Here is a 56,835-nt window from a genome sequence, read left to right as displayed (position 1 = left end):
GGTCGTGTATGCCATGCTCACCCGACGCTGAGCGAAGCCGTGAAGGAAGCGGCTCTGGGTGCGGACAACCGGTCCATCAATATTTGACAATTTCCCTCCTGCGGGAAGGGGTGCCATAATCTCTCCTGCTAATTAGGGCAGGAGAGACGTGGTATGTCAGGGGCAAAGGGTCCGACACTCCTTTTTATTGCCGGCAGTTTGCTCCTTGTGCCGGGACTTGCGTGTGCTACGGGGGCTGCTCAGGCTGTTTCTGCACCGCCAGTCGGGCAGGCGGGTGGTCAGCCCGTACAGGCTGATCAGGAAGGGGCTCCGTCCCCTCCGCTCACTCCGGCGGAACCGGTGCTGAAAGAAGCACCACCCCTGCCGGAAATCCCTGTTCTGAATGAAGAAGACGCCCGCGCGGAAGCCACCCGGCTGAACAGCGCCTTCCGGCATGAAGTGCCGGTGGCGCTCAAAGTGTCCTCCGCCCAGAAAGCGGCCTGGAGTGCTTTGGCGAAGGAGCAGATTCAGCAGGCGTCTTTTCCACTGGATCGCCCGCAGGTTGTGCTGGTGGTAGACCGCAACCCCGCCGTGCAGCGTATGTGCCTGATGCTGGCCCTGCCGGGCCAGTCAGACTGGCAGGTGATTGGCAGCACCAAAGTCTCCACGGGGACAACCGGCCGCAAGTTCTATTACATCACCCCAACCGGCGTGTTTATCAACACGGCGGATATTCTCGGCTACCGGGCGCTGGGTACCAAAAACGAGAACGGCATTATGGGGAACGGCACCAAAGGCATGCGCGTGTGGGATTTCGGCTGGCAATGGGCTGAAAAAGGCTGGCTGCCTGTCCCGCGTGAAAAAGGGCAGATCCGGCTGGAAATGCACGCAACGGACCCTGTCTATCTGGAAAGCCGTCTGGGCCATGTGGCGTCTGAAGGCTGTATCCGTATCCCATCATCCCTGAATGTGTTTATCGACAAGCATGGTCTGATTGATGTGGAAGACGAGCAGATGGCGGTGATTGATAACCGCTTCCGTGCTCTTCTGCGGCCTGACCGGGTGGCGACCCCGCTGGCAGGCTCAGCCGTGATTGTGGTGGATAGCGCCAGCAGGCCTGATCTGGCTCAGGTGACGATCAGCGAGAACAAAGCCCCGGCCCGGCATCCGGCGCAGCAGACGCATAGCTGAGGGAGGGTGTGACGCTGTCCGTCAGATCTGACTGACAGGCTGCCAGATGGAGGCACATACAGGAGCGGATGCGCCCAAAAGGGCACTTAAAAAAATGCTCTTTATGAACGCTTTATAAAAAAGGGGCGTGCGAGGTTTCCCCCGCACGCCCCTTTTGTTTCCATCCGGACTGTAAGGCTTACAGACCAGCCGGAACCTTGCCGCCGTTGGCAGCCAGTTTGGCGCGCACTTCCTTGATCAGCCAGATGTTCATGGCTGCGGAATCATCCGTGCTGCCCGTGTAGCCCAGTTCTGCTGCCAGCTTCTTGCGGGCATCCAGAGAGCTGTCCAGACCCAGCAGCTTCAGCAGGTCCACAATGGACTCTTTCCAGTTCAGGTTCTGGCCGTTCTGGGCAGCCAGACCCGTCAGGACGGCATCAATATCCACCGGAGCAGCCGGAGCGGCGGCAGCGGCATCTGCCGGGGTTGCCGGAGCAGCAGCCTGCGTGGCGGGAGCGCCAGCCGGAGCGGCGGACGGCGTAGCCGCATTGGCGTGATGGAAAATGGAGGAAAGAATTGTGCCGAAAATGCTCATTTCAAAAGTCCTTTTGCAGCAGACAATGTCCAGCCGCACACACGGGAAGTGTGCTGGCGGGCTGAACCATCTTCTTACAAACAATACACCAATAGGGATGGTTGCAAAGAATGATGATGAAGGTTTTGCATATTGGGGGAGCATTCCCTGCCTGCCAGATAGGCAGAGCAGGGCCATGCGGGGCGGAGGAGACACAGCGGCCAGCCAGAAAAGCTGAGGGCCGCCGGTCTGCTCCGGGGTCGTTTTAGTAGCGGTATTCTTCGTGCTTGAACGGGCCGTTGACCGGCACGTCGATATAGTCAGCCTGCTTCTGAGACATTTTGCTCAGATGCGCGCCAACCTTGGCAAGGTGCAGGAAGGCCACTTTTTCATCCAGCTTTTTGGGCAGGGTGTAGACTTTGGCTTCGTACTTACCTTCCGGCGCAGTCCACAGTTCGATCTGGGCCAGCGTCTGGTTGGTGAAGGAGGCGGACATCACGAAGGACGGGTGGCCTGTGGCGTTGCCAAGGTTCACCAGACGGCCTTCGGACAGGATGATCAGGCGCTTGCCATCGGGGAACACAACCTCGTCCACCTGCGGCTTGATGTTGTCCCACGTGAAGTTGCGCAGGGCACCGATCTGAATTTCAGAGTCGAAGTGGCCGATGTTGCAGACAATCGCGCGGTGTTTCATGGCGCGCATGTGGTCCAGCGTGATGACGTCCACGTTGCCGGTTGCCGTCACGAAGATGTCGCCACGGGGAGCAGCTTCTTCCATGGTGACGACTTCATAGCCTTCCATGGCGGCCTGAAGGGCGCAGATCGGGTCAACTTCCGTCACCAGCACGCGGCAGCCTGCGTTGCGCAGGGAGGCAGCAGAGCCTTTGCCCACGTCACCATAGCCAGCCACCACGGCAACCTTACCGGCCATCATCACGTCCGTACCACGGCGGATGGCGTCCACAAGGCTTTCACGGCAGCCGTACAGGTTGTCGAACTTGGACTTGGTAACGCTGTCATTCACGTTGATGGCCGGAACCTTCAGCGTGCCTTTTTTCTGCATTTCCCACAGGCGATGCACACCTGTTGTCGTTTCTTCAGACAGGCCCTTCACGTTCTTCAGCAGTTCCGGGAACTTGTCATGCATCATAACGGTGAGGTCACCGCCATCATCCAGAATCATGTTCGGGGTCCAGCCATCCGGGCCCTGAATGGTCTGCTCAATGCACCAGTTAAATTCGTCTTCCGTCAGGCCTTTCCATGCGAACACGGGGATGCCAGCCGCCGCAATGGCAGCCGCAGCCTGATCCTGCGTGGAGAAAATGTTGCAGGAAGACCAGCGCACCGTGGCACCCAGAGCCGTCAGGGTTTCAATCAGCACAGCGGTCTGGATGGTCATGTGCAGGCAGCCCGCAATGCGTGCGCCCTTCAGCGGCTGGCTGGCACCGTATTCCTCACGGAGCGCCATCAGGCCGGGCATTTCGCCTTCGGCAATGGAAATTTCCTTGCGGCCCCACTCAGCGAGCGAAAGGTCTTTAACCTTGTAATCGGTCATGATTGTCCTGCTTCCTGATCAAAATCGAGGGTTTCTATACAGGGTGGGAGGCAGGCAGGCCAGCCGTAACCCGCATCCTTCGTGTGGAAAGCTGTGGCATAGCTTGCAAGACAGGCTGTTTTCTGGTCTCCACAGGGCAGTTTATCCTTCTGAATTTCGCTGGTCTGGCTCGCTCATGGCTTTGCTTCGCTCCATCCTGTTCAATGTTCTGGCCTTTGTGCTGACCCTGCTGATGGGGGTGGGGGCCTTTCCCATCCGCTGGTTCGCCAGAAGGCTGGCGCTGCCTTATGCCAAGCTGTGGAGCCGGCTGGTGCTCATGCTGTTCCGCGATATCTGCGGCGTGGAAGTGCGGATTACCGGGCTGGACAATCTGGCGCAGACGGGGGGCGGTCCGCTGCTGATAGCCTCCCAGCATCAGTCCGCGTTTGATACGCTGATCTGGATGTTGCTTGTGCCGTATCCCTCCTATGTGATGAAGGGGGAGCTGCGCCGCATTCCGCTGCTTGGGCCGATGCTCATTCTGGCGGGCATGATGCCTATTGAGCGCGCCGCCGGGGCCAAAGCCATGCGCGCCCTGCTGCGGGAGACTGAAAAGGCGGTCGAAGCAGGCAAGCAGATTATCATTTTCCCCGAAGGCACGCGCACAATGCCCGGAGAGCATGTGCCGCTTAAACCCGGCATTGCCGCCATGGCAGCACATGCCAGACTGCCGGTTGTGCCGGTCGCCACCAACTCCGGTCAGTTCTGGGGGCGGAATGCCTTCCTGAAGCGTTCGGGCGTGCTGCATGTTGCTATAGGCGCGCCGCTGGCTCCGGCGAACAGAAAGCTTCTGCTGGGTGAGATTGAAACGAGCTGGCGCGGGCTGGAACAGGCGTTTACAGCACAGGACCGGACAATTGAGGGGCAGGCTGTGTCCTCTGGGGGATAAGTCAGACAATCCTGTGGATAACTTTGTGGATGGGAGGGGCTGTGTCTGGAGTGTGCTGAGGTAAATCGCAGTATTTCCTGCCGTATTCCAGTAAAGCCTGCCGTCAATACTGATGGGGTGGAACAGGTGATTTTTATTGAAAAACAAGAAAGCCCTTAAAAAATAAAGACATTTCAAAATTTAAATTTTTATGACTGCGTGTGTGAAAACTGTCATGTTTACGACATAATTCTACGCGCGGCAGTCTGCTTTACGCAGCAGTTCATGTGGACGAAATCCCTGTTTGTCTAAAAAATCTGCCGGACCTGACTGGTCTTCAGGCGCAGAGACATGGGGTGCAGGCCTGTATTCAAGAAGACATGAAAGTCTGGTAAGGTCGTGCTGTTCTTCGCTCAACCAGAGTTTTTCATGTCTCAGATGATGCCCGCAGCACAGCTTCCGCCCTTCCTGCTGCGGAATGCCCGGCTTCTGCCAAACCGGGATGATATTCTGCAACTCCTGCCCCGGCATGCCGTGATTGCGGAAGTGGGGGTGATGACGGGTGATTTTTCAAAGAAAATTCTGGATATCTGCGAGCCGCGCCTGTTTTACGCGCTGGATATTTTTAATGTGCATGAACTGCCGGAGGTCTGGGGGCGGTCATCGGCGGAAATGTTCGCTCATAAAACCCAGCAGGCTTTTTATAAATCCCGCTTTGCGGAAGACATCGCCCGCGGGCAGGTAAATGTTCTGGCTGGTGATAGCGGGGTCATGCTGGAACATCTGCCCGACAAGGGTGTGGACGTGATTTATCTCGATGCCGACCATAATTATCAGGCGGTGGTGCGGGATCTGGAAATCTGTGAACGCAAGCTGAAACCCCATACCGGCCTGCTGATCCTGAATGATTACATCATGGCGGATGGCGGAGGCCCGTATGGCGTGATTCAGGCCGCGCATGAATTCATGCTGCGTCACGGCTGGGAAATGGTCATTTTTGCGCTTCAGGACTACATGTATTGTGATGTTGTTTTGCGCAAACACCCAGCCACCCGCCCGCGCCGTATTCTGCAAAGGCTGGTGCAGAAACTGGGATATACCAAACTGGGGCGCTTCTGAGTGCGGAAGGTTGCCCTCTGGCTGGGCTGCGGCTGCGCGACTGGTCTGGTCGTGCAAACTGCGCTGTGGTGGGGTGGCATCCGGCTTCTGGAACAGCGTCTGTCGCATGTGGGAACTGGTGGCGGTGCCAGCATCCGTGCAGGTTATGATCCCGGTCTGACCAGTCTTGCAGGACGAAAGGGAGATGCAGCGCAGTCTGGTGCGGCACATAACGCTGATGCAGAGCCGTTTGGCGGGTGTTTGGTGGTGTCTCAGACCAGAAAACATGCAGGCTGGCCGTTCCGGGCGCGGGTTGTGCTGGAGGCTGTGCGGGTGACGTGCGCGGGGGTGTCTGGCGGTGTCGGTCTGTCTTACGCTGTCCGTCATGCATCGCTGGAACTGGCGCTGTGGCATCCGTTGACCGTGCAGGGCACGCTGGAGGGGGGGCAGGCTTTTGCCTCTTTGCAAGCCCAAGGCTCCGAAATGGCCCGGCAAAGTGCTTTGCTGCTTCGCACAGATGGCGCACCGCTCCGAATTTCTCTGCCGTTACGCGCGGCGCAGGCCGGTTCCGTGCGGTTCAGCACAGACTTTCTGCATCTGGTGCCACAAAGAGGGGCAGCGGAGGCGCATCCGGTTACGGCGCGCGGCGTGAGCGGGACACTTGTCTGGAATAGCCATGCGACGACGCAGGCCAGCGCTCTTGCTCTCTCATTCACGGCGCAGCGCGCTGTGGTGGCGCCATGGGCAGAGTCTGTGGACGCTGTGCAGGGGGCTGTCGCCATTCCCGGCCCAGCCGACAGGCTTGCAGCCTTGTGGACTATCGCGGATGCGACACCCTCAGCACCCTCAGCACCCTCAGCACCCTCAGCACCCTCAGCACCCTCAGCACCCTCAGCGTCTTCCGGTTCTTTTGCGGGCGATGCTGCCCTGCTGCCACAACCGGGGGATGCGTCTCAGTCCGCAGGACCAGCAGCGTATACGGAGCTTCTGGTGCAGCATCTGGCCGGACGCTGGCGGGGGCTAGGGGTTTCATGGTCCGGGCGGCTGGTCATGGCTCCCGGCGGCGCGCCATTGGGGGAAACATGGCTGACCCTGAGCGACTGGCGACCTTTTCTGGCGCGCTTGCAGCAGGATAAAACGCTCAGCCCGGCTCAGATGGCCCTTCTCTCCCGCCTGACAGATCAGCTTGAGGCGCGCACGGGCGGCACGGAAGGTCCGCTCAGTGTGCCCTTGCAGGTGAGGGACGGGGCCGTGCAATTCGCAGGGGTTCCGCTGTTATCTGTTCTGGCGACGTTGCATGGGGCATCTCTGTCCGGGGCTGGCACACCCTGAGCCAGTTCACCCTGATTGTGAGGGGCGAGGGCCTGTAGCGACTCTCAGGCTCTGAAAAGAGTGCATCAGGTCCTGTCTGGGTCTTGGGGGCTATGTGTGCCGCCACAGCAGGCAATGTGGCGGCCTGCACGTTAGAATGTATCTTTCTCCCGCCGTAATCTGGCGAGGGTTGGCACGTCCGGGGCGCGCAGGAACGGGTTTGTGGCGCGTTCTTCTCCAAGAGTGGAGGGCACCGTAGCCTGACCCGCCGCGCGCAGACGTTTGACTTCAGCAATGCGGGCTTTCAGGTCTGCGTTGTCCGGCTCTGCGTGGAGGGCGAAGGCGCAGTTGCCTTCAGTATATTCATGGCCGCAGCAGACAAGGGTTTCATCCGGCAGCGGGGCAAAGCGCTTGAGGCTTGTAAAAAGCTGCTCTGCCGTGCCTTCAAACAGGCGGCCACACCCCAGACTGAACAGTGTATCCCCGCAGAAGAGAGTTGGCGGGTCTGCAAAATAATAGCTGATATGGCCCAGCGTATGTCCCGGCACGGCCAGCACCCGGCCTTCAGACTGCCCAACAGCCAGTGTGTCCTTGTCATGCAGCGGGATGTCCAGCGCAGGCATGCGCGTCTGTTCCGATGCCGGGCCGGCCACGCGGGCATTATAGCGGACGCGGAGGGCATCCGTGCCGCCCACATGGTCGGCATGGTGATGCGTCAGCAGAATAAGATCCAGCCTGCCGCCGGTTTCCTCCAGAACAGCCTCAATCGGGGCGGCTTCTCCGGGGTCTACAATGGCGGTGCAGCCGGTGGCTGTGTCCCGCAGGAGCCAGCTATAATTGTCTGACAAAACCGGAATGGCGCGGGTTTGAAGAGACATGCGGCAACTCTCCCTGAAGAGCGTTTGAAAAGAGGCGGGCTGTAGAAACATCTGGTACGGCTGGCGCGAGGAAACCTGTCAGCCTGCCGTGCGCAACGGCAGCGCGGGACAGGGATATCGCAGAACAAGGATATCATGGTACACATCAGCGATGCATAAGGCCATTCCTCCCTCGGCAGATGCCTTTTATCAAACCCATGAGGGCCAGACCTGTGCTGCCCTGCTGCGTGAGCGCCTGCACTGGTTCTGGCCGGATCTGCGCGGCCAACGTGTGCTGGGGCTTGGCTATGCCGGGCCATATCTGGCTGCATGGCGGGGGCGGGGCGCGCTCTGTATTTCCGCCCGGACACCGGAGCACCGGCCTGACTTTTCCAGTAATGCCGATTTTTCTCCACATTCTGCCAGCGCGTCGGCTCCTGAACCCTTCCGGGAGAAAGCCCCGGAGCGTGAGTGCCTTGTGGACCCGTATGCCCTGCCGTTTGATGATGGGACGTTTGATCGCATTGTGCTGGTGCATGCGTGCCGGGAGGCGGATCAGATGGTGCCTCTGCTGCGGGCTGCTGGCCGGGTGCTGAAGGATGACGGGCGGATGCTGCTGATTCTGCCCAGTAAGCTCGGCGGGCGGTTCCGGCAGAAAGAGACGCCGTTCGTTCAGGATGTTGCCTGTTCCCGCACCAGCCTGCGCACCACGCTCGGCCATGCCATGCTGTTCCCTGAGCGGCGGGATGAAGCCCTGTTTCTGCCGGCCCGGCAGGCCTGCGCGAGTGTGCGGCGTGGCCGCCGTTCGGACATTGCGGGTAAAGTCCTCTCACCGGGACTGGGGAGCCTGATGCTGGTTGAGGCGGTCAAAGATCTGTTTTCCGGGACAGCCTTGCCGGTACAGGCACGCCGCCCCTGGTTGAGGAAAATACTTTGCCCCTCGGAAGAGGTCTCGGCACAGAACGGCGACACGCCCCCTAAAAACGCCACATACAGGCCGGAGATATAACGGGAAATCTCTGGCGGATGGCCTTGCCTTCCGGGCCGGGCGTTGCCACAAAACCGCGCTCATGGTGTTATCCGCCGGTCTTTAAATTACGTCTGGAGCCAGAGTTCCATTTTCACGTCTTTTGTTCTGTGCAGTTTGTTCGTGCTGTTTGTGGTGGCGGGGGTTCTGGCAGTGGTGCCGGACCGTCTGCTACGGCAGTGCGCGCCCTGGCGATCTGAAATTCTGGCCGGGGTCTGGGGCGGCCTTGGCCTGCTGGCGCTGGTAGGGGCTGTGTGCAGGCTGGAAGGCGGCGTGAGCTGGTTCCCGGTGTTTGGTATGGATGGACCGGCTTTGCCCATGCTGGTGCTGCTGGCCTTTACCGGCGGCCTGATGGGAACGGGGCAGCGTGGTCTGGCCTGTGCGCTGACCGGACTGGCGTTTTTAGCACTGTCTCCTCTGGTGTTCGGGCTTCTGGCCGGGACAGCGCTGGTGCTGCTGGCGGACCGGGGGCGGCAGGGTGTGTGCCTGCCTTTTGCGGTGATCCCCGCCTGTATCCCGGCCGATAGCCCACTTTCTCCCCCTGCATTATGTCTGATGGTTCTGCTGCTGGGCTGGGCGGTGTCCTCGCAGAAAGGCCCTGAGGCTGTTCTCCCTGCCGGGATTGGTCTGTTCCTGCTCGGGCGTCTGCTGGCGGAAGTGGGTGTTCTGCCCCCGGTGCAGCAGGGCTTGCTGATTGTCAGTGGCGGGGCGGTCGCACTCTGGGGCGCTGTGCAGGCTGTGCGGAGCCCGGTGGCCAGCGGTATTCTGGCCGGTGTGGCCAGCGCGGGCTATGGCGGGCTGGTGGTGATGCTGACACTGGCTCTGGCGGCCTCTGTCAAAGGCGGTGAACTGTTTCGCACCGCAACACTTCTGGCAACAGGCGCACCGTTTTTGGCTCTGTTGGCGGCTCTCTGGCTTGCGCGGCAGGAAGGGGGGCTGTTCAGCCCCGGCAGTGCCGTGGCGCAGGCCCGTGGCGCACGGGGCGCTCTGGGCGCAAGCCTTCTTCTGCTCTCTGCGGTGCCACCGCTCGGGGGCTTTTCGGTTTTTTGGTGCCTGCTGAGCGCGGGTGAAGTTGCGGCGGCCCATACGCATCCCGCACAGGCTTTGTGTCTGTTGCTGGTTCTGGCCGGGGCGGCCTGCATTATGGCGCTGGGCACGGTGGGGTTGCTGCGGGTGGGGTTTGCTGCATTTGTGCGGCAGAAGCCTGCTTCTGGCAGGTCTGTAAAGCAGAGCGCTGGTCCGGTGGGCGAGGCTCCGTCTCTCAGCAGTATTCTTCTGCTTCCGGCATGGATCTGCGTTGGGTGTGCGGCGCTTGTCACGGTGCTGCCCGGTGGCTGGCTGGCGCTGGTGGATCATCTGTTTGCCGGGAATACGCCGCGCGATTTTAGCTGGAAAATCCTGGCCCATGTGCAGTTTGCCGGGTCGGATCTTTCTTTAACGCCTGTATATGCTCTGCTGGCTCTGGGCGTGTGTGGTGCCGGGGCCGCCGGGCTGGGGCGGGTGTTTAAGGTGTTCCCGCTGCGTCCGGCTATTTTAGGTGCCGCAGTCTGGCGGGACGGCGCGCCTTATGTGGCGACTTCGGAGCAGGAGGAGGTGGCGGCAGAACCCTCCAGTGTGCCGATGCCTGCTGTCTGGTCCGCTCTGGGGATGCTGCTGGGCGCAGACGGGCAGACGCCGTCCAGCTGGCCGGTGGTTGAGAAAACGGGGGCCGGGGCGCGTTATCTTCAGGCTGTGCTGTTCAGAACCGTGGCATGGTGTGAGGCGCAGGGCATGGTTCTTATCCTGCTGTTTCTGGGGGCCGGGCTTCTGCTGGGGCTGTTTGCTGCAAAATGACACATGATCTCACATGGGGCTGGTCTTTTGCGTGCCTGCTGGCTCTGGCGTTGCAAACTGTTCTGGTTGTTCTGGCTGCACCGTTCTTTACCGGGTGGGTCAACCGTCTGGCAGGCCGCCTCACGGGTGAACGCCGCTTTCCCGCTGGGGGACGCTGGCAGGAAATTCATCATCAGTTCCGCAGGGCGGGCCTGCGGCAGCGTGGGGACGGGCTGAGCAGTCTGGCGTGCCGGGGCGCTCTGGTTCTGGCCGTGTTTGCCGCCTGCATGACGCCAGTTTTCACACTGGTTCCGGCCGGGTTTCCAGCGCCGGGTTTCTTTTTGCTGTGTGCTGCGCTGATCGGGGCCTCGCTGTTGCTGGGCCTGCCGCTGGTGGTGCAGGGCGGCGCGTCCTCTCTGGCGGGCTGTGCGGCTTTGCTGGCGGAGGGGTTGCTTTTGCCCGCACTTGTGCCGGTTCTGGTCATGGCGGGCGGGCAGGATTTCTCGGTTTTTCTGGGGCATCTGCGTCAGCTTTCCCCTGTGGCGGAGGGTGCTCCTTTTGTGCTGATGGGTGTCGCGCTCTTTGTGGTGACGGCATGGAAAGGTCAGCAGGCGGGGGAAGAAATGCCCTGCCTGCTTTCCGGCGCGGACCGGGCGTTATGGATGCTGGCGACGGATTGTGTGCAACTGGTCTGGATCACGCTGGCCGGAGATGTGGCGTGGGCGGGCAGCCTTGCCCTGCCCGGTGAAAGCAGCGTGGAGCCGTGGCTTGCGCAATGCCTCGCGGGAGGGGCGTTGTGGGTGGCAAAGCTGAGCGTTGCGGCCCTTTTACTGGCGGGCACGCAGCTTATGGTGCTGGCGTTCCCGCGCCGGGCGCGGGTGCGTCTGGCTGCGGTGTTTCTGCTGGGGCTTCTGGCGTGGCAGGTGGCGTCTCCGGCGCAGTCCGGCGCGCAGGTGCAGGATAAAACCGCCTCTGCGCAGGAGGATCAGGACTCTGCCTGGCGGACTGAGGACGCAACACCATGACGCTGGCTGTTATTCTCGCGCCGCTGCTGGCGCTCTGTGTTGTGGCCCGCGGGATGGGCTTTCTGCCAGCGCTGGGTGTGGTGACGGCGGTAGCCATGCTGGTGGACGCGCAAGGTCCGTTGCAGGAGTTTGGGGCGGCCTGTGTGGTGCTGTTGTCTGTGCTGCCGGTCTGGTTTGTCAGCCGGTATCAGGATGATGGCGCGCGGGAGCGTACCGGCCCGGTCGTGCCGTTTCTCGCACTGGGGCTGATGGTTATTCTGCAACTGACAACCGGCACGCCCGCCGCCATGGGTGAGGCTGCGCCGGGGCATGCCGGAGCAGCGTATCTGCCTGCTGGGCTTTGTGTGGCACTGGCGGGGTTGGTGGCCGTGACCTGCCGTCAGGCCATGGTCTGGCAGTGGGCTGGGCTGCTGGTATGTGTGGATGGCGTCATGCTGTCCGGCGTGATTGAAAATCAGGTCATGGTGGTGGGGGTCACCGCACTGGCGGGCTGTGTGGTGGCGCTGCTGGGCGGCATGTGCGTGCATCGCGTGATGCTGCGGGTTGCCGTGGCGCCTGCACAAAGCGGGACCGGGGCAGACCGCCCGTCCGCCCGAGCCAGCGGGTTTGAGGTAGGGGATGTGGATGCGCCCGGCCCGGAACCGCGCGGGCTGGGCCCGGAAGCTGTGGTGGCGCCCCGCATCTGGACCGAGGCCGAAGCCGCTGCTGAGGATGAAGACCCTCTGCCCAGGCCTGCCCGAGCAGACCGGAAGGCAGCCTCTCCCCAGGCAATAAAAGAGTCACATGCCGCCCCACCGGCCACAGCGCGGCCACAGAGCGTGCAAGAGAGTGTGCCAGAGGCCGTAACAAAGAGCAGCGCAGTTCTGGATGCAGAGGCTGCGTTTGCCGGCCCTGATGCTGCCCCTGAAGAGGCGCAGGATGGAGAGCATACGCAGTCCATCAGCCCCGAACCGTACGCCGAATCAGCAGAACGGGCCGAAGCAGAGGCAGGTCTGTTGAAAGCGGCTTCTCCGGGTGAGGAAGCGGATGAACCGAAGGAGGCCACAAAGCCCGACAGGCCTGTCGCGGACCAGTCTGAAAAAACGGCTGGAACAGCCGCTTCAGACACTGTGCCTGAGCCTGAAGCCGGGTCTGAGCAACCAGAGTCCGGCCCTGTGCCGCGCACGCCGGAGATGATTGCGCGGGACGTCTGGTTGAGAGGCTACCTGACCGAGCGCGGGAGGGACGCATGACCGTTCCTGTTTTTCTGGCCGCTCTGGCCTTTGCATGGCCCTTGCTGGGGGCAGCTTTTGTCATGGTGGCCCCCACGCCGCGCAGCCGCGAGATTGCCATCTGGATGGCCGGGGCTGGGTGCGCGCTGGCTGTGGCGGTGTTCCTGTTCCCCGCGACCAGCGCCGCCGCTGAAGGATGGGATGATGATCCGGTCCAGCGGGCCGGGCGGGTGATGCTGGCGTTTGGCCTGCTGCTGACGGTGATGGAAAACGGCACCGTGCAGGATCGCCTGTTGCGGGGGCTGCCGCATATTTCCACGGCTCTGACGGGACTTGCCTGTGTCACGCCGGACCCGATTATCGGGCTTGGGATTCTGGAGGCCGCACTGGCGTATGGCGTATTTGTGTTCAGCCGCCCAGCCGGACAGGCGCGGGCGGGCTGGGCGCTGGTGCGCACCGGGTCTGTCGGGATTTTTCTTATTCTGTCGGGTCTGCTGTTGCCTTCAGGCTCCGCACCGGCAGGGCTGATGATGGCGTGCGGGCTTGTCATGCTCGCGGGGCTCACCCCCTTCGGGCAGTCCTGGCGTGAGGAAAATGACACCTATCTCTTTCTGCCATTTGCCGGGGCGGCCCTGCTGCTCTCCATGCGGATGCGCGCGCATGGAGGGGAAGCGTTTGAAACGGCTCTGGTTGCGGCAGGTCTTGCCTCTGTCTGGCTGACGGCCTGTGCTGGCCGGTCTGATGAAGGGCAGCGCCTGTTCCGTACGTTTCCCTCAGCTCTGGCGCTGATTGCGGTGGGAGCCGGGGCGGATGTGGCGGCCCTGCTGTTTCTGTGCGGCTGGTGTCTGGCCGGGGGCAACCGGTTTGGTCGCGCATGGGCGGCGCGGGCGCTGGCCTGTTTTCCGCCGGGTGCGCCGTTTGTGGGCTGCCTGCTGCTGCTGTCCATGCTGAGTGACTGGTCATGGAGTATCACGGTGCTGACGGTTGCCGGGATTTTGTGCGCGGTGGTGCGCTCGGTGCCGGTGGAAGGGTTCACGCAGGATCTCTGGCCTGACGATGCCGCGGGCCGGGTCGCGTGTTCCGTGCTGGTGCTGACCGGGTTTCTGGTGCCGCTGGCCATGATGCTGGGAGCGTTCTGATGGATGCTGTAAGCCTGATCTACGCTGGCAAGGAGACGGAAACCCCCTGGCGTTTCCGGCTGGATGAATTTGGCTGGCGGGACATGGTCACGGCTCTTGGGCAGGATACGCTGCCTTTTGCCGGGCTGTGGTGTGACGGAACGGATGTGCATGCGCTGTTCATGCCCTCTCCCACCCAGCCGCTGGCCGCCACGCTGGCGCTGGAAGACGGGCGTTATCCAGCCCTTTCCCCCGCCCGGCCTGTCTCTGCTGTGTATGAGCGCATGGCGTATGACCTGTATGGGGCGGAAGCCATGTGGGCGGTGGATGTGTGTCCACTGGTGGATCATGATGTCTGGTCCGCCACGGCCCCGCTTGCGGCTGCCCCCGGCCCGGCGGGCGGGCATAAAGGGCAGATCAGTTTTCAGCCGTCAGAGGCGTTGCTGGCGGCGGGTGGTGTTATGGCTGGCGCAGGGCCTGCGACGGGCCGGATGGAGACGCCCCTGCATGTGGCGATGGCCGTTTCTGGTGACACCATCCGGGCGGCGGAAACCGTATCCGGCTACGCGCATCGGGGGCTGGCCGCGCGCTGGCGGAACAGTCGGCTGGAGGAGGCCTGCCGTCTGAGCGGGCGTGTGGCCGCAGGCTGTTCTGTTGCGCATCAGGCGGCGTTCTGTCAGGCGGTTGAGGCCGCCTGCGGCAGTAAACTGGGGCCGGAAGCCTCTCTGATCCGCGTGGTGCTGCTGGAACTGGAGCGGATTTTGCTGCATCTGCACACGCTGGCCGGGCTGGCGCGCGGGGCAGGGGCGCTGGTGGTGGCCTCCCGCTGCGCGTGGTTCCGTGAAAAAATTCTGGCGCAATCCGCCCCGGTTATCGGGTCACGCCTGCTGATGGACCATTGCGTGCCCGGCGGGACCAGCCTGCGGGAGGCGACCGCTCTGGGCGATCTGTGCACCAGTCTGGCAAAGCTGGGGGAAGAAATTTATCCGGGTCTGGCAACCCTCTGGCGGACATATCCCGCACTTTCCGTCCGTCTGAGCGGGGTAGGTCCGGTCGCCCCTGCTCTGCTGGATCGGGTTGGGCTGGACGGCCCGGTTGCGCGGGCCAGTGGCCGGGATTGTGACGGGCGGCGCACTCAGCGTGCCTATCACGCCCTCTGGCGGCTGACGGCCGGGCGGCAGGGTGGCACGGCGGAAGATCGTGCCCTGATCCTGCTGGATGAAGTGGGTGAGAGCCTGCGGATGCTGGGCGAGGCTGGGCCCCGGCTGGGGCTGACAGCGGGTGGCCGGGTAGACCTGAGCGTTGAAGATGGAGAAGGGCTGGGCATGACGGAAGGCCCGTGGGGCACCGTCCATTACTGGGTGCGTCTACAGGCGGGCAGGGKGGCGCAGGTGTTTGTCCATGACCCGGCCCCCGCGGCCCTCATGGTGTTTGAGGCCGCTTTGCCGGGGCAGGATCTGGCCGATCTGCCTCTTTTACGCCAGTCCCTCGGGGTGAACGCAGCAGCACTTGATGGCTAGAGAACAGGACAGAAAGGGTGTGCAATCATGGGGCTGATCCGCGCAGTATTTGATGCCGCGTTCCGGCAGGGTGGGTCACGCCTCAAGCCTGTCGGGCCGCGCTGGCCGCTGCTGCTGTTCCATGTGGATACGGGCGGCTGTGGTGGCTGTGGTATGGAATTACAGGCTCTGGCGGCTGGCCCGTATGATATGCAAGGTGCGGGGTTTGGTTTTGTGCCGTCCCCGGCATCAGCAGATGTGCTACTGGTGACTGGCCCGCTGACGCGCACCATGGCACCCGTGCTGGAAGCCGCATGGCAGGCCATGCCAAAGCCCAAAGGGCTGATTTGTGTGGGTGGGTGCGCCGTGGATGGCGGCATTTTTCCGGAAAACTATGCGGTTCTGGGCGGTCTGGACCGTAAGGCTACGGTAGACCTGCATATTCCGGGCTGCCCGCCGTCCCCCCAGCAGGTGCTGGACGGACTCTGTTCCCTGTTCGGGCAGCGGGCGCAGCCTGCTCAGAACAGTCAGGCTGCGGGGTCTTCCTCAACATCTTCCTGAAGATCTTCCGCTGCTTTTTTCAGCTTGAGGAAGCTCAGATGGCTCATGGGCAGCAGGATCATATAGATCACACCTGCCGCAGCCAGAGCGGCCCACGGGTCTGCCACCAGCACGGCGGTATAAGCGCCTGTGCCCAGCATGACCGGCAGTACATATTGCGCGGGAACCTTGAAGTTCTTGAAGGACCAGACCCGCAGCGTTGAGACAAGCAAAAATGCCGTGCTGATCAGCGTAAAAGCAGGCAGCCAGGGCAGCCGGGTTAGCCGGTAGAGCCAGTCTATATCCAGCTTTTGCGCTTCCAGCCCCAGAAAGAGCGGGAAGAGTGCCAGTCCGGCCCCGGCGGGAGCGGGGACGCCGGTAAAGAAGTTGCTGGCGTATTTCGGCTTTTCTTCCTCCCCATCCAGCGTCGCGTTAAAGCGGGCCAGACGTAGCGCCATACAGACTGTAAACATCAGGCACGGCAGAAAGGCGTAGCGCCCGCCATCCTGCAACGCCCAGAAAAACAGCAGGAAGGAAGGCGCAACCCCAAAGCAGACAAAATCTGAAAGGCTGTCAAACTCCGCCCCAAACCGGGTTGAGCCCCGCAGCAGGCGCGCAATGCGCCCGTCCAGACCATCAATAAAGGCAGAGAGCAGCAGCGCCACCCCGGCAGCCTGAAAGCGCCCTTCCACAGCAAAGCGCATGCCTGTCAGACCGGAACACAGCCCCAGCATGGTGAGGATGTTAGGGATCAGCCGGTTGAAGGACGGGCCACGGATTTTGGTCCGTACCCGTTTGCGCAGCCGTTTGCGACGCAACCCGCGCGCGGAAAGCGGAGCCTGAGGCGGAGGCGCAGCCGGAAGCTGCGGTGTGGTCTGCGGGTCTGTCACGGGATCAGAGGCGCGCCATCACGGTTTCACCACCCACCATGGTCTGACCGACGGATACCAGCGGTTCCACGCCCGGCGGCAGATACAGGTCTGTGCGGGAGCCAAAGCGGATCAGCCCGAAGCGTTCCCCGGCTTCCATTTTCGTGCCTTCAGACACGCTGCACACAATGCGGCGGGCAATCAGGCCGGCAATCTGCACCACGGCAATCATCCGGCCATCCGGCAGGGTCAGGCTGAGGGCATTACGCTCGTTCAGTTCAGACGCCTTATCAAGGCTGGCGTTCAGAAACTGGCCGGGGTGATAGGCAATGCGTGTCACTGTGCCAGCAGCAGGCATGCGGTTGATATGCACATCCAGCACCGAAAGGAATGTGGCAATGCGCCAGACCGGGGCGGTGCCCATGCCCAGTTCGGCCGGGGGAGCAATCTTTTCAACGGAGACAACGCGGCCATCCGCCGGGGCGACAGCAACATCGCTGCGGGCCGGGGTTGTGCGTTCCGGGTCCCGGAAGAAATACAGGCAGAAGCCAAAAAACAGACCGCTGGCCGTGCCTGCATGGCGCAGCAGCGGGCAGGAGAACTTTTTACCCAGAAACCGGGTGATCAGCGTTGTCGCACCAGAGGCCAGCAGGAAGGGTTTTGCTTCCGGGTGGGGTGGTGCGAGAACCAGCTTGAAAGAGTCGATCAGGGACATAGGTGGGTCCTCATACAAAAGGCCGGAGTGTGGGAAGAAAACAGGGGAGCGTGCCAGACGTTCCCCTGCGCCGGAGACGGATCAGACCAGACCGGCCAGAGTTTCCCGCACGGCAGCAAAAGCGGCATCGGCGGCACCGGCGTCCGGGCCACCGGCCTGCGCCATATCGCGCCGCCCGCCGCCACCTTTGCCGCCCATGGCAACGCTGGCGGCGCGGACAAGGGCGACCGCGTCCACTTTTTCAGTCAGAGCCGGGGCCACGGCAGCCACAACGCTGCCTTTGCCATCAGCGGTGGAAATCAGCACCACCACATCCGCATTGCCCTGTTTGAGGATGGTTTCCGCCAGCCCCTTGAGTTCACGCGGGGCGGTTTCCCCCACATTGCGGGTCGCCAGACGGGCAGCCCCCACCTGTTCCACACCGGCGGATTCAACAGACCCAGCGGCCAGCTTGCGCTGAAGGGCAGAAATCTGCCGTTCCATAGCGCGACGTTCTTCCAGCAGCAGAGCAAGGCGTTCCGGGGCTTCCGCCACGCCAACTTTCAGCATCGCGGCCATCTGCGTCAGGCGCTGCTCACTGGCGATGGAAAGTGCTTCCGCCGCCGTGCCAGCCACGGCTTCAATACGCCGCACACCTGCGGAGACACCGCTTTCAGACGTGATGCGGAAATGGCCGATATCCCCGGTGCGGTCTACATGCGTGCCGCCGCAGAGCTCCAGAGACCACGCGGCCTTGTTTTCATCCGGGCCACCCATGGAGACAACACGGACTTCATCCCCGTATTTCTCGCCAAACAGGGCCATAGCCCCTTCTTCCACGGCCTGTTCCGGCGTCATGGAGCGGGTCACGACTTTTGAGTTCTCACGCACCCGGCGGTTCACTTCGGCTTCAATCTCCGCCAGTTCCTCCGGCGTAATCGGGCGGGGCTGGCTGACGTCAAAGCGCAGACGGTCCGGGCTGTTCAGGCTGCCCTTCTGGGCAACATGGTCACCAAGTTTACGGCGCAGGGCTTCATGCAGCAGATGCGTTGCGGAATGGTGCGCGCGGATGGCGGAGCGGCGGTCATGATCCACTGTGGCTGTTACGGCCTGACCGGGGCGGAGAGTGCCCTCTGTCACGGTGCCGTAATGCACAATCAGATCGCCCGCTTTTTTCTGCGTGTCTGTAATGGCAACGCGCAGGCCGGAAGCCGTCAGGAAGCCGGTATCCCCGGCCTGACCGCCGCTTTCTCCATAGAAAGACGTCTGGTTGAGCAGCACGGCAACTTCCGTGCCCACACCGGCTTCCTTGATAAAGCTGTTGCTGGCGATAACGGCCTGAACCTCACCATCAGCCTGTTCCGTGGTGTAGCCGAGGAATTCGGAGGCCCCGAACTTATCCCGTGCTTCAAACCAGACGGTTTCCATCGCGGTGTCACCAGAACCAACCCATGCGGCACGGGCGCGCTGGCGCTGCTCGTTCATGGCGCTGTCAAACCCGGCGACGTCTACGGTGTGGCCGCTGCCGCGCAGGGCATCCTGCGTGAGGTCCAGCGGGAAGCCGAACGTGTCATACAGGCGGAACGCAACATCACCCGGCAGAGCCGCACCGCTGGTCAGTTTGGACGTTTCTTCTTCCAGCAGCCCCAGACCACGGTCCAGCATGGCTTTGAAGCGTTCTTCCTCATTGCGCATGGTCTCACGGATCAGGGCTTCACCCTGCACCAGTTCCGGATACGCGCCACCCATCTGCTGGATAAGTGCGGGGAGCAGTTTGTAGAAAACCGGCTCCTTGGTGCCCATCATATGCAGGTGGCGCATGGCCCGGCGCATGATGCGACGCAGGACGTACCCACGGCCATCCTTGGAGGGCAGAACGCCATCGGCAATCAGGAAGGCGGCAGAACGCAGATGGTCGGCCACAACGCGGTGGCTGGATTTGAAGGGGCCATCAGCCGCCTGATGCGTCACCTCGGCAGAGGCCTGAATCAGGGCGATAAACGTGTCGGTATCATAGTTGTCGCGCTTGCCCTGCATGATGGCGGCAAAGCGTTCCAGTCCCATGCCGGTATCAATGGACGGGCGCGGCAGCGGGGAGCGCACACCCGGCGGGTCTTCAAAAAACTGCATGAAGACCAGATTCCAGATCTCGACAAACCGGTCCCCGTCTTCATCCGGGGAGCCGGGCGGGCCACCGGGAACGTCCGGACCGTGATCATAGAAAATTTCAGAACAGGGGCCGCAGGGGCCGGTATCGCCCATCCGCCAGAAATTGTCTGACGTGGGGATGCGGATAATCCGGCTATCGTCCAGCCCCGCAATGGAGCGCCACAGGCCAGCGGCTTCTTCATCTTCCGAATAGACGGTGACGAGCAGCTTTTCCTTGGGCAGGGCGAAGTTGCGGGTAATGAGTGTCCAGGCCAGCTCAATCGCTTCGGGTTTGAAATAATCCCCGAAGGAGAAATTGCCCATCATCTCAAAAAAGGTGTGATGGCGGGCTGTGTAGCCCACGTTATCCAGATCGTTATGCTTGCCGCCAGCCCGAACGACCTTCTGCGCGGTGGTTGCGCGGGAGTAGGGGCGGGTTTCCTGCCCGGTAAAGACGTTCTTGAACTGCACCATGCCCGCATTGGTGAACAGCAGGGTGGGGTCATTGCGCGGCACCAGTGACGATGAGGGCACGATCTGATGCCCTTGTCCGGCAAAATACTCCAGAAAGGTGGTGCGGATATCGTTTGTTGTGAGCATGGCGTGAGGCAGACGGTCCTGAAACTGGTTGGGCGCGTGATCTCCCTTACCAGCACGCTTCTGCGGAGAATTCCGGAAGGGGCTGACGCAGGAAAAGTCCTCACGGCCAGGCAAAAAGCGGAAAAGCTTCTTTAACCCGCTGCCAGATGTAGCGCACACGGCGCGGCTCTGAAAGGGGTTAGCACGCGGGGCGGGGTGAAGAGCGCGTTATGGCTCCGGGCTGGGGTTTTTGGGTGACGCAGGAAAAGCGATGGCGCTTTCCGCCAGATCCTGCACGGAGGCTGGGGGCTTTTCCCGGAAAACCATTTTCTGACTGAGGTTGAAGTTGGCGAACATGCCTGCCAGAGAGCCTGCGGCCAGCGCCAGAACCGGATGCGCAACGCACAGCGGCACCGTGTAGAACAGGGTGTAAACCGTGCCGCGGTTGAGCAGAAACCCAAGGCTGTTGGCCAGCAGGAACCGCAGCCATTGCAGCACCGGATGATCATGTTGCCCGGCGCCTTTGAATGTCCAGAGACGGTTGAGCATCCAGTTGAGGGTCGCTGCCACAAAATAGGCCACGAGCGTTGCGGCCGTCAGCCCGATAAGGGGGCGTAGCGCATAGACTGTGCCCGAATCCCAGACCAGACCAAGCCCGCCGACCGTGGCGAATTTGAACAGGCGCAGGAGCTTGGCGTGGGAAGCATCTGGGGCAACAGGCGCTATGGTGTCAGGCCGGGGCGGAGCAGGGGATGGGGAGGGAGACACGCGACAGAATTCCTCAGGCGAGGCAGGGAAACGGAGCAAAAAAAAAGGGGCACCCGAAGGTACCCCTTTTTCCGATCACAAGGAACCGGTCGATTAGTGGAGGATGATTTCCACGCGACGGTTCTGAGGCTCACGGGTGTTCGGGCCGGTCGGCACCAGCGGCTTGGATTCACCATAGCCGTGGATGTCGATCGCGGTGGCCGGCACGCCGTCACGGATCAGTTCAGCCTTCACGCTGTTAGCACGACGCAGGGACAGGCCCAGGTTGTACTTTTCACCGCGCGGACCCGGGTGAGCAGCGGAGTTATCGGTGTAGCCGTTAACTTCGATGCGGGTCGTCTGAACGTGGGTGGAAGCCTGAGCAGCTTCTGCCACGATCTGGCGAGCACGAGACGTCAGGACAGACTTATCCCAGTCGAAGAACACCAGGTAGGAGCGAGCCGGCAGCGGAGCCGGAGCTGCTACAACCGGAGCCGGCGGCGGCGGCGGCGGAGCCGTATCGAACGCATAACGCAGGCCCAGGATGAACTGGTGGTTGAAGCGGTGATCGAAGTTCGTGTTGCCACGACCACGGTTACCGTTTGCATAGGAAGCGGTAGACGTGAAAGCACCGTCAGAGAAGGAGCCCGGCTGACCGATCATGCGGTATTCCGTGGTGACCTGGAAGCCCGGGATGCCCGTGTCGTATGCAGCACCGACGATGCCCTGGTAAGCGAAGCCACCGTTCGTGCCACCCAGACGGCTGACGTTGCCGTTGCTGAAGTTGGTGGTCGTCGGGTTGTAATGCTGCCACAGGTAACCTGCACCAACACCAACAAACGGGGTGACGGGTGCATCGATACCGAACTGCTTCAGGTCGATGTCATACAGCACGTTGATGAAACCGCCGTAGGACTGGTCGCTGCCACGGGTGCTGCCCGGAACCTTCGTGCCACCCTGGTGGTTGATCTGGGAGTAGTTGTATACCCCTTCGATCTCAGCGCGCAGGCCGTTGCCGAAGCCCCAGCCGAATGCACCGAAGCCGGTGAAGCCGTCATGGTGACGGAACTGAGAAGCAGAGGTGTTCTGAGCACTGTCAGCACCGCCGGCAAAACCGGAAGTGTGAGCGTGCTGGTTCTGCACCAGGTTGTAACCACCGCCCAGATCAACATAAGGGCCTGTGATCGTGGTGGCGAATGCGGCCGCCGGAGCCGCTGCCATCAATGTCGTTGCGAGTAACGCCGTGCGGAGACGCATTTTTTCGTCCTCAATTATTTTCATCTGTTCGACTCTGCCGCCAACCATTCAGCGGTCAGTGCCAGCAAGATGCCTAAAGCCGTATAAAACGATCGGTTCCCAAATAGAAACCCGCAGCTTCGTGCTCTTGGTGATTAGAAGCCATAACCGTGTTTTATTTGCAACAGTTCATTTCGGTACCCAAAAATTCTTCTGCTGCCTTTTCAACTATTCAGCTCAAGACTGCTTGCATTCAACATTGCCAGTTGCAAATGCCGCGCCTGTCTCCGGCCTGAATAAGGCGGAATTGCGGCGGGGTGTTACAGGCCGGACATCCCCACCGCATAAATGGCGGTTTTCTAGGCTTTGCAGCCATCTTCAATCAGAACATCCCGTACCATTTCGGCCGGTACATCCCTGCTGGTAAAGGCTTTTCCGATTCCGTGCGCGAGCACAAAAGACAGGCGCCCGTCCTGCATTTTCTTGTCCCGCTGCATATGGGCCATCAGGTCTGCTGCGCGGAAGCAGTATGGCAGGTCACCAATACTTGCAGGCATTTTGAGCGCGCGCAGATGCGCTTCAACCCGCGCCAGATCTTCCGGCGCGCAGACCCCCAGTTTTACCGAGAGCGCAAAGGCTAGTTTCAGCCCGATGGAAACGCCCTCTCCATGCAGCAGGCGGCCATCGTACCCCAGCTCGGCCTCCAGCGCGTGCCCGAAGGTATGGCCGAGGTTGAGCAGGGCCCGGCCACCGCTGGCCTGAGCCTCCCGTTCATCCGCCGCGACAACCCGTGCCTTGAAGGCGCAGGCCTGCCGCACGGCTTCCGTCAGCGTGTCCGGGTCTGCGGCAAGGACGGAGTCTCCGTTTTTCTCACACCATGCGAACAGTTCCGGGTCCCCGATCAGGCCGGATTTCACAATTTCCGCATACCCGGCAATCAGTTCACGCTGAGGCAGCGTGCTGAGAGCGGAGACGTCCGCCAGAACGCAAAGGGGCTGATGAAACGCACCGAGCAGATTCTTGCCCCAGCGCGTGTTGATGCCGGTTTTGCCCCCCACGGACGAATCTACCTGAGAGAGCAACGTGGTCGGGATCTGTACAAAAGGCAGGCCACGCAGGGTGGAGGCCGCAACAAACCCCGCAAGATCCCCCACCACGCCGCCGCCCAGCGCGATGATGGTGGTGCGGCGTTCCACGCCGTCTTCCAGAATCGCATCAACCAGATGTTCGTAGGTTTTCAGGCTCTTTGACTGTTCTCCGGGCGGGACGGTCAGGGCACGGAAGGCAATGCCGGTCTCCCGCAGGGAGTCTTCCAGCGCGGGCAGATAGAGGGCGGCCACAGTCTCATCTGTAATAATGATGACTTTCTTCTGCGGCAGCACCGGCGCCAGCAGGGCACCGGCCCGGCTGATCAGATTGGTGCCGATCACCACATCATAGGCGGCATGATCAAGGGCAACGGGCAGGCGCACCGGCCTGCGGGAGAGCGCCAGACTTTCAATCACTCTCGTCGTACTGTGGTCCACGTTGTGGTCTCCGCAATCAACAATCACATCGGCTTCGGCGTAGATGGGGTGGCGGATCGTCATGAGGCGCGCCAGCACATCCCGTGGAGAAGCTTCATTTAAAAGGGGACGATGCGTCCGGCCCTGCACGCGGCGCAGCAGCACCGGCAGCGGGCAGCGCAGCCAGACGGACATGGCGCGGGCACGCACCAGGGCGCGGGTGCTGGCGTTCATAAACGCGCCGCCTCCGGTGGCCAGCACCATTGGGGGGCCTTCCAGCAGGCGGCGAATCACGCGCCGTTCTCCATCACGGAAGGCGGCCTCACCATACAGGCGGAACACATCGGCAATGGAGCAGCCAGCGGCGCGCTCAATTTCTACGTCAGCATCAACAAAGGGGAGGCCGAGGCGCGTCGCGAGGCGCCGGCCAATGGTGGTTTTGCCGGCGCCCATCAGACCAACGAGCACAATGCTGCGTCCGGACGGCAGGAGGCTGGTTGCAGGCCAGCGCCCCACTCTTTCCAGATCAAGGGGAAGCGGTGGACTTTCCGCAGCGTCGGGGGGTGGGTACGAGATACGTGATGACATGAAACGCAGCTTACCATAGAGCAGAGAGAACGTACCTATTCTGTTGTTATGGAGCCAAAACATATGAACCGCACGGTTCTTCTGGTTGCTGCCGCTATTTTTGTTGCTGTTGTTGGGGGCTTTACGGCCCTTGGTGTGTCCGGGCACCCGCCCGTGCCGCAGGCTGTGCATAAGGATATTGCCCTTGCCGCAGCACCTGTTGCCGCTCCGGCGGCGGCTCTGGTGCCGGCAGGCCCCGCCGGTGCTGCGGTCACGCCGGTTGGTCAGACGGCTCCTGCGGCTGGTGCCGCTCCGGCTGTGCAGGCTCCCTCCGCTGCGGCTCTGGTGCCCGCAGGTCCCAGCGGTCCGGTGGTGACAAGCCCGGCAGCTCCGGTTTCCGCTCCTGCCGCCCCTGCTGCTGCTCCGGCCGCAGCCCCTACGCCTGTTCCGGCATCCCCCGCGCATCCGTGAAAGCGGACGCCCGCGGCACAGACCTGTTTCTGGAAATGTTGGCGGCTGAACGGGCCGCCGCCCCCAACACGCTGGCTGCGTATACGGCGGATCTGACTAGCTGTGAGGAGTCGCTCGCGGCCCGTGGCGAGTCTCTTCTGAATGCGACGGCCGCCGGACTTGCGGACTGGATGGCGGATATGGGTCGCAGCGGGCAGTCCCGCCGGACCGTGGCCCGCAGACTGTCCTGTATCAGGCAGTTCTATCTGTTTCTGCTGAGGGAAGGGATGCGGCAGGATAACCCTGCGGCGCATCTCGATGCACCCCGGCCCGAGGCGTCTTTGCCGCATTTTCTCTCCGAATCGGAGGTTATCGCGCTCATTGACGCCTGCGCTGTCTCCCGCGACGCATCGGAGGCAAAGCAGCGGCGCGGGCTTGTCGCCCGGGCCGCGCTGGAACTGCTTTATGCGTCCGGCCTGCGCATTTCAGAATTGCTTGCTCTGCCTAGAGATGCTTTGGCCGGTGAGCGGCAGATGCTCGTGGTGCGCGGGAAGGGTGGTCGCGAGCGGCTCGTGCCGCTATCCGACAGTGCGCGGGAGGCCGCGCAGGCCTTGCACGCGCTGGATGCGCAAAAGGGCAGCCCGTATCTGTTTCCGGGGCGAGACCCCAAAAGACCGCTCACACGGCAGGCGTTTGACAAAATATTGTATGAGGTCGGTTTGCAGGCCGGGCTGGACCCTGCGCGCCTTTCTCCCCACGTGCTGCGTCATTCCTTTGCGACACACCTGCTGGCGCATGGGGCGGACCTGCGGGCCTTGCAGATGCTGCTCGGCCACGCGGATATCGCCACCACACAGATCTACACGCATGTGCAGACCGAGCGGCTGAAACAGGTCGTGGAGTCTTATCATCCGCTAGCGTCAGAACAGGCCGGGCGGACCGAAAAAACAGGTTAAACGACACGCCATGCACGAAGTGGCTTGGTTTTACGCGTGGCTGTGCTATCCGCTTGCCCATGCGTCAGTTCCTGGATTTCGAGAAGCCCGTCGCCGAACTTGAAAACAAGATCGACGAACTGCGGCAAATGACCGACCCTGAAGGGGTCAATATCGCCGAAGAAACGGCCCGCCTTTCAGAAAAGGCGGAGAAGCATCTTCGTGCCATTTATGCCAAGCTCACACCCTGGCAGAAGGTGCAGGTAGCGCGCCACGCGCAGCGCCCGCACACACAGGACTATATCAACGCTTTACTGACCGAATTCACGCCTCTGGCGGGGGACCGGCTGTATGCGGATGATAAAGCCATTATTGGCGGCATGGGCCGCTTTGATGGTCAGCCTGTGGTGGTGATTGGCACGGAACGCGGTTCCGACCTTGAAACCCGTCTGGCCCATAATTTTGGCATGGCCCGCCCGGAAGGCTACCGGAAGGCCCAGCGGCTGATGAAGCTGGCTGGCCGTTTCAACCTGCCGATTCTCACCTTTATTGATACCGCAGGCGCATGGCCGGGGATTGATGCCGAACAGCGCGGGCAGGCGGAAGCCATTGCCCGCTCCATCGAGGTCTGTCTGGACGCTCCGGTCCCGCTGATTGCCACTGTGATCGGGGAAGGCGGATCTGGCGGGGCGGTGGCTCTGGGTGCTGGTGACCGCGTGATGATGCTGGAAAACGCCATTTACTCCGTCATTTCGCCGGAAGCTTGTGCCTCCATCCTCTGGCGTGACCCCAAGCAGGCCAGCACGGCAGCCGAGACGCTGCGGCTGACCGCGCAGGATCTGTCCCGCCTTGGGCTGATTGACCGGATTATCCCCGAGCCGGTGGGGGGCGCGCAGCGTGACCCGAAGGCGGCTCTGGCCTCCGTGCATGATGCGCTGGCGGAGGAACTGAAAAGCCTGACACCGCTGGCTCCGGCCCGGCTTAAGGAACTGCGGCGCGAGAAGTTTCTCGCCATGGGGCGTGAAAACCTGTCCTGAGCGGACAGGCCTTAACGCATTCCGGCTTCAGGGCGGTGGCTCCCCTTCCACGGGAGCGCCGCCTTTTTCTTTGAGCAGATTATAAATGGCCTGAGCGGCTTTCTCGACCTCCGCCGTGTCCTGCCCTTTGGCAACCAGCGCGACACCCCGGCGGCCATCCTCCCGGTGGAAGGGGTAGGAGCCGAGGTCAAGATCGGGGAAGCTGTTCTGAATGGCTTCCAGCCCTTCCGCCAGAGCGCCCTCAAACAGGGAAGTGGTGTGCCATGTGCGGGAAAAAACCGGCGCGCCCTGCTTCAGGCTCGGGGCAAGTGCTTCAAACATGGCGCGCATGATGCGCGGGACCCCGGCCATCACATGCACATTGCCAATGGTAAAGCCCGGCGCAATGGAGACGGAATTGGAGATAGGCGTTGCGCCGCGCGGCAGTTTGGCCATGCGCTGGCGGGCGGTATTGAAATTCTCCGCGCCAAAATGCTGCTCCAGCAGCGCAAAAGTCGGCGGATGGATCTCCCACGGCACGCCAAACGCTTCAGCCACGCAGGGCGCGGTAATATCATCATGCGTGGGGCCAATGCCGCCGGTGGTGAAGACTTCATCAAACCGGGCGCGGAGGTCCGTCACGGTGTCAATAATCGTGTCCCGGATATCGGGAATAACGCGGATTTCCCGCAGGGGGATGCCCAGTTCTCCAAGCCGGGTGGCCAGAAACTGGATATTGTCGTCTCGGGTGCGGCCGGAGAGAATCTCATTCCCGATCAGAATGAGGGCTGCGGTGCGGCGCATGAAAAACCGGTCCTTTCAGCGTGGTCCCTTGGGTGGGAGCAAGCGGCTTATGGAAAAATGAGCCGGGGGCAGCCTGTGGTCAATGGCCTCATAACTGTGCGGGTGAGCAAAGCCGTGCGTGTTTTTGGATTGACCGGGAGCGGTGCAGTTCATAGCTTCCGCACCATGTCCGAAAACCGCTCAAACCCCGAACCTGTTCTTCCCCGCGCATGGCCCTTTGAGGAAGCGCGAAAACTTGCCGAGCATGTGGATGCCCGTGCGGCCGCCAGACCGGATGATGCCGCAGGCCCCGCCCTGCTGGAAACCGGCTATGGTCCGTCCGGCCTGCCGCATATCGGCACGTTTGGTGAAGTCGCGCGTACGTCCTGGGTGCGGCAGGCCTACACGGCGCTGACAGGCCGCCCGACGCGCCTGCTCGCGTTTTCGGATGATATGGATGCCCTGCGCAAGGTGCCGGACAATGTCCCGAACCGTGACCTGCTGGAAAAATATATCGGTCAGCCGCTCTCCCGCGTGCCGGACCCGTTTGGCACACACGAGTCGTTTGCCGCCCACAACAATGCCCGCCTGTGCAGTTTTCTGGACAGCTTCGGCTTTGAATATGAATTTGCCTCTTCCACCACATATTACACTTCCGGCCGGTTTGATGCCGCGCTGAAGCGGGTGCTGGAAGTACATGATGAAATTCTGGCGGTTATTCTGCCCACGCTGGGGCCGGACCGTCGGGCAACCTATTCCCCGGTTCTGCCGCTCCACCCGCGCACGGGTGAGGTGATGCAGGTGAAAATGGATGCCATCGACGCCGTAGCGGGCACCGTCCGCTGGACCGACGTGGAGGGTGAGACATTTGAAACCCCGGTGACGGGTGGCCACGCCAAGATGCAGTGGAAGGCCGACTGGGCCATGCGCTGGTATGCTCTGGGCGTGGATTATGAAATGTCCGGCAAGGACCTGATTGACAGTGTGCGTCTGTCCGGCCGCATCTGCCGTATTCTGGGTGGCACGCCTCCGGCCGGGCTGACCTATGAGCTGTTTCTGGATGAAAACGGCCAGAAGATTTCCAAATCCAAGGGCAATGGCCTCTCGGTTGAGGAATGGCTGCGCTATGCGCCGCAGGAAAGCCTCGGGCAGTTCATGTTCAATCAGCCGCAGCGTGCCAAACGGCTGTTTTTTGATGTGATACCCAAAACGGCAGATGACTATCTGACGCATGTGGAAAAAGCTAAGGCGCTTCAGGCTGCCGACAGTGACAGTGCGGACCTGAAGGCCAATCCGGCATGGTTCATCCATAAAGGCCACATTCCCACTGATGCGGGGAGCCCGGTGCCGTTCGGTATGCTGCTGAATCTGGCCAGTGTGGCCAATGCGGAAACGCCGGAAGTTCTGTGGGGCTTTATCCGCCGGTATGATGCCTCCGTATCCCCCAAAAGCCACCCGATGCTGGCGCACCTCGTCAGCCATGCCATTGCCTATTATGCGGACTTTGTTCGTCCGGCCAAAACCTTCCGTGCACCGACGGAGCAGGAACGCGCAGCGCTGGTGGACCTTGCAGACGCCCTGCGCGGCTATGAGGGCGAGGCAGCCGATGCCGCGACGTTGCAGAATCTGGTGTTTGAAATCGGCAAGCGTCACGCGTTTGAACCGCTGCGGAGCTGGTTTGGCTGCCTGTATGAGGTGCTGCTGGGGCAGAAGGAAGGACCGCGTTTTGGGGGCTTTGTGGCTCTGTATGGCGTAGCGGAAACCGTTGCCCTGATTGAGGCCGCTCTGCTGCGGGACTCTCAGGCATAAGGGCCGGAAGAGTGTTTGCATGGTGAAGAACGTGCCGTCATCACCACAGGGACAGGTGCCTGAGCCCCGCTCGGAAAAAACCGGGTGGCGCAAGTGGCTGAAGCACCTGCCACACCTGATCGGGCTGGCGCTGATGGTGGCCGCCATCGGGGTGGTGCAGCATGAACTGCGGCACCTGCGTCTGGCGGATATCAAGCAGGCGATGATCGCCATTCCCGGCCACCAGCTCTGGCTGGGTGTGGGCTGCACGTTCTTATCCTACTTCATCCTCTCCTTTTATGACCGGCTGGCCGTGATTCAGGTCGGCTATAAACAGATCTCGTTTCGTCGCACGGCGTTTGCGGCGTTCTGTTCCTATGTGCTGTCCCACAATCTTGGGTTTTCGGCGGTTTCCGGGGCGGCTGTGCGGTATCGGCTGTATCGCAACTGGGGTGTGAGCTCGTTCGCCATTGCCCAGATTATTGCCTTCTGTTCCGCGACCTATCTGCTGGGAGCCGCCGTGCTGATTGGCGGCGTGCTGGTGTGGGAACCGCAGGTTATCCCTATGGCGGGCAGCCATGTCCCCGGCCCGGTTCTGACGGTGCTGGGCGTTCTGCTGTGGGTGGGGGTGCTGGCCTATATCGGTATGGCCTTCAAGGTGCGCACCTTTACGTTTCGTAAATGGACGGTCGATCTGCCTTCCCCCCGGATGGCCGTTATGCAGACCGTTGTGGCCGCAGCCGATGTGGCGGCGACGGCGGCCATTGCCTATGTGCTTCTGCCGCCGGGTGTCGGGGTCGATTACGGGTCTTTTCTAGCGATTTACATTGCGTCCTACACCGCAGGGCTGATTGCCAGCGTGCCGGGTGGCTTAGGCGTTTTTGATGGCGCGATGCTGTTAGCCCTCGGGCCTTATATGCCCGCGCCGCAGATTCTGGGCGTCGTGCTGATTTTCCGGCTGTTCTACTACATCATTCCCCTCTTTATGGCCGGGATCATGTTCGCGGGGCATGAACTGTTCCTGCGCGGTGATGATGCTCTGGCGAAAAAGAAAAGCCGGAAGCAGAAGACCCCGGCAGCCGTCAGAATCCGCCCCAGTCAGGTGGTGCGGGAGAGTGAGGCCGATTTCTCAGTGGCTGTCGCGACAGGCACGGTCTCCCTGTGCGGACTGATGCTGATCTGCCTTGTGCTGCTGGACCCGGTGCCGAAATTTGGCATAGTGCAGGCCGGGCTGTTCTCTGCCGCCGGGTCTGTCAGCAATTATCTGCTGTCCCTGATGGGCGTGGCGCTGATTGGTCTGGGCATTGGCCTTTCCCAGCGTGTCACGCTGGCATGGCGGGGCACGCTGGTCTTGCTGGTCACAGCAGCCGTTATGACCTTTCTGCGCGGCAATACTGTTCTGGTGCCTGTCATGCTCGGGCTTTCCGCGTTTCTGGTGGCTCCGTTCCGCGCCTGCTATTACCGCCATGCGCGCCTGCTGAGTGAGCCGCTCTCCGCCTCCACTCTGCTGAGCCTGCTGCTTCTGTTTGGCTGCGTGATTGCGCTGGCCAGCCGGCATGGAGCGGGAAGCTGGTGGCAGATGGTGTTTGTTTTTCCTGCATCCGGGGCGGCGCGCTGGACCATTGCGCTCGCCGTTCTGCTGGCGCTGGTCGTCACCGGCCGTCTGATGTGGCCGGGGCGGATTGCGGTGCGCCGGTGGGATGAGGCCGCCTATGCCGAGTATCTCACGCTGGATCACGCCCTGCCGACCATACAGGACCTTCAGCCGGACGGTTTTGTGGCCGGTGAGGGCGGAGAGGCGGTGATTCCCGTCCGCCGCAGCGGCACCTTTCTTGTTGGTCTGGGGGACCCGGCCGGAGCGCAGCAGGATTGCGTTTCTGCCATCTGGCGAATGCGGGATCTGGCGTTACAGGACGGGCTGAAACCCGTGTTCTGGCAGGTGGGAAAACCCTTTTTGCGCATTTACGATGATATCGGGCTGAGCGTCTGGCCCTTCGATGATGGCACGGGGCTACATTTCTGCTATCCGGCGGATGATATTGCTCTCGCATCGAAATTTTTTGCCACCTATAAGGGCACAAGAGCAGATTCTCCGGCACCTGCCGGGCAATAAGGTTTTATGCAGGGCTTCGTCAGAGGCCGGTTTTGCTGGATATGTGCATGTCGGCTGATTTTACTGCCTCGCTGTTTAGCGGAGGGGCCGCTCGTGTAGCGATCACCTCCTTCCTGCTGGCATTTCCCGCTCTGTTTTCCATCGTCAACCCGTTTGGAGCCGCGCTGATTTTTGCGCAGGCCACGGCGGGCCGGTCCCGGCGGGAGATTTTCGCACTGGCCCGGCTGGTTGCGTTTTATTCCTTTATGCTGATGGTCGTCTCCATCTGGTGCGGCAGTAAGGTGCTGGTGTTTTTCGGGGTTACGGTTAACGCGCTGCGCGTGGCGGGCGGGACTGTGGTGGCTGTGCGGGCATGGAACCTGCTGCAAAGCCCGGAAAGTATGGAAGCTCAGAAGGAAAAGCAGGCCTTGCAGGGCGGCAAGACCGTCATGGCCCCCAACTGGTCTGATTCCGCATTTTTCCCGCTGGCCATGCCCTTTACCGTGGGGCCGGGGACAATTGCGGTTGCCATTGCGCTCGGTTCAGGCAGCCCGCCGGGAGCGTCTTTTCTGGCGTATGAAGGCGGCATTACCATTGCCGCGGTGTGTGTGGTCCTGATTGTCTGGCTGGCTTATTCCGGCTCGGAAAAGCTGGTGTCCCTGCTGGGGGTGACGGGCACGCGCATTGTCAGCCGGATGGCGGCCCTCGTGCTGCTGTGCATTGGCGTGCAGATTCTGGCAGCCGGGGTGCAGGGGTTTGTGGTGGATATCTGGCAGCACATCAAGGCTGCGGGGTGAGCCGCCTTTAACCCCTCACAAGCAGTTTTCTGGAAGGGCAGGCATCGCAGGATGCGCTGCCCTTTTTGTATGGCGCTTTATTCTGCCGTGATCTGCGTCACAGTGGCGTCTTCCGCATGGAGCAGGGTTTTCAGGCGCGCAAGCTGGGCAGAGGCCTGTTCCGCAAAGCCGTAAGGCGGTTTGATAACAACCAGCCCCGCCCCATTCAGGCGGTCCGGGTCCACGGGTTTACGGATCAGCAGTTCAGCGGCCTGCACATCCGGCACGCCTGCGTCCTGCAAAGCTGTATGGAAGGCACGGACAGGCGTGCGATGCTTGATGGGGTACCAGATGGCAATCATGCCGGTGGGGAAGCGCGTGCGGATGGTCTGGACGGCTTCAAGCAGGCGCGCGAACTCGCCGGGTTCTTCAAATGGCGGGTCGATCAGCACCAGACCGCGTTTGGCGGTTTTGGGCGGCAGCAGGGCGCGGAGGGCCTCATACCCGTCGCGCTCATGCACAAAGACGTTCGGGGTACGGGTAAACAGGCCGTAGAGCTTACGTTTGTCGTCCGGGTGCTTCTCGCAACAGATCAGTTCATCCTGCGGGCGGAGCATCAGAGAGGCCAGTAGCGGGGAGCCGGGGTAATAACGCGGGCCACCGGCTTTTTTGACAAGCTCCAGCCAGGGCGCAAGAGGGCTGTCCGGCCCTTCTTCCGCCAGCAGGCCGATGCCCTCTTTCCATTCCTGTGTTTTCCCGGCTTCCTCGCTTGTCATGTCATACCGGCCAATCCCGGCATGGGTATCCAGCACCATAAAGGGGCTGGGTTTGCGCAGAAAATGGCCGAGCAGCGAGACCAGAAGCGCGTGCTTCATACAGTCTGCAAAGTTTCCGGCGTGGAAGGCGTGGCGGTAGTTCATGCAATACTCTCTTGCGGGGCGAAACGGGCGGCCATCTCTTCCAGTGGCCAGCGGGGGCGGGGGCGGACCGTGCTGTCGTCAGGCCGGGGCAGGCCGAGGTCTGCGGCTTCCTGACAGGTTTCAAGGGCTGCCCAGCCCACCATAACGGCATTATCCGTGCACAGCCGCAGCGGCGGGGCAGCAAARCGCAGGCCTGCATCGGCGGCGACCTCTTCCAGCCGGGCCCGCAGCACGCTGTTGGCCGCGACACCGCCTGCGGCAACCAGAAGGCCCGCTTCCGGCATCATTTTCAGGGCGTTGCTGACGCGGTCAGCCACCACATCCGCCACGGCCTGCTGGAAAGACGCGGCGAGGTCTGCGGCAAACTGATGCGGCAGAGGCTCCAGCCTATAAGGCGCGAGCTTTTGGGACAGGGCGGTTTTCAGGCCGGAAAAAGAGAAGTCACACCCCGCACGGCCCATCAGCGGACGGGGCAGGGGAATAGCGTTCGGGTTGCCGGATTGCGCCAGCTTTTCCAGTTCCGGGCCGCCAGGCCAGCCAAGGCCAAGCATTTTGGCGACCTTATCAAAGGCTTCCCCCGCCGCATCATCAATTGTGCCGCCCAGCTTGCGGTAACGGCCCACACCTTCCACGGCAATGCACTGGCAATGCCCGCCGGACACCAGCAGCAGCAGGTAAGGGAAGGCTGCTCCCCCCGGCACCAGTCCGGGCAGGCGGGCTGTCAGCGCATGGGCTTCCACATGGTTGACGGCCACAAACGGTTTGCCGAGCGAGAGCGCCAGCCCCTTGGCAAAACTGGCCCCCACAATCAGCCCGCCAATCAGCCCCGGCCCGGTGCTAGCGGCCACAAACCCGATGTCCTGCGGGGTCATGCCAGCGTCCTTCAGCGTGGCCTGCACGAGTCCGGGCAGGAGGGCCAGATGGGCGCGGGCGGCAATTTCCGGCACCACGCCCCCAAAATCTGCATGGCCGTCCTGCGAGACAACCCTTTGCGCCAGACACACCCCCTCAGCGGAGAGGATGGCGCAGGCGGTTTCATCACAGGACGATTCGATTGCCAGCACAGGTCCGGTGCCGGGGCTGTTTTCTGGCAGGTTCTGGTGGTTCATAGCCCTCTGGCTCCCTGTGCTGTGATGGGAACAAAGCCCTGATATTCCGTATGTGATCCGGGGGCGGAATGGTCTGCTGCGCGTGGGGTGCGTCTCTGGGGCGCGAGTTTTTCAGACCTTTCGGGTATCATGGCTTCTTGTCCTCTCTCCATTCCCGGTAATAGACACTCTTATGGACTCAGCCTACCCTTCCTCGCCCGCCCCTTCGCCCGCGCTGCAGAAAGTTGCGGCGGAAGCGGCGGCCCGCCAGAAAAAGACCTCCGGGCATGCGTCCCGTCGTCTTCTGCCCCTCCGTGTCGGAACCCGAGGCTCACCCCTCGCGCTGGTCCAGACCCGTGCTTTTCTGACCATGCTCACGCGCTTCTGCCCCGTCTTGCGGGATATGGGCGCGTTTCAGGAGCATCAGATCAACACCACGGGGGATCAGGTGCAGAACCGCCGTCTGGCCGAAATCGGCGGGAAAGGGCTGTTTGCCAAGGAAATTCACGAGGCTTTGTCTGACGGACGCATTGATTTTGCCGTCCATAGCCTCAAGGATCTTGAAACCACGCTCCCTCCCGGCCTTGTGCTGGCCTGCACGCTGCGGCGTGAGGATGCGCGGGATGCGCTGATCCTCGGCCCCAACCTGTCCCCGACAGACCCGGATGATCCGTACTCCGCCCTGCCGGAAGGCGCGCTGGTAGGTTGTGCGTCCGTACGCCGTCAGGCCCAGATGCTGCATGCGCGGCCTGACCTGAAATTCGGCCTGCTGCGTGGCAACGTGCAGACGCGACTCGATAAACTGGCAGCCCGCCAGTGTGACGCCACGCTGCTGGCGCTGGCTGGCCTGCGCCGTCTGGGCATGGCGGAGCGTGCGTCTCTGGTTCTGTCCCCCACCATCATGGTGCCTGCCGCCGGGCAGGGCATTGTGGGGGTGACGGTGCGTGAGGACGATATTGAACTGCGCGAACTGCTGTCCGCGATTGAAGATTATGAAGCCCGCGCCGTCGCTACGGCGGAACGCGCTCTGCTGGCTGAACTGGATGGCTCCTGCCGTACCCCGATTGGCGGCTACGCACAGCTGATTCCGGTTGTGGCGGGGGAAGACCCCAAGCTGCACCTGACAGGCCTTGTAGCGCGGGAGGACGGCTCCTTCCTGCTCAAGCGCGCCATTAGCGGCGCGCCGGAAGATGCGGCGCGTCTGGGCAAGGAACTGGGTGAAAGTCTGCGGACGGACAGCCCGGCCGATATTTTTGAAGATAAATAAGGCCGCCTGATGCCAGCCTCCGGCAGCAGGCCCGGCGTGCTGGTCACGCGGCCGGAGCCGGGCCTTTCTGAAACGCTGGAGGCTGTTTCTGCCGCCGGGTGGAGGGCATATGCCTCCCCGGCGCTGCTGATTACGCAGCATAGTCTGCGTATGGCGTCTCCCCGGTTTGCTGCCTGTGTGCTGACAAGCGGGCAGGCCGTGCAGGCTGCGCAGACTGCTCTCCCCCTCACATGCCCGCTCTACGCTGTAGGAGACCGCACGGCGCAGCGCGCCCGCACCGTCGGATTTGCGGCTGTGCAGAGCGCGCAGGGAGATGCGGAAGCTCTGGCGGCACTGATTATCCAGAAGCAGAACCCGGCAGAAGGCTCCGTTCTGCTGTTGTCAGGGGCGCGGCAGGGGATGGCTCTGGCTGCCCGGCTGCGGCAGGCGGGGTTTACAGTTGTGCGGCGCGTGGCCTACTCGGCGCGACCGGTCCGGCGGATCGTCCCGGAGGTGCTGCAAGCCTTGCAGGAGGGGCGGATTAACGTCTGCCTGTTCTTCTCTTCCGAAAGTGCGGCTGGCTGGATTGCGGCCCTCCCTGCGTCTTGCCGGGGGCAGGCGACTCGCACAAGAGCGATTGCTATCTCACAGGCTGCCGCCGCTGTCCTGAAAGCTGCCGGATGGGCAGAGGTCGTCGTTGCAAAGACGCCGGATGCGCGGGCCATGCTGGCGGCTCTGGGCAGACCGGGGACCACGACGGATTAAGGCGACGGACTGAGGCGCAGAGGGCCCGACAGTAAAATCCGCGCATAAAAAAACCGGCCTCCGGGAAACCCCGAATGCCGGTTTTCAGAAAACCGCTTTAAGCTGTGGCCAGTGCCTTTTTAGAGGCACGGATCATCAGAATCAGGCATTGCCGGCGGTCTGCGGGAATTCCGCGCGTTTTGCCTGCCACAGAGCGACAAAGTCGATCGGCTGAAGCACGATCGGCGGGAAGCCACCGTCACGCGTGACATCGCTGATGATGTTACGGGCATACGGGAAGATCAGACGCGGCACTTCAACCAGCAGCATCGGCTCAACAAGCTCCTGCGGCGGGTTGGTCAGGGTGACAACAGCGGCGTAGGCCAGTTCGGCAATAAACACCGTGCGGCCAGCGGCACCGCCTTCCGTTTCCGGGGCTTCCTTGGCTTCGGTTTTGATTGCCAGCGTTACTTCATAAACAGACTCATCGTCCTGAAGTTTGGAAGCCTGAACATCAATGTTCACGGCAATGCTGGGCTGAGAGCGCAGTGTTGCAAAAATTTCTGCGCCAGCGGGCACTTCAAAGGACAGATCCCGCGTGTACTGCAGGTTAACAGCCAGAGGAAGGGCGGGCGGGGCAAGCTGGTCAGAGTCAGACATGGACAAATGCGCTTTCTTAATCAGGTCACACTGAGGCTTTTAGCGGTAGCATGCTGGTCTGGCTTCGCCAACCGCCAGAATGGGATGGACACCATTAAAGAGATTTTCAGAGTGTCCCGCAGAGTTTCGTGACCTCTGCAATGTTGATGGAGCAGGGTTTTATGCGGCCGGGTTTTTCGCGTCCGGTAGAGGCCCGTCAGCCTGTTATGGATGCAGGTGCTGCCAGTCTCCGTTTTCCAGACTTTCACCGCACAGCCCGAGCAGGAACCACCAGTGGGAGACCACAAGCGTTGTGCCTGCATCCGGTTGCTGCGCCATAAAGCCACGGAAGCGTTGTACGCGGTTTTGCAGCATGGCGTCACTTTCCGGCGCTACGGTCCACCAGACTTCATCCAGCGCATCAAAATCCAGATGTGGCCATGTGTCACACAGGGTGGAGGCGTGGGAGCCTTCATCACAGGAATACATGGCGCGCTCGCGCACCAGCGGCGTGATTTCCGGCGTGATGTTGAGGGCGCGGGCCAGAGGGGTCGCGGTTTCCAGCGCCCGGGTAAAGGGTGAGACAAGGATGCGGGTAATGCCTTCCCCCATAAGCTCCTGCACCAGACGCTGCGCATGCACGCGGCCCTGAGCAGACAAAGGGGGATCGGACAGGCCGGGGTCACGCCCAGTGGCGGTGTACAGCCGGTTGAATTCGCTTTCGCAGTGCCGCAGAATAATCATGGTTCCAGCAGTTAGGGACAGCGGACCGACTTCCGCAAGGGGCAGAGAGACAACGCACACGCATTGTAACAGGCAGGGGGCTTGTCTATGTATAAGGGAACGGTCTCCTGAACGATAAGGCTGCGCCTGAAGCCCGGGCTGGTCGAACATGGATGTGTGACAGATGGATTTTTCTTTCGGCCATTTTCCGGTCGACCTGATTCTTTTTGCCCTTGTGGCGGCGTTTCTCGCACTGCGTCTGCGCAGCGTGCTGGGCAAGCGCGTTGGCATCCAGCCTGCTCCCATGCCTGTGCCCCCGCGCGCTGACCCCGCCGGAAAGGTGATCGATGGGAAAGCAGAACCGGTTGAAGCTGTTGTCTGTGATATTCCGGGGCAGGGGACGCGCGTGGGCCAGTTGCTGGTGGATGTGCAGCGGCAGGATAGCGGGTTTACGCCGCAGCAGTTTCTCTCTGGTGTGCAGACCTCTTTCCAGCAGGTGGTCAAGGCCTTTGCAGAAGGGGACCGCGCAACCCTGCAGACGCGCCTGACCCCCGCTGTTTATGCGTCTTTTGAGAGCGCAATTGCCGCACGTGAGGCGGCGGGTGAAAAACAGCGGAGTGAAATCAAGGCGATTCGCTCACTGGCGATTGAAGATGTGCGTCTGGTCCCGCTGGATGTGGGCACCGGGGCGTCGATTGATGTCCGCATCGTTTCTGATCAGATCAGTCTGCTGACGGATGCGCAGGGGCAGCCCCTCACCGGGACGGATGCCGTAACGGAATTTTCTGATCTCTGGACGTTCGAGCGCCTTCTGGGTGTGAACGGCAGCAGCTGGCGTCTGGCTTCGGCGCGGAGTGCGTGAAAGCACGGGCCGGGGCTAAACCAGCACCGCCTGCACGCGCGCAGCGGTATAAGGTTGGCCAGCAACAGATTATCCGGGGGGACTGCCTGCGTGCGCTGCGGCGGATGGAGGCAGAGTCCGTCGATGTTATCATCACCTCTCCCCCGTACAATATCGGCCTGTCCTACCGGAGCTATCCGGACAGGAAGGAAGAGGACGAGTATCTGGACTGGATGCTCGAGGTCGCGCACGGCCTGCGGCGTGTGCTGCGGGCGGATGGCTCCTTTTTCCTGAATATTTCAGGCTCTTCCGCCCAGCCCTGGCTGCCGTTTGAACTGGCGGTCCGGCTGCGGGACCTGTTTGTGCTGCAAAACCATATCTCGTGGGTCAAATCCATCTCGGTGGGTGAGGATAGTTTTGGGCATTTCAAACCCATGAACAGTCAGCGCTTCCTGCATCGCGGGCATGAGCATCTGTTCCATTTTACGTTGCATGGGGATGTCACGCTGGACAGGCTGAGTGCCGGGGTGCCGTATAAGGACAAATCCAATATCGCCCGCCGCGGCCATGTGCAGGACCGGCGCTGCCGGGGCGATGCGTGGTTTATCCCGTATGAGACGGTGCGTGACCGCAAACAGAAATTCGATCATCCCGGTACCTTCCCGGTGGCTTTGCCGGAGCAGTGCCTGCTGCTGCACGGGCAGGAAGACGCGCAGGTGCTCGACCCGTTTATGGGCACTGGCACAACGCTTTTAGCGGCCCAGCGTCTGGGGTGTTTTGGCGTGGGGATTGAGATTGACCCTGACTATGTCGCTATTGCGCGGCAGCGGCTGCGGGAGGATCTGGACGCAGCGGAGGCGTGATCATCGACTGTTTGAATGATTTTTATGAAAATAATCGTTTTGACATTTTGATATGTATCAAACACAACCCTGATAACAGCGAATAAAAGCTATGCAGTGTTTCTAAAAACTCAGGAGTTGTGGTGTTGCGCAGATTTATAGCCTCATTAGTCGGGGTCGGTGTTCTGGCTTATGGCGGAACAATTGCTTTTCTTACCCATTTTGACCACGTCACAGCACCTCAATTACCTGCTGCGTCCCCTACTCTGAAGGACCCGGCAGCCCTTGCTGCTTTTAATGTTATTCGGGAAGCCCGGTGTGATTACTGTCATGCTGTTGGGCGTGACCTGCCTTTTTACTTCAAACTGCCCATTGCCAAGCAGTTGATGGAAAGTGACCTGCATCAGGGTCTGCGCCATTTCCGGATTGAACCTGTTCTGGAAGCCTTCAAGAACGGCACAGCCCCGACGGAAGAGCAGCTGTCCCGCATTGAGGAAGTCATTACCCAGAACCGCATGCCGCCCACGGCATATCTGCTCATGCACTGGCATGCGCATCTGTCCGACGGGGACCGTCAGGCCGTGCTGAAATGGGTGGAAGACACCCGCCGCAAATATTATGCGGATACCGGGGCCGCCAGCCAGTTTGCCGGTGAGCCGGTGCGCCCGGTGCCTGCCAGTATTCCGGTGGATGCCGCCAAAGTTGAGCTGGGCCGCAAGCTGTTTTTTGATAAGACATTGTCTGGTGACGGCACCCTTAACTGCGCAAGCTGCCATGATCTGAACCACGGCGGGGTGGATCATCTGGTGACGGCTACCGGCATTAGCGGGCAGAAAGGCCCTATCAATGTGCCGACGGTGTATGACGCGTATTTCAAAATCGCGCAGTTCTGGAACGGCCGTGCGAAGGATCTGGCGGCTCAGGCGGCTGGCCCTGTCATGAACCCGGTTGAAATGGGCTCACATGACTGGACAGGTGTTGCGCAGAAGCTGGAAGCAAACCCGGATTACACGCCGCTGTTCCAGTCCGCATTTGGCCCGGACGCCAAGATAGATCTGGCGACCATCACCACAGCCATTGCCGAGTTTGAAAAAACGCTGATCACACCGGACAGCCCGTTTGACGAGTATCTGAAAGGTAATGCCAGCGCGCTGAGTGAGCAGGCAAAACGCGGCTATGAAAAGTTCAAGAGCATTGGCTGCTCTGGCTGCCATAGCGGTATTGCTCTGGGGGGTGGTGCGTATGAAGCCATGGGTCTGGAAGGCGATTACTTTAAAGACCGTGGCGGCAAGCTGACGGCTGCTGATGAAGGCCGCTTTGATGTGACGCACAACCCTGAAGATCATTCCCGCTTTGTGGTGCCTACGCTGCGGAATATTGATCAGACCGCGCCGTATTTCCACGATGGCAGCGTGAAGACGCTGGATGAAGCCGTGCGGAAAATGGCGAAATATCAGACGCCGGATGCGGCTATTTCTGATCAGGACGTGAGTGACATTGTCGCCTTCCTCAAGAGCCTGACCGGTAAATATGACGGCCATTCTCTGGCCGAGATGGGCCAGCCTGCCGCGGCCCAGTAAGGTGCCCCGGCAAGGTCTCGGCAAGATATAAATACGCGGGTCCCTTGAAAGACGGCCCCCCGGCAGGTGATAAGCTTGCCGGGGGGCCATTTTTTTATTGGGAGAAGAATGTCAGTGGTCAGGCGGCGTCATTTACGGGAAGAAGAAAAGACGCTGTGGTCCATGGTGGTGCGGGACGTCGCCCCGTTGCATGTGCCGCATCGCGCCCTGTCCTCTGCCCGTGCCGCTGATGAAGAGGCCGCCGCTGAGGCGGACGATGCCATAGGCAAACGGCTGGCTCCTGCGGCGCAGAAAAAACAGCCCCGGCATAAAAGACGCTTACTGACGGTGGAGATGCCGCTTTTTGTGCCTGCCGCGGTTCCGCCTGTACGGGTGCAGCGTGTGATGCAGCCCGTGGAGGAAATCGGGCGGCGCGCCCCCGGCGTGGATACCTATAGCTGGCGCACCTTTACCGATGGCCGGATGAAGGTTGAGCGACGGCTCGACCTGCACGGTATGGTTGCAGAGGATGCGTTCCGTCGGCTGATGGAATTTATGGATGTCGCCTATCGTAGCGGCCTGCGCTGCGTGGAAGTTGTCACCGGCCTTGGAACGGGGCAGGAGGGCGGCATCCTGCGGCGTGAGCTGCCGCACTGGCTGGGCCGGGCCGATGTGCGGCACCGGATTCTGGGCGTGACCTACCCCCATGCGGGGAATAAGGGATCAGTTCGGATTCTGCTGCGCCGCCGCCGGTAATGCGCGTCCCGCAGAGGGATCACGCCAGCGCAGACTGTTAACGGACAGCCAGCGCCGCAGGGCCAGAATACGGTCCAGATCTGGCATCATATCCGCATAAAGTGTTGCGCAGGGGAGACCGGCGATCAGGGTCTGATTCTGCTCTCTGGCGTGGGCCCGGAGCGCAGGTTCGGCCGCCGCAACCTGCGCGGCATGCCGGAACCGGGCCACAAGGTCTGGCTGAGAGAGGTTGGGCAGCATCAGCCCGGCTTTCAGGCTGGCAGCAGACGCCGCTGTTTTCCACACATCATAAAGCCGCCCGGCGGGCAGGCGTTTTCTTTCCTGCCGGAAAATGGTCGTGAAATCTGGCGGCAGACGCAAATGCGGGGCTGTCGATGCGGGCAGAATGTTGGAGAAGAGCGGCTGGTTATCTGGGGCCTCATCCTGAAGTGAGGCCATCCGCTCCTCATAATCTTCATCAAACGGAAGCTGAATGACATCTACATTCCCGGCCTTCAGCGCGGCAATGGCGGCGTCAGGCGTGGCGTACCCGGCAACAGGCAGCGGGTGCATGCCCAGAAGGTCCAGTGCGACAAGTGTTGGCAGCTCCGGACCGGAGAGGGTGGAGACCGCGACACGCAGCGGCCGCCCCTGCAGGAAGCTGGTAAAGCTGCGGTGCAGGCTGACCTTGCCTACAGCGACGGTCGGCTGGCAGCTCATGAAAACCGGGATCCAGCGCTGGGCATCATAATGCACGCGGGAATCCCCTCGCAGGGCGGCAATCAGGCCGGAGCCCGGCACGATCAGACCGGCCGGGGGTGTGGCCTGTTCCTGCTGCGTATCAAACAGATTACCTCCGGTCACGCCATCCCAGCCGGTGGTCATACGCAGAGGGAAAGAGGAGGCGTAATGCAGACTATCGGCCAGAACGGGGGCCAGCAGCGTTGCCCACTGGCCGCAGATGCTCTCGGCAGTGCCGCCGACAATCAGGGAAGAGGGCTGGGCTGCGACTGGCGATGCAGAGCGCGCGGCCCGCAGCGGTAGAAAACACGAGACAGCGCTGCCCGCCAGACCACCCAGCAGCAGGCGGCGTGAAATGGCACGGGCGGAAGAGGGGCGATCTGGCTGATCAGTGCGTGGCACGTGTGAAAAACCTCCCTGTGTTCTTGTCTTTGTCTGGGCGTTCTTAAGCGGGCGAAACCGGGAGGCTCAGGGAGTGGAGTCTTACCGGGTCCGCCAGACCGCACCAGTCCTCTGCGGCAAAATTACGGTCAGCCGCTCAAGGCCATTTTACTTCCGGCGGCATGCTCATCAGAATGGCTTCCGTATGGCCGCCGGTTTTCAGCCCAAACAGCGTGCCACGGTCATGCAGGAGGTTGAACTCTACATAGCGGCCACGGCGGATTAACTGCGCATCCCGCTGTTCCGGCGTCCAGGATTCCATCATCCGGCTACGGATGATCTGGGGGTAGGTTTCCAGAAAGGCGAGGCCGACATCTTTGGTAAAGGCGAAGTCCTGCGCTGTATCGCCGCTGTCCAGCCGGTCATAGAAAATGCCGCCCAGTCCACGCGGCTCATTGCGGTGCGGCAGATAGAAATATTTGTCACACCAGGCTTTAAAGCGCGGGTAATACTCAGGGTTATGGCGGTTACAGGCCTGCTCAAACCCTGCATGGAAGCGGGCTGCGTCATCAATCGCCTCCGCACTTTCCGGGAACATGGGGGTAATATCCCCGCCACCGCCAAACCAGCCCTGTGTGGTGATGATCATACGGGTGTTAAAGTGGGCGGCAGGAACCAGCGGGCTGCACATATGCGCCACGAGGCTGATCCCGGTTGCAAAAAACCTTGGGTCTTCCGAGGCTCCGGGAATGGTGGCGGCAAATTCCGGGGAGAACGTGCCTTCCACTGTGGAGACATTGACGCCGACTTTTTCAAACACCCGGCCACGCATGACGCTCATAATCCCGCCGCCGCCGGGGGTGCCGTCCTCATTCAGGCGGTTCCAGCTTTTCCGCTCAAACCGTCCGGCGGCCTCATGGCCGGGCAGGATGGGCGTGTTCTGCTGCACGGCGTCCTGTTCTATCTGCTCAAAAGCAGCGCAGATCCTGTCACGCAGGGTTTCAAACCACTCTTTTGCGTCTGTTTTCAGGGCGGTATGGGCGGGCAGAGAATACGCTTTGGTCGAGATCATAGCCGGGTCTTTTTTCCTCTCACGCACGGGTGGAGGCTCACCCGCGCCTGCTCAAGGCCTTAGAGGTGCGCCTTCCTGACGATCATTGCAAGATCATGCCGTTCATCGTTAAACACGACAACACTGTTCTGTACGGCGTTCTGGACGCCGTTTCTGGCAGGGGTGAGGGGGGAGTGGATGGCAGACACACCAGCATGTCAGCAGCACGCGCAATCCGTGCCGGAAACGGTGGCGGGTGCTGGACGGGACAGTACTGTGCAGGGTCACACCGCACCGGCCCTGAGAGCGCGGGCTTTTGTGCGGGACTATATGGCGTTTCTGCTGCCGCGAGACCTGAATGTGCTCTGGACCATCGGCGCGATGCTGGTGGCGGTTCTGGCCCTTATGCTGCTGAGCGGTTTGACACTCGCGCTGACCTATACGCCTGATGCGACACTGGCCTTTAGCTCGGTTGAGACACTGGACCGGCGTGTGCCCTTTGGCTGGCTTTTGCGCAGCCTGCACATGACGGGGGCCACGTTTTTTATGGCTGCCCTGTATCTGCATGTGTTCCGGGGGCTGTGTTACGGCTCCTATCGTGCGCCGCGTCAGGGATTGTGGAGCGTCGGGACGGTTCTGCTGATTCTGGTGATGGTCACGGCGTTTGCCGGTTACGTCCTGCCGTGGGGGCAGATGTCCTACTGGGGGGCGGATGTTGCCGGGAAAGCCGTAGGGGCCATCCCGCTGGTGGGCAACCTGCTGGAGCGGGTGTTTCTGGGCGGGGATGCCCCGGGCACGGCAACGCTGCACCGGATGTTTGTGCTACATTTTACGCTCGCTTTTACCATTGTCGGCATGGTGATGCTGCATGTGGCTGTTCTGCATGCCCGGGGCAGCACCAGCCCGTCTGGCGCTGCCGGGCAGGAACGGGCGCGGATGCTGCCGTTCCATCCTTATTTTACCGTCAAGGACGGTCTGGGCGTGGTGGTGCTGGCTATTTTGTTCACGCTGGTCATGTGTTTCTGGCCGGGGCTGGTGACAGAGGCCGCAAACTATCGCCCCGCCAACCCCCTGCACACGCCTGCGGATATTGAGCCGGAATGGTACTTCCTGCCGTTTTACGGGATGTTGCAGGCAGTGCCCTCCAAGTTTTTCGGGCTGCTGGTATCCGGTGGGGCAGTGGCAATTCTGCTGTTTGTGCCCCGGCTGGACCGGGGCACGCCTGCAACTTTTGCCGCAGGGCGCTGGGGTGGCCTTAAGTGGCTGCCGCGCCTCGCTCTGGCGGGGTTGGTCGGCGCTTTTGTGGTGGCCGGGCTTGCGGGGCGGCACCATGTGCAGGGCGGCTGGTTGCTGGCAGGGCGTGTGGCTACTCTGGTTTACTATCTGTATTTCCTTGGTTTTTTACCGTTTTACAGTCGGTTCGCGCGCAAGGAGGTTCGGTCTTGAAGATGCTGTCTGTTCCGGCCCGGTGGCCTGCGCGCGTCCGTCCACGGCTTCTGCTGGCGGTGCTTCTGCTACCTGCGCTGGGTGGTGCGGATGTGGCCGGAGAGCCCGCACAGGCCGCCCCACCCGCCGATGCACCCGCGCATGCCCCGGTGCAGAACTGGTCTTTCAAAGGGCCATTCGGGCATTTTGATCTGGCTGCGGTGCAGCGGGGCTATGCCGTGTTTGCCGGGGTCTGCGCCTCCTGCCACAGCCTGACACAGGTGCAGTTTTCCGATTTTGGGGGCATGGGGCTGACGCAGGAGCAGGTCGCAGCTCTTGCGGCTTCATGGCAGGTTGCGGCAGGGCGGGACGCAGAGGGGCATCTGCGGCACCGGAAAGCAACGCCGGATGATGCGCTGCCCCGACCTTATGCGGATGCTGACGCTGCGCGTGCGGCAAACCGTGGCGCCGTGCCGCCTGACCTCTCCCGGATTACGCAGGTCTATCCGGGTGGGGCGGACCGTGTCTATGCCTTGCTGACGGGCTATACAGCCGCAAAAAATTCCGTCACAGCGGCTGGTGCTGGTGCTGGTGCTGGTGCTGGTGCTGGTGCTGGTGGGGAGACCCATGCGGCCCTGCCGGAAATGGGGTTTGCAAACCCTTATGCTATCGGGCACCGCACCGCCATGCCGCCGCCGCTGCGGGACAATGCTGTGCTGTATGCGGATGGTACGCAGCCCACCGCGCAGCAGGAAGCGCGGGATGTCACAACCTTTCTGGCGTGGGTTTCCAGCCCGCATGCGGATGACAAACGCAGGCTGGGGGTTGGGGTCGTGCTGTATCTGTGTTTTCTCGCCTGCTTGCTTGTTATCCTGAAACGGAGAATCTGGTCTCATGTCGCAAAATGAAGTTGTGGAACCCGTCATTGGTCTTATCGGCGGGTCCGGTCTGTATGATATTGACGGGCTGGAAGAGAAGGAATGGCGCACTGTTGAAACCCCGTGGGGTCTGTCGTCCGATCAGCTTCTGTTTGGCAGGCTGGAGGGGGTGCGCTGCGTGTTTCTGCCGCGGCATGGCCGGGGGCACCCCATTCCGCCCAGCCGCCTGAATTACCGCGCCAATATTGCTGCGATGAAGATGTCCGGCGTGACGGATATTGTGTCTCTCTCCGCCGTCGGGTCTCTCAAGGAAGAGCTGCCGCCGGGGCATTTTGTGATTGTCGATCAGTTTATTGACCGCACGATCTGGCGCGAAAAAAGCTTTTTTGACACAGGCTGCGTTGCCCATATCTCCATGGCCGACCCGCTGTGCGCCCGTATTGGCGATGTGCTGGAAGCGCAGAGCAACGCCCTGGGGCTGGATGTCACACGCGGCGGCACGTATCTGGTGATGGAAGGTCCGCAGTTCTCTACTCGTGCGGAAAGCAACCTGTATCGCTCATGGGGCTGCTCCGTTATCGGGATGACCAACATGCCGGAAGCCACGCTCGCGCGGGAAGCTGAGATTTGCTACGCGACCGTCGCCATGGTGACGGATTATGACTGCTGGCATGAAGATCATGATAACGTGACGGTAGAAAGCGTCGTTAAAACCATGCAGGGCAATTCTGCTAAGGCGAAGGCTCTGGTGAAAGCCGTCATTCCGGCCCTTGGCCAGCCGCGCGGCCTGTGCTCCGCCGGGTGTGACAGAGCACTGGAATATGCGCTGATTACCGCCCCGGAAGCCCGTGATCCCGCGCTGATCAGCAAGCTGAAGGTCATAGCCGGTCGCGTGCTGTAAGGCTGATAACCAGACGGGCTCTCTTGCACGTCTGACCAAAACGGGCGAATGCTAACCCAATGACTGGAATGGCTTTGCTCTCGTGACGATTACCGAACATCTTCGCTCTTCAACCCGTCCGCTGGCCCTTGTAACGGGGGCGGCGGGCGGTATTGGTGTGCCGCTTGTCAGCCGTCTGGTGGCGGCAGGGTACCATGTCCTGGCGCTCAGCCGGAGCGGGGGCGAGGGAGAGCAGCCGTTTATCACGCCTCTGGCGTGTGATCTGACAAAACCTGAACAGATTGAGCAGAGCGTTACGCTGATTGCCTCTCTGGGGCGGCCAGTGCAGGTGCTTGTGCATAGTGCAGGCGTGATTGTGCCGCAGCGGATGGGCGGCGGGGATACCACGGCGGTTGCAACACAGCTTGGGGTTAATCTTGAAGCCCCCATCCTGCTGACCATGAAGCTGCTGCCGCATATTCCCTCAGGCGGGCATGTGGTGTTTATCAACTCCATGGCTGCCCTTGTGCCGCTGGAGGGCAGCAGCATTTACACCGCCAGCAAATTCGGGCTGCGTGGCTTTGCGCTCTCGCTGGCGCAGGATGTGCGCAAATGCGGCATCCATATCTCCTCCGTGTTCCCGGGTGCGGTCGATACCCCCATGCTGAAGCGCGAGATTGATAATGGCGGCTCACCGCTGAATTTTGTGACTGCCCCCGCCACAGCAGACGGGATTGCCGCAATTGTGATGCGCCTGCTGCGCTGCCCGCGCGCGGAGGTGTTCTGCCCAAGTTCGGACGGAATTCTGGCGCAGCTCATGCTGATGATGCCGCGCGTCTGGCGGATGATTCTGCCAATCCTGCTGAAAAAAGGGCGTAAAGGCCTGCGGAAGTATCTGGATGGACAGGGGAAGTCCTGAGATCTTCACAAGAGGCCTTGTGCGTAAACAGGATGGTTTTAACGCAAAGTTTTTAACGATCCTGATTTTCTCAAATGGATTTTATGCCGTTCTTCTCACCATCGCAGGCTTTGAAGGCAGGTGATTAGCGCTGGCGCGCGCAGGAACCGGGCATGGGACAATCAGAAGAGGCTGGTTGTCCTGTCTGCCATGTTTTTCTGAAAGAGTGCGTGATAGAACCCAAACGGCAGGGCGATCAGCATTCATCCTTAAAAACACATCAAAGGATGAGTTGCACGCCAGACCACGCGGCGCGATTTTACGCACGGTGCATTTTCGCAAAGTGCTAAAGTCTATCTGAATTTTAAGGAAAATGGTGGAGGGAGTTGGATTCGAACCAACGTAGGCGTACGCCAGCGGATTTACAGTCCGCCCCCTTTAGCCACTCGGGCATCCCTCCGGGTTGTTGAGGCAGGAATTAGAGGTCAGGCGGCCTGTTGTCAACACTCTGTTTTCATTCTCTTTCCGTATTCAGGAAAAAACTTTGTGCCGGATGGGTGGACAGCATCGCCCTCAGGCGTGAAAGGTGCCGTTCATCAGCTTTTTGAGCAGGAGAAACATCATGAGCAAACATGTGACGGCCAGACGGCATACTCCGCGTTCTCTGGCGGCGCTGGATGCCCCCATTGTCGCGCTGACGGCTTACACCACGCCCATGGCGCGCCTGATGGACCCGCATTGTGATCTTCTGCTGGTGGGAGATTCTCTGGGGATGGTGGTGTACGGGATGGACTCCACCCTTGCCGTAACGCCAGAGATGATGATTGCGCACGGGCAGGCCGTGGTGCGTGGTAGCAAGAATGCCTGCGTGGCGATTGATCTGCCGTTTGGCAGCTACCAGCGGAGCCCGCAGCAGGCTTTTGCCGTCTCTGCGGAGATCATGGCCAAAACAGGTGCTGGATGTGTCAAATTGGAAGGCGGGGTGGAAATGGCTGAAACCGTCCATTTTCTGACCCAGCGTGGGATTCCGGTAATCGGGCATATCGGGCTGAAGCCGCAGGCTGTGCATACGCACGGGGGCTTCCGCACCGTAGGGCGTGGCAGTGAGGCCGATCAGGTGATGCAGGATGCAAAAGCCATCGAATCTGCCGGGGCTTTTTCTGTTGTGATTGAAAGCACCATGGAACCGCTGGCACGTGAAATTTCAGAAACGCTTTCCATCCCGACAATCGGCATCGGGGCCTCTCCGGCCTGTGGTGGTCAGGTTCTGGTGGGTGAGGACATGCTCGGGCTTTTCTCTGATTTTACACCACGGTTTGTGAAACGCTTTGCGGCCATTGGCGAGCAGGTGGACAAAGCCGTGGCAGAGTATGCCGCCGCCGTGCGGGACCGGAGTTTTCCGGGACCGGAACAGTGCGTCGGGATGCCAAAGAAAGAGTCCTGAAAAACACGTTTCAGGAAAAGGATAATTTCGGGGTGCTTTTAAGGCATCCAAATACTTTAGGGAGAATGAGCAGAGGACACTCATTCTCCCTAAACTTCAAAAACATAAATGAGTAAAAGCATTTTCGTTCTGCGTGGCCAAATAACCACGCAGCACGAATGATATGCGGGTTACTGATACCGGTTCAGCCACCAGCCATAAGGCGGGGGCAGTACGTCGGCAGGCTGTTTTTTATGCACCGCGCGCGCTGCGACGTAAGGCCAGTGCGGGTCGGCCAGAAGCGGGCGGCCGAGGGAGACGGTATCCAGTGTGCCGGTGCGGATCAGGGCATCGGCCTGCCGGCCCTCACTGATGTACCATGAGGTTGAGACAGGGAGTGCTGTTTCCTGTTTAATCTGGTGGGCGTAAGGCGCCATGAACGCAGGCCCCCACGGAATCTGAGCCTCTGGCGTGCAGAAGCCGATGCTGACATCCAGAAAATCCAGCCCGCTCTCTTTCAGTTTTTTAAGCAGAGAGACAGAGTCTCGCAGATTTTCATCATCATGACCGTTAAATTCAATCACGCCAAACCGAATGGTCAGTGGCAGATTATCTGGCCAGACCTCCCGCACAGCCTCCAGTGTTTCCACCAGAAAACGGCCACGGTTTTCAGCAGACCCGCCATACTGGTCCGTGCGTTTGTTGGCGTCGGGGGAGAAAAAGCTCTGGGCCAGATAGCCATGGGCAAAATGCAGCATGAGCCACTGAAAGCCGACATCCCGCGCGCGTTCCGCGGCTTTGACAAAATCGGCTTTGACGCGGGCAATATCGTCCAGCGTCATTTCCGTGGGTGTGCGGGGGAGGTTGGCGCCAAACGGAATGGCGGAGGGGCCGATGGGCTGCCAGCCGTTCGGGTCACCTTCGGGAATATGGTCGTCCCCTTCCCACGGCCGGTGGGCGCTGGCTTTGCGGCCTGCATGCGCAAGCTGGATGCCCGGCACAGCGCCCGCTTTACGAATGGAGTCCACAATCGGGGCAAAGGCGGCAGCCTGTTCATCATTCCACAGGCCGAGGCAGGCGGGGGTAATGCGGCCTTCAGGAGAAACACCGGTGGCTTCCACCACCACCAGCCCCGAGCCGCCGCGGGCGAGGCCAGCATAATGCACATGGTGCCAGTCATTCGGCACACCATCCTGCGCCATATACTGGCACATGGGGGCCACCGTAATACGGTTGCGCAGAGTGACGTCTTTTAAGCTATAGGGGTCAAACAACGTTGGCATGGGTGTAGCCCTTTTTTCGGGTGAAACACGTGATGGAATAGTTCGACAATAATCGAACTATAAGATCGCGCAAGAGGGCAGAGGCAGGAAAAGACGCATGAAGCAGTATGAGCATCCTCCGGTGGAAGCGTTTGAGCTGACCTGCATTCTGCATGCGTTGTCTGACCCGTATCGGCTTTCCATTGTGCAGAAGCTCTCCGTTTTGCAGCCGCAGCCCTGCGCTCCGTTGCAGGGGGACAGACCTAAATCCTCAGTCTCGCACCATTTCAGCGTGCTGCGGAAAGCCGGACTTGTCCGGACGGTAGTTGTAGGCGTTACGCACATGAACAGCCTGCGCAATGCCGAGCTTGAAGCGCGCTTTCCGGGGCTGCTTGAGGCTATTCTGGATGCGGCTGCGCGTCAGGGCTGATCTGCGGATGTGCCGCCGGAGTTGTTGAGGAGCGGGACCGCCTGACCGCCTGCATGGGCGCTGCTGGCCAGAACCTGCACCCCCAGTACGTGCCAGCCCGAAGAATCCTGAGTGAGAAGGGGGGCGCCGCTACTGCCATGCGTGCCCGCGCAGTCATGCGAGAACAGCAGATTACCGCCTCCGTCATGTGTCAGGCCGGTCAGATGGCAATGCAGATCTGCGGTAATGACGTCGGGCATATTCTGTTCGTACCCCCCCAGCACGACGGGCATATCGGGGTGAATTTCTTCAGGTTTTGTGCTGACGGGAAAGACCTCATCGGGCCGGGCGACCGGGTGGTCCAGCACGAGTGTGGCATGGTCCAGCCCTGCACTCTGGTTTTCCTTGTCTGGCATATAGCCGGGGGGAACAATAAAGCGGACCACGCGGGCATGGGCCATGAATGTATTGCCGCTATAGGCCCGCAGAAAATGCACGCTACCGGGCTGAACGAAGCGAGCAGGCTTTGCGAGCCAGAGGCAATGCGCCGCCGTCTCCACCAGCACCGGGCTGATCAGAAAGCCCGTGCAGCGCGCGCCCAGTTCTGTCTGCACGCGCCCGATGGCGGACCATGGTGGATGCGCGGCCGAGACGCGCTGTCTGGGGTCTGCAAACGGTGTGACCCCGGCCAGATGAGTGCGGTAATCCGGTCCGGCGGCGGCGGCAGGCAGGGCTGGCAGCAGCACCGCAGGAGTGGCGGCTAGTATTCCCAGAGCCGGTCCCAAGAGGAGCGAGGCCTTACGGGGAGCCTGCAGTATTTTTGCGGACAGTGAATGGGCTGCCCGCAAAAACGCTCTAAAAAAGGACCGCTTAGTCCGCATAACCCTGCGGATGATCTTTGCGCCAGGCAAAGGCTGTTTCTACAATCCGGTCGATATCCGTAAATTCCGGAGCCCAGCCGGTTGCGGCCATCAGGCGTTTAGGGCTGGCGACCAGACACGGCGGGTCACCGGGGCGACGGTCGCCTGCCTGCCAGGGCACGTCCAGACCGGTAACGCGGGCCACGCTCTCAATAATCTCGCGGTTGGAATTACCGCGCCCGGTGCCGACATTGAAGGTGACGCTCTTCTCGTTCAGCAACGGCAGCACGGCCAGATGGGCCCGCGCCAGATCGGTCACATGCACATAATCGCGCACGCAGGTGCCGTCTGCCGTGGGGTAATCCTGCCCGAACAGGGTCAGGGCCGGGCGGCGGCCGAGGGCTGCATCAATCACCAGCGGGATCAGATGCGTCTCCGGGCGGTGGTCTTCCCCGGCGCGGCCTGCCGGGTCAGCCCCGGCGGCGTTGAAGTAGCGCAGGCACGCACTTTTCAGGCCATGGATCCGGTCCGCCCAGTACAGGGCGCGCTCGACCATATATTTGCTCTCGCCATAGGGAGAGCCGGGGTCAACGGGCGTATCTTCACTGATCGGCTCATCTCCGGCGGAGCCGAAAAGGGCTGCGGTAGAAGAGAACACAAACCGTTTAATGCCGTGCCGCACACAGGCATCAATCAGCCCGAAGCCAATGCCCGCATTGGCGGACATATAGAGCATCGGGTCCTGCATGCTCTCACCCACCAGAGAGAGTGCGGCAAAATGCAGAACGCCATCCCACGGGCCATCGGCCAGAACGCGGTTCAGGCACTCAAGATCAGCGAGATCTCCATGGATAAACGTGGCGGCCTCCGGCACCGCGGAGCGATGGCCCGTGCGCAGGCTGTCAAACACCACAACGTCATGCCCATCATCCAGAAGAGCAAGAACCACGTGGCTGCCGACATATCCAGCGCCACCCGTAACAAGAAAACGAGCCATGAAAGCGAATACTCATATCCGTTATAAAGATGGCTCAGACCCTAGGGTGTTTAAGCCCCTGCGCGCAAGGCCGGGAATGCGTTTTCCGGCCTCAGAACGGCTTAAGCAGGCGGTCCAGATAATCCAGTTCCTGCTGTGGCCGCGTGCGGTCGGAATCGCGGCGGCGCAGTTCCTGCTCAATCTCACGGGCGCGCTGGCGGGCGACGTTATCGGGCACGTGCGTGCCATCATCAGGGGCCTGATCCCCGCCTTCTCCCATGCGGCGGCCCAGAGGGTCGCGCTTGTTTTTGCCGTTATCCTGACCATCCGTTTCATCCGCGTCGTCAGAGGGGGAGGTTCCATCATCCCCTTCATCCGCGCTGCCCTGACCTTGCTGGCCTTCTCCCTGACCGCCGGGCTGGCTCCCGGACTGGCCGCCGCTCCCCCCGCCAAACGCGGGCAGGAAGCTGGGTGTTGCGTTCTGGCCGTTGCCCTTCATGGTGTCCTGCATCTGCTGGCGGCTTTTGCGCAGAGCTTCCAGCACTTTCTCTTCCGCTGTCGCAGCCGCAGCATCATCCCCGTCGGCCAGCGCCTTGCGGGCGTCATGCATACTTTTCTGGGCGTCTGAAAATGCCGGGGGCGTTTTGCCTGTCAGGGCCTTGAATTCATCTTTCAGCTCGTCCAGTGCGCGATCCAGCGCGTGCTGGGTGGCGCGGTCTGTGCGGCGGGCCGCGGCCTGTGCTTCGGCCCGGGCCGGGTCCAGTGGCGGGGGGGAGGTATCGCCTGTCTTGCTGTCCGGCTGCTGAGGCGGTGTTTGTGGCCCCGGTGCGTTCTGGTCCGTGCCCGGAGGCACGGGGAGGCCGAGCCTCCGCAGGAGTTCGGCGGTTGGCATGGAGCCGTAATCATCATCGCCGTCCTCATCCGCATCCATGCCATTTTGCTGACGGGACTGGGCGCGAAGGGTTTCATCCAGCCGGGACTGTGCGTGGTCCAGCAGGGAAGTCTGTTTGCCTGTCAGGTCCCGCAGGGCGGCGGCCTGTTCACGCGCTTTCTGCTGCGCGACCATCTGCTGCGCCATGGCCGCCATATCCTGCGGTGTGGCGTTGCGCATGCGTTCAGTCGCGTCTTCCATCTGTTGCAGGCGCTGGAGTGCGTCAGCGGAGTGCCCGTTGGCGGCGTCCCGCTGTAATTGCTGCATCAGGCGGGAAAAGGCTTTGTCTCCTGCTCTGGAAAAACCGGGTAGGTCCGGAATGGCGGTGTGGTCCCGCAGGGCCTGCGCGGCCAGAGCCTGCATCTTGCGGGCAATGGCGTCTTTCAGGCTTTTCAGCCGGGCTTCCAGCTCTTCCCGCGCCTGTGGGGACTGCTGGCCTTCCTCACGCATATGCTGCAATTGCTGCGCGACGGCGGCCTGTGCTGCGCGCACGTCAAGAGACGCCTGCGCACTGGCATCATCGCCCTTGCGGCGGTCCTCAATATCCAGAGCCAGATCCCACAGCAGATTGGTGGTGCTGGTGCGGGCGGTTTCTGTATCGACGTCCTTGTTGTCCAGCATGGCGACAAGGCTGGTCAGGGTGAGGAACATCCCAGTGTGGTCATTGACCGGTCCGGGAGTTTCACCAAGGGCCGCGAGGTCTGTCGCGGTCTCGCTCCGGCTTTCACGCCCCAGCGCAAAACGCTTGCGCAGGTCCAGCACGGCCCGGGCGACGGGGGAGTGGAACACGCGGGCGCCAAGATGGAAGGTAACCGGTTTGCTTTGCCCCTTATGGCCGCTGACAGAGGTGGCGACTACGCGGCCGGTGACGTCCTCTCCCGCCCAGGGATCTTCTGAAAGATCAGGCGTGATGATGCCTTTGGCGGATTTGGGATGACCGCTGAGCGGGAGGGGAACTGTCAGGGTGCGGGCCGGGCCACGACCGGGATGCGCCAGATGCAGTTCGACAGAAAGCGAGGCCAGACCATAGGCATGCGCGGCTTCATACGGGAGGCGGGTGCGCCAGTCTGTTCGACCTGCGCCGGGGTTAGGACCCCACGCAGCCGTGGGTGCTGCATCAGGCAGAACGGTAATGGGCCAGCGGGCCAGCGTGCGTCCGCGCCCCGCGACGCGCACAAGGCCGCTGTGCCGCAGGGTGACTTCCATTTTCCAGCTCTGATGATCCAGCGTCTGGCGTGCTTCATCCTGCATGATCAGGCCGCCCGCGCTGTGCAGAACAGGATGGGAGGACAGACCTGTGACAATCACCGTCAGCCGCGCCCCTTCCGGCACGGAAGGGGCGGGCGCATTGGGGTTGAGAAACACCGGCGCTTCAGGCGCATAAGCGGGGGGCGTAATCCAAGCTTCCACATGCGCCAGAGGCACGTCCGGATCATCCCGGCCGGGGATGAAGGCGGCCAGAATACGGCCGGGGGCGGAGGGCCCGGCCATGCCCCCGGTAAACGCCAGCCCGGCCAGTAGCGCGGCTCCGGCCCAGCGCCGCGCCGGGGTGGCGGGCAGCAGGCGCGGCCATCCGGCCCGCAACGTGCCCAGAGAGGCCAGAACCCGTTGCTGATGCGCCTGCCATAGTGGCTGGGGCTGACCTTTTTTTACGCCTGCGGGGTGGTCAGTGAGGGTCGCCAGTGGGCGGTTATGCAGGCCGGAGGCCTGTTCAATCTGGCGGTCAATGGCCTCTGCCGAGGGGGCTTTCAGGTTTGAAAGATCCTGATGCAGCCGCCAGCCGCACAGGCTGAGCCACCCGGCCACCAGCACAAGCCGCAGCCCGTCCGGCAGATGCTGCGGCAGGCGCAGGAGGCCCGCAATGCCATACACGCCCAGCAGCGCCAGCGTGGGCTGGAGCGCAGGCCAGAGCCGTTCGGTGCGCAGCACAAAGGCCGCGTGCTGGCGGGCGGTTGCCAGCCGGGCCGCCAGAGAGCCTCCCTCTGCGGTGGAGGAGGCCAGATCCTGTTTCAGACCCGCCGGGGTCATGCCGTTCCGGCAAGGTGGGAGGGCACGGTTTCATCCTGCCACAACGCCTCAAGCGGCTGGCGCTTGCGGATGACGGACCATGCCCCTTTGTCCACCAGCACTTCCGCCGCGAGCGGGCGGCTGTTGTAGGTGGAACTCATCACCGCGCCATAAGCCCCGGTATCCAGCAAAGCCACACGGGCACCGCGTTGCATGGGGGGAAGCTGGCGGTCCCGCGCGAATGTATCACCCGTTTCACACACCGGGCCGACCACATGGGCGGGGCCAGCGGGCAGGGCGGCATCATGCGGGCTGAGGGGGACAATACCATGCCAGGCATCATACATGCTGGGGCGCAGCAGGTCATTCATGGCGGCATCCAGCACAAGGAAGGGAGCTTCCTTCCCCCGTGCCTTGTTCAGAATCACCGTGCTGAGCAGCAGGCCGGAGGGGCCAACAGGCCAGCGCCCCGGCTCAATGGCCAGACGCACGCCAAGGTCCCCCAGTTCTGCCCTGATGGCTCCGGCCAGTGCCTCCGGCTGGCCTTCCGGCTCGGTGCGGTAGGAAATGCCAAGGCCGCCGCCGCAATCCACAACGTCGACCGTCTGGCCAGCCGCCCGGACGGTGCGCACCAGATCGGCAATGCGGGCATAGGCGGCACGGTAAGGGGCTACGGAGAGAATCTGGCTGCCAATATGGGTGGAGAACCCGGCGGCGCGGATGCCCGGCAGACTGGCGGCACGGGCGTACAGAGCCGCGGCATCATCATACGGGATGCCGAACTTGTTGGCGGCCAGACCGGTTGTGATCTTGGCGTGGGTTTTTGCATCCACATCCGGGTTGACGCGCAGGGTAATGGTGGCGGTTTTTCCGAGCGCGCTGGCAATGCCGGAAATAATATCCAGCTCTTCCGCGCTTTCCACATTGATCTGGCCAATGCCCAGACCAATGGCCTTTTCCAGCTCAGCATCACTTTTGCCAACGCCGGAAAACACGATGTGGCTGGCCGGGATGCCTGCCTTCAGAGCGCGGGCCAGTTCCCCTCCGCTGACAATATCCGCGCCAAACCCTTCCTCCCGCAGCAGGGAAAGGACGGCCAGATGGTCATTGGCTTTCACAGCGTAGTGGATGGAGGCGTTCAGCCCGGCATCCTGCATGGCCTGCCGCATCCGGTGCATCCGGGCGCGCAGTGTGTCACCGCTCAGCACCCAGCATGGCGTGCCGAGCTGATCCGCAATGGCGTTCAGAGCCACACCGTCCAGCATCAGGCCGCAGAGCGGGTCCATGTCCAGATACGGGCGGCTGGCCAGCAGCTCCGCAACGGTGGGGTCCGGGTCATGAAACGTCACATCATCGGCCATGGGGCGCGTAAGCCTTAGAAAAGAAAAATGGTCTGGTATCCCGTCAGCTTATGCCGCCAGTTTATACCGTGACTCTGCCAGATTGCCACCCGTCCCGCCCCCCGTGCCCCCCGGCACTCAGGAGTGGCGGGGGGCACGGGGGGCGGG

51 protein-coding genes and 1 tRNA gene (1 of these 52 only partly in view) are annotated in these 56,835 nt (G+C 61.6%); 30 read left to right on the top strand and 22 right to left on the bottom strand.

Annotated features, from left to right (window positions below; translation table 11 throughout):
* Together lpdA and KP699_RS08525 are read left to right on the top strand one after the other, a co-directional pair.
* Nucleotides 1–87 carry the final stretch of a dihydrolipoyl dehydrogenase gene (gene lpdA, locus KP699_RS08530; protein WP_215762292.1) on the top strand. The gene continues 1,662 nt to the left of window position 1, outside the view, so 87 of the gene's 1,749 nt are visible here — the last part of the coding sequence; its start codon lies beyond the left edge, outside the window; its stop codon occupies nt 85–87.
* Between the two features lie 66 nt (nt 88–153).
* Nucleotides 154–1,170, top strand: coding sequence for a L,D-transpeptidase (locus KP699_RS08525; protein WP_215762291.1), 1,017 nt, complete (start codon nt 154–156; stop codon nt 1,168–1,170).
* A 178-nt stretch (nt 1,171–1,348) separates the two neighbouring features.
* Here the strand turns inward: KP699_RS08525 and KP699_RS08520 are convergent, their stop codons facing one another.
* Together KP699_RS08520 and ahcY are read right to left on the bottom strand one after the other, a co-directional pair.
* Nucleotides 1,349–1,744 (bottom strand): DUF3597 domain-containing protein, encoded by a 396-nt coding sequence (locus tag KP699_RS08520; protein WP_077930208.1) that lies wholly within the window; start codon nt 1,742–1,744, stop codon nt 1,349–1,351.
* Nucleotides 1,745–1,988: 244 nt separating this feature from the next.
* Entirely contained in the window at nt 1,989–3,278 is a 1,290-nt protein-coding gene (gene ahcY / locus KP699_RS08515) for an adenosylhomocysteinase (protein ID WP_025829164.1), read from the bottom strand.
* A 175-nt stretch (nt 3,279–3,453) separates the two neighbouring features.
* Here ahcY and KP699_RS08510 point away from each other — a divergent pair, with 175 nt between their 5' ends.
* The 3 genes from KP699_RS08510 (at nt 3,454) to KP699_RS08500 (ending at nt 6,615) form a co-directional block, all read left to right on the top strand.
* Entirely contained in the window at nt 3,454–4,206 is a 753-nt protein-coding gene (locus tag KP699_RS08510; protein ID WP_215762290.1) for a 1-acyl-sn-glycerol-3-phosphate acyltransferase, read from the top strand.
* Between the two features lie 408 nt (nt 4,207–4,614).
* Nucleotides 4,615–5,304 carry a class I SAM-dependent methyltransferase gene (locus KP699_RS08505; RefSeq protein ID WP_215762289.1) on the top strand — a complete coding sequence of 230 codons (690 nt, stop codon included), beginning with the start codon at nt 4,615–4,617 and terminating at the stop codon, nt 5,302–5,304.
* Nucleotides 5,305–6,615 carry a DUF2125 domain-containing protein gene (locus KP699_RS08500; RefSeq protein WP_215762288.1) on the top strand — a complete coding sequence of 437 codons (1,311 nt, stop codon included), beginning with the start codon at nt 5,305–5,307 and terminating at the stop codon, nt 6,613–6,615. It begins immediately after the preceding gene.
* A 131-nt stretch (nt 6,616–6,746) separates the two neighbouring features.
* Here the strand turns inward: KP699_RS08500 and gloB are convergent, their stop codons facing one another.
* Nucleotides 6,747–7,472, bottom strand: a complete 726-nt coding sequence (gene gloB / locus KP699_RS08495) for a hydroxyacylglutathione hydrolase (protein ID WP_215762287.1) — start codon at nt 7,470–7,472, stop codon at nt 6,747–6,749.
* Nucleotides 7,473–7,623: 151 nt separating this feature from the next.
* Here gloB and KP699_RS08490 point away from each other — a divergent pair, with 151 nt between their 5' ends.
* Genes KP699_RS08490 through KP699_RS08460 form a run of 7 tightly spaced genes read left to right on the top strand, consistent with a single transcriptional unit; the run spans nt 7,624 to nt 15,704 of the window.
* Nucleotides 7,624–8,460 (top strand): class I SAM-dependent methyltransferase, encoded by an 837-nt coding sequence (locus KP699_RS08490; protein ID WP_215762286.1) that lies wholly within the window; start codon nt 7,624–7,626, stop codon nt 8,458–8,460.
* 42 nt (nt 8,461–8,502) lie between these two features.
* The gene (locus tag KP699_RS08485) at nt 8,503–10,311 is read left to right on the top strand and encodes a hypothetical protein (protein ID WP_252346886.1); all 1,809 of its coding nucleotides are present in this window, start codon (nt 8,503–8,505) and stop codon (nt 10,309–10,311) included.
* Nucleotides 10,308–11,315, top strand: a complete 1,008-nt coding sequence (locus tag KP699_RS08480; RefSeq protein ID WP_215762285.1) for a hypothetical protein — start codon at nt 10,308–10,310, stop codon at nt 11,313–11,315. Before KP699_RS08485 ends, KP699_RS08480 begins: the two co-directional genes overlap by 4 nt.
* Complete coding sequence (locus KP699_RS08475; RefSeq protein ID WP_215762284.1) at nt 11,312–12,547, top strand: hypothetical protein; 1,236 nt, start codon at nt 11,312–11,314, stop codon at nt 12,545–12,547. Before KP699_RS08480 ends, KP699_RS08475 begins: the two co-directional genes overlap by 4 nt.
* The gene (locus tag KP699_RS08470; protein ID WP_215762283.1) at nt 12,544–13,665 is read left to right on the top strand and encodes a hypothetical protein; all 1,122 of its coding nucleotides are present in this window, start codon (nt 12,544–12,546) and stop codon (nt 13,663–13,665) included. The genes KP699_RS08475 and KP699_RS08470 overlap by 4 nt, the downstream gene beginning before the upstream one ends.
* Complete coding sequence (locus KP699_RS08465) at nt 13,665–15,164, top strand: NADH-quinone oxidoreductase subunit D (protein WP_215762282.1); 1,500 nt, start codon at nt 13,665–13,667, stop codon at nt 15,162–15,164. The genes KP699_RS08470 and KP699_RS08465 overlap by 1 nt, the downstream gene beginning before the upstream one ends.
* 27 nt (nt 15,165–15,191) lie before the next feature.
* A complete protein-coding gene (locus KP699_RS08460; RefSeq protein WP_215762281.1) occupies nt 15,192–15,704 on the top strand; it encodes an NADH-quinone oxidoreductase subunit B family protein in 513 nt (170 codons plus the stop codon).
* Here KP699_RS08460 and KP699_RS08455 read toward each other — a convergent pair.
* The 6 genes from KP699_RS08455 to aroB form a co-directional block, all read right to left on the bottom strand.
* Nucleotides 15,671–16,573: a phosphatidylcholine/phosphatidylserine synthase gene (locus KP699_RS08455; protein ID WP_025829181.1), complete on the bottom strand. Its 903-nt coding sequence runs from the start codon at nt 16,571–16,573 to the stop codon at nt 15,671–15,673. The genes KP699_RS08460 and KP699_RS08455 overlap by 34 nt on opposite strands.
* 4 nt (nt 16,574–16,577) lie before the next feature.
* Nucleotides 16,578–17,267: a phosphatidylserine decarboxylase gene (locus KP699_RS08450; protein ID WP_215762280.1), complete on the bottom strand. Its 690-nt coding sequence runs from the start codon at nt 17,265–17,267 to the stop codon at nt 16,578–16,580.
* 81 nt (nt 17,268–17,348) lie between these two features.
* On the bottom strand, nt 17,349–19,994 hold the full coding sequence (alaS, locus tag KP699_RS08445) for an alanine--tRNA ligase (RefSeq protein WP_215762307.1): 2,646 nt from the start codon (nt 19,992–19,994) through the stop codon (nt 17,349–17,351).
* 207 nt (nt 19,995–20,201) lie between these two features.
* Nucleotides 20,202–20,699 carry a GtrA family protein gene (locus KP699_RS08440; RefSeq protein WP_215762306.1) on the bottom strand — a complete coding sequence of 166 codons (498 nt, stop codon included), beginning with the start codon at nt 20,697–20,699 and terminating at the stop codon, nt 20,202–20,204.
* Between the two features lie 135 nt (nt 20,700–20,834).
* The gene (locus tag KP699_RS08435; protein WP_077931642.1) at nt 20,835–21,977 is read right to left on the bottom strand and encodes an OmpA family protein; all 1,143 of its coding nucleotides are present in this window, start codon (nt 21,975–21,977) and stop codon (nt 20,835–20,837) included.
* Nucleotides 21,978–22,315: 338 nt separating this feature from the next.
* Complete coding sequence (gene aroB, locus KP699_RS08430) at nt 22,316–24,049, bottom strand: 3-dehydroquinate synthase (protein WP_215762279.1); 1,734 nt, start codon at nt 24,047–24,049, stop codon at nt 22,316–22,318.
* A gap of 63 nt (nt 24,050–24,112) precedes the next feature.
* On the opposite strand from aroB, the gene KP699_RS08425 reads away from it, so the two are divergent.
* From KP699_RS08425 to KP699_RS08415, 3 genes are read left to right on the top strand one after another with little or no spacing between them, the layout of a single operon-like run.
* A complete protein-coding gene (locus KP699_RS08425; RefSeq protein ID WP_215762278.1) occupies nt 24,113–24,499 on the top strand; it encodes a hypothetical protein in 387 nt (128 codons plus the stop codon).
* A complete protein-coding gene (locus tag KP699_RS08420; protein ID WP_308164900.1) occupies nt 24,496–25,434 on the top strand; it encodes a site-specific tyrosine recombinase XerD in 939 nt (312 codons plus the stop codon). Before KP699_RS08425 ends, KP699_RS08420 begins: the two co-directional genes overlap by 4 nt.
* A gap of 59 nt (nt 25,435–25,493) precedes the next feature.
* Nucleotides 25,494–26,450 (top strand): acetyl-CoA carboxylase carboxyltransferase subunit alpha, encoded by a 957-nt coding sequence (locus KP699_RS08415; RefSeq protein WP_025829102.1) that lies wholly within the window; start codon nt 25,494–25,496, stop codon nt 26,448–26,450.
* A gap of 27 nt (nt 26,451–26,477) precedes the next feature.
* On the opposite strand, the gene KP699_RS08410 is transcribed toward KP699_RS08415, so the two are convergent.
* Nucleotides 26,478–27,233 (bottom strand): molybdopterin-binding protein, encoded by a 756-nt coding sequence (locus tag KP699_RS08410; protein WP_215762277.1) that lies wholly within the window; start codon nt 27,231–27,233, stop codon nt 26,478–26,480.
* A gap of 165 nt (nt 27,234–27,398) precedes the next feature.
* Between KP699_RS08410 and KP699_RS08405 the strand changes: the two genes are divergently transcribed.
* The 3 genes from KP699_RS08405 to KP699_RS08395 are packed head-to-tail and all read left to right on the top strand — an operon-like array spanning nt 27,399 to nt 31,889.
* Complete coding sequence (locus KP699_RS08405; protein ID WP_215762304.1) at nt 27,399–29,021, top strand: lysine--tRNA ligase; 1,623 nt, start codon at nt 27,399–27,401, stop codon at nt 29,019–29,021.
* Nucleotides 29,022–29,040: 19 nt separating this feature from the next.
* A complete protein-coding gene (locus tag KP699_RS08400; RefSeq protein WP_215762276.1) occupies nt 29,041–31,113 on the top strand; it encodes a lysylphosphatidylglycerol synthase domain-containing protein in 2,073 nt (690 codons plus the stop codon).
* Nucleotides 31,114–31,160: 47 nt separating this feature from the next.
* Nucleotides 31,161–31,889 (top strand): MarC family protein, encoded by a 729-nt coding sequence (locus KP699_RS08395; RefSeq protein WP_077930192.1) that lies wholly within the window; start codon nt 31,161–31,163, stop codon nt 31,887–31,889.
* 77 nt (nt 31,890–31,966) lie between these two features.
* On the opposite strand, the gene KP699_RS08390 is transcribed toward KP699_RS08395, so the two are convergent.
* Complete coding sequence (locus tag KP699_RS08390; RefSeq protein WP_215762275.1) at nt 31,967–32,788, bottom strand: 23S rRNA (adenine(2030)-N(6))-methyltransferase RlmJ; 822 nt, start codon at nt 32,786–32,788, stop codon at nt 31,967–31,969.
* Entirely contained in the window at nt 32,785–33,897 is a 1,113-nt protein-coding gene (gene tsaD, locus KP699_RS08385) for a tRNA (adenosine(37)-N6)-threonylcarbamoyltransferase complex transferase subunit TsaD (RefSeq protein ID WP_215762274.1), read from the bottom strand. The genes KP699_RS08390 and tsaD overlap by 4 nt, the downstream gene beginning before the upstream one ends.
* 172 nt (nt 33,898–34,069) lie before the next feature.
* Between tsaD and hemC the strand changes: the two genes are divergently transcribed.
* Both hemC and KP699_RS08375 read left to right on the top strand, forming a co-directional pair.
* Nucleotides 34,070–35,143 carry a hydroxymethylbilane synthase gene (gene hemC / locus KP699_RS08380; protein WP_086655431.1) on the top strand — a complete coding sequence of 358 codons (1,074 nt, stop codon included), beginning with the start codon at nt 34,070–34,072 and terminating at the stop codon, nt 35,141–35,143.
* A 9-nt stretch (nt 35,144–35,152) separates the two neighbouring features.
* Entirely contained in the window at nt 35,153–35,887 is a 735-nt protein-coding gene (locus KP699_RS08375) for a uroporphyrinogen-III synthase (protein WP_215762273.1), read from the top strand.
* 141 nt (nt 35,888–36,028) lie between these two features.
* Here the strand turns inward: KP699_RS08375 and secB are convergent, their stop codons facing one another.
* On the bottom strand, nt 36,029–36,526 hold the full coding sequence (gene secB / locus KP699_RS08370) for a protein-export chaperone SecB (RefSeq protein WP_077930189.1): 498 nt from the start codon (nt 36,524–36,526) through the stop codon (nt 36,029–36,031).
* Between the two features lie 204 nt (nt 36,527–36,730).
* Entirely contained in the window at nt 36,731–37,249 is a 519-nt protein-coding gene (locus KP699_RS08365; protein ID WP_077930188.1) for a histidine phosphatase family protein, read from the bottom strand.
* 163 nt (nt 37,250–37,412) lie between these two features.
* Here KP699_RS08365 and KP699_RS08360 point away from each other — a divergent pair, with 163 nt between their 5' ends.
* From KP699_RS08360 to KP699_RS08345, 4 genes are all read left to right on the top strand, one after another.
* Nucleotides 37,413–38,090: a Tim44/TimA family putative adaptor protein gene (locus KP699_RS08360; RefSeq protein WP_077930187.1), complete on the top strand. Its 678-nt coding sequence runs from the start codon at nt 37,413–37,415 to the stop codon at nt 38,088–38,090.
* Nucleotides 38,087–38,932, top strand: a complete 846-nt coding sequence (locus KP699_RS08355; RefSeq protein ID WP_212373928.1) for a site-specific DNA-methyltransferase — start codon at nt 38,087–38,089, stop codon at nt 38,930–38,932. Before KP699_RS08360 ends, KP699_RS08355 begins: the two co-directional genes overlap by 4 nt.
* Nucleotides 38,933–39,057: 125 nt before the next feature.
* Nucleotides 39,058–40,491 carry a cytochrome-c peroxidase gene (locus tag KP699_RS08350; RefSeq protein WP_215762272.1) on the top strand — a complete coding sequence of 478 codons (1,434 nt, stop codon included), beginning with the start codon at nt 39,058–39,060 and terminating at the stop codon, nt 40,489–40,491.
* 108 nt (nt 40,492–40,599) lie between these two features.
* A complete protein-coding gene (locus KP699_RS08345; RefSeq protein WP_215762271.1) occupies nt 40,600–41,226 on the top strand; it encodes a Smr/MutS family protein in 627 nt (208 codons plus the stop codon).
* On the opposite strand, the gene KP699_RS08340 is transcribed toward KP699_RS08345, so the two are convergent.
* Together KP699_RS08340 and hemF are read right to left on the bottom strand one after the other, a co-directional pair.
* The gene (locus KP699_RS08340) at nt 41,194–42,348 is read right to left on the bottom strand and encodes a hypothetical protein (protein WP_215762270.1); all 1,155 of its coding nucleotides are present in this window, start codon (nt 42,346–42,348) and stop codon (nt 41,194–41,196) included. The two genes, KP699_RS08345 and KP699_RS08340, sit on opposite strands and share 33 nt — an antisense overlap.
* A 136-nt stretch (nt 42,349–42,484) precedes the next feature.
* Nucleotides 42,485–43,399, bottom strand: coding sequence for an oxygen-dependent coproporphyrinogen oxidase (gene hemF / locus KP699_RS08335; protein WP_215762269.1), 915 nt, complete (start codon nt 43,397–43,399; stop codon nt 42,485–42,487).
* A gap of 177 nt (nt 43,400–43,576) precedes the next feature.
* Here hemF and KP699_RS08330 point away from each other — a divergent pair, with 177 nt between their 5' ends.
* The 4 genes from KP699_RS08330 to KP699_RS08315 all read left to right on the top strand — a co-directional run bounded on the left by KP699_RS08330 (nt 43,577) and on the right by KP699_RS08315 (nt 47,480).
* Nucleotides 43,577–44,824 carry a cytochrome b N-terminal domain-containing protein gene (locus KP699_RS08330; RefSeq protein ID WP_252346885.1) on the top strand — a complete coding sequence of 416 codons (1,248 nt, stop codon included), beginning with the start codon at nt 43,577–43,579 and terminating at the stop codon, nt 44,822–44,824.
* 2 nt (nt 44,825–44,826) lie between these two features.
* Nucleotides 44,827–45,711: a cytochrome c1 gene (locus KP699_RS08325; protein ID WP_215762302.1), complete on the top strand. Its 885-nt coding sequence runs from the start codon at nt 44,827–44,829 to the stop codon at nt 45,709–45,711.
* Nucleotides 45,698–46,582, top strand: a complete 885-nt coding sequence (locus KP699_RS08320) for an S-methyl-5'-thioadenosine phosphorylase (protein ID WP_215762268.1) — start codon at nt 45,698–45,700, stop codon at nt 46,580–46,582. Before KP699_RS08325 ends, KP699_RS08320 begins: the two co-directional genes overlap by 14 nt.
* A gap of 82 nt (nt 46,583–46,664) precedes the next feature.
* On the top strand, nt 46,665–47,480 hold the full coding sequence (locus tag KP699_RS08315; RefSeq protein WP_308164899.1) for an SDR family NAD(P)-dependent oxidoreductase: 816 nt from the start codon (nt 46,665–46,667) through the stop codon (nt 47,478–47,480).
* A gap of 353 nt (nt 47,481–47,833) precedes the next feature.
* Here the strand turns inward: KP699_RS08315 and KP699_RS08310 are convergent.
* Nucleotides 47,834–47,919, bottom strand: a tRNA-Tyr gene (locus KP699_RS08310).
* Nucleotides 47,920–48,081: 162 nt separating this feature from the next.
* Between KP699_RS08310 and panB the strand changes: the two genes are divergently transcribed.
* On the top strand, nt 48,082–48,903 hold the full coding sequence (gene panB, locus KP699_RS08305; protein WP_215762267.1) for a 3-methyl-2-oxobutanoate hydroxymethyltransferase: 822 nt from the start codon (nt 48,082–48,084) through the stop codon (nt 48,901–48,903).
* 170 nt (nt 48,904–49,073) lie between these two features.
* Here the strand turns inward: panB and KP699_RS08300 are convergent, their stop codons facing one another.
* Nucleotides 49,074–50,165 carry an NADH:flavin oxidoreductase/NADH oxidase gene (locus tag KP699_RS08300; RefSeq protein WP_215762266.1) on the bottom strand — a complete coding sequence of 364 codons (1,092 nt, stop codon included), beginning with the start codon at nt 50,163–50,165 and terminating at the stop codon, nt 49,074–49,076.
* Between the two features lie 97 nt (nt 50,166–50,262).
* On the opposite strand from KP699_RS08300, the gene KP699_RS08295 reads away from it, so the two are divergent.
* Nucleotides 50,263–50,574, top strand: a complete 312-nt coding sequence (locus KP699_RS08295) for a helix-turn-helix transcriptional regulator (protein WP_215762265.1) — start codon at nt 50,263–50,265, stop codon at nt 50,572–50,574.
* Here the strand turns inward: KP699_RS08295 and KP699_RS08290 are convergent.
* From KP699_RS08290 to lysA, 4 genes are all read right to left on the bottom strand, one after another.
* Nucleotides 50,565–51,338 carry a serine protease gene (locus KP699_RS08290; protein WP_252346884.1) on the bottom strand — a complete coding sequence of 258 codons (774 nt, stop codon included), beginning with the start codon at nt 51,336–51,338 and terminating at the stop codon, nt 50,565–50,567. The genes KP699_RS08295 and KP699_RS08290 overlap by 10 nt on opposite strands.
* A gap of 85 nt (nt 51,339–51,423) precedes the next feature.
* The gene (gene galE, locus KP699_RS08285; protein WP_025828588.1) at nt 51,424–52,410 is read right to left on the bottom strand and encodes a UDP-glucose 4-epimerase GalE; all 987 of its coding nucleotides are present in this window, start codon (nt 52,408–52,410) and stop codon (nt 51,424–51,426) included.
* A gap of 91 nt (nt 52,411–52,501) precedes the next feature.
* Nucleotides 52,502–55,348: a DUF4175 domain-containing protein gene (locus tag KP699_RS08280; RefSeq protein ID WP_215762263.1), complete on the bottom strand. Its 2,847-nt coding sequence runs from the start codon at nt 55,346–55,348 to the stop codon at nt 52,502–52,504.
* Entirely contained in the window at nt 55,345–56,688 is a 1,344-nt protein-coding gene (gene lysA, locus KP699_RS08275; protein WP_215762262.1) for a diaminopimelate decarboxylase, read from the bottom strand. Before lysA ends, KP699_RS08280 begins: the two co-directional genes overlap by 4 nt.
* Between the last annotated feature and the right edge of the window lie 147 nt (nt 56,689–56,835).

Origin of the sequence: Acetobacter sp. P1H12_c, from assembly GCF_018811975.1 — a bacterium.
Classification (GTDB): Bacteria; Pseudomonadota; Alphaproteobacteria; order Acetobacterales; family Acetobacteraceae; genus Acetobacter; species Acetobacter persici.
This window is presented reverse-complemented; position numbering and strand designations above follow the sequence as displayed.

Bases quoted from the DNA above. Each gene is read 5' to 3' on its own strand.
- KP699_RS08525 (WP_215762291.1), top strand. From the start codon at position 154: ATGTCAGGGGCAAAGGGTCCGACACTCCTTTTTATTGCCGGCAGTTTG.
- KP699_RS08520 (WP_077930208.1), bottom strand. From the start codon at position 1,744: ATGAGCATTTTCGGCACAATTCTTTCCTCCATTTTCCATCACGCCAAT.
- ahcY (WP_025829164.1), bottom strand. From the start codon at position 3,278: ATGACCGATTACAAGGTTAAAGACCTTTCGCTCGCTGAGTGGGGCCGC.
- KP699_RS08510 (WP_215762290.1), top strand. From the start codon at position 3,454: ATGGCTTTGCTTCGCTCCATCCTGTTCAATGTTCTGGCCTTTGTGCTG.
- KP699_RS08505 (WP_215762289.1), top strand. From the start codon at position 4,615: ATGTCTCAGATGATGCCCGCAGCACAGCTTCCGCCCTTCCTGCTGCGG.
- gloB (WP_215762287.1), bottom strand. From the start codon at position 7,472: ATGTCTCTTCAAACCCGCGCCATTCCGGTTTTGTCAGACAATTATAGC.
- KP699_RS08490 (WP_215762286.1), top strand. From the start codon at position 7,624: ATGCATAAGGCCATTCCTCCCTCGGCAGATGCCTTTTATCAAACCCAT.
- KP699_RS08480 (WP_215762285.1), top strand. From the start codon at position 10,308: ATGACACATGATCTCACATGGGGCTGGTCTTTTGCGTGCCTGCTGGCT.
- KP699_RS08475 (WP_215762284.1), top strand. From the start codon at position 11,312: ATGACGCTGGCTGTTATTCTCGCGCCGCTGCTGGCGCTCTGTGTTGTG.
- KP699_RS08470 (WP_215762283.1), top strand. From the start codon at position 12,544: ATGACCGTTCCTGTTTTTCTGGCCGCTCTGGCCTTTGCATGGCCCTTG.
- KP699_RS08460 (WP_215762281.1), top strand. From the start codon at position 15,192: ATGGGGCTGATCCGCGCAGTATTTGATGCCGCGTTCCGGCAGGGTGGG.
- KP699_RS08450 (WP_215762280.1), bottom strand. From the start codon at position 17,267: ATGTCCCTGATCGACTCTTTCAAGCTGGTTCTCGCACCACCCCACCCG.
- alaS (WP_215762307.1), bottom strand. From the start codon at position 19,994: ATGCTCACAACAAACGATATCCGCACCACCTTTCTGGAGTATTTTGCC.
- KP699_RS08435 (WP_077931642.1), bottom strand. From the start codon at position 21,977: ATGCGTCTCCGCACGGCGTTACTCGCAACGACATTGATGGCAGCGGCT.
- aroB (WP_215762279.1), bottom strand. From the start codon at position 24,049: ATGTCATCACGTATCTCGTACCCACCCCCCGACGCTGCGGAAAGTCCA.
- KP699_RS08425 (WP_215762278.1), top strand. From the start codon at position 24,113: ATGAACCGCACGGTTCTTCTGGTTGCTGCCGCTATTTTTGTTGCTGTT.
- KP699_RS08415 (WP_025829102.1), top strand. From the start codon at position 25,494: ATGCGTCAGTTCCTGGATTTCGAGAAGCCCGTCGCCGAACTTGAAAAC.
- KP699_RS08410 (WP_215762277.1), bottom strand. From the start codon at position 27,233: ATGCGCCGCACCGCAGCCCTCATTCTGATCGGGAATGAGATTCTCTCC.
- KP699_RS08405 (WP_215762304.1), top strand. From the start codon at position 27,399: ATGTCCGAAAACCGCTCAAACCCCGAACCTGTTCTTCCCCGCGCATGG.
- KP699_RS08400 (WP_215762276.1), top strand. From the start codon at position 29,041: ATGGTGAAGAACGTGCCGTCATCACCACAGGGACAGGTGCCTGAGCCC.
- KP699_RS08395 (WP_077930192.1), top strand. From the start codon at position 31,161: ATGTCGGCTGATTTTACTGCCTCGCTGTTTAGCGGAGGGGCCGCTCGT.
- KP699_RS08390 (WP_215762275.1), bottom strand. From the start codon at position 32,788: ATGAACTACCGCCACGCCTTCCACGCCGGAAACTTTGCAGACTGTATG.
- hemC (WP_086655431.1), top strand. From the start codon at position 34,070: ATGGACTCAGCCTACCCTTCCTCGCCCGCCCCTTCGCCCGCGCTGCAG.
- KP699_RS08375 (WP_215762273.1), top strand. From the start codon at position 35,153: ATGCCAGCCTCCGGCAGCAGGCCCGGCGTGCTGGTCACGCGGCCGGAG.
- secB (WP_077930189.1), bottom strand. From the start codon at position 36,526: ATGTCTGACTCTGACCAGCTTGCCCCGCCCGCCCTTCCTCTGGCTGTT.
- KP699_RS08365 (WP_077930188.1), bottom strand. From the start codon at position 37,249: ATGATTATTCTGCGGCACTGCGAAAGCGAATTCAACCGGCTGTACACC.
- KP699_RS08360 (WP_077930187.1), top strand. From the start codon at position 37,413: ATGGATTTTTCTTTCGGCCATTTTCCGGTCGACCTGATTCTTTTTGCC.
- KP699_RS08345 (WP_215762271.1), top strand. From the start codon at position 40,600: ATGTCAGTGGTCAGGCGGCGTCATTTACGGGAAGAAGAAAAGACGCTG.
- hemF (WP_215762269.1), bottom strand. From the start codon at position 43,399: ATGATCTCGACCAAAGCGTATTCTCTGCCCGCCCATACCGCCCTGAAA.
- KP699_RS08330 (WP_252346885.1), top strand. From the start codon at position 43,577: ATGGCAGACACACCAGCATGTCAGCAGCACGCGCAATCCGTGCCGGAA.
- KP699_RS08325 (WP_215762302.1), top strand. From the start codon at position 44,827: ATGCTGTCTGTTCCGGCCCGGTGGCCTGCGCGCGTCCGTCCACGGCTT.
- KP699_RS08320 (WP_215762268.1), top strand. From the start codon at position 45,698: ATGTCGCAAAATGAAGTTGTGGAACCCGTCATTGGTCTTATCGGCGGG.
- panB (WP_215762267.1), top strand. From the start codon at position 48,082: ATGAGCAAACATGTGACGGCCAGACGGCATACTCCGCGTTCTCTGGCG.
- KP699_RS08300 (WP_215762266.1), bottom strand. From the start codon at position 50,165: ATGCCAACGTTGTTTGACCCCTATAGCTTAAAAGACGTCACTCTGCGC.
- KP699_RS08295 (WP_215762265.1), top strand. From the start codon at position 50,263: ATGAAGCAGTATGAGCATCCTCCGGTGGAAGCGTTTGAGCTGACCTGC.
- galE (WP_025828588.1), bottom strand. From the start codon at position 52,410: ATGGCTCGTTTTCTTGTTACGGGTGGCGCTGGATATGTCGGCAGCCAC.
- KP699_RS08280 (WP_215762263.1), bottom strand. From the start codon at position 55,348: ATGACCCCGGCGGGTCTGAAACAGGATCTGGCCTCCTCCACCGCAGAG.
- lysA (WP_215762262.1), bottom strand. From the start codon at position 56,688: ATGGCCGATGATGTGACGTTTCATGACCCGGACCCCACCGTTGCGGAG.